The following is a 57,671-nucleotide window of genomic DNA, read 5'->3' as shown; positions in this document are numbered from 1 at the left end:
ACTTAAAAAATAAAGAAAAGAATTTTTTAGCCCTAAAAGATAACCTAATAATGATAAATTATTAAGCTAGCATATATTAGATAAGAATTATTATTAGTATAATTAAATAATCTAAAGTTATATTAGATTATTATCAAAATAGGTAATAATGGTTTGAATTAAGATATAATCTAACTATAGTAATTTATAATCTAATAAATTAGATAAATGAGAGTTTTAAAAAAATATATAATTTTTATTATAATTATAAAATTTTTAGTAATATCTCTTAATAACTAGCATCGTATATTTCCTATGAAAAATTATTTGCTAATATTATTTATAGTATAAAAGTTTGTCTACGAGTAATTACATAGAGAATATTAAATTTAATGTAATAATATTAATTATAGTTTGTAACTACCTATCAGGATAGAATATTATATTACTGAATATAGTTATATATAAAAATATTTTTGATATTTTATAAGAATATTAAATGTTTTAAAGATTGAGTGTTGATATTATCAGGCGTATACTATGTAAATTTTAAAAATTCTAGTTTTAATATAAAGGAATTATTTTAGGTATTTTAATTTATTAACTATTTCTTATTTAATTAAATTTTTACAAAATTATAATGTAAAGAGTATATATTAAAGTATAGTAGACTAAGTATATGTGGTAAAATATATGAAGATTGAGGATGATTTCTAATCAGGATCTATATTACTAATAAAAAAATTAGTTTTAGTAATCTTTGGTTTTTAAGTAGCCTTAAGTTTTTCGTAAAAGTCCTGCTATAAACCTAAATAAGATGTGATATCCCTAAAATATTAGGCGTAATCTAGTTTGATTTTTGGAGAAATAAATATGTCTAAAATCTGTCAACTTACCGGCAAACGCCCTATGAGTGGTAATAAACGCTCTCATGCAATGAATGCTACTAAGCGACGATTTTTGCCTAACTTACATCGTCATCGTTTTTGGGTTGAACAAGAAAAACGCTTTGTTACTTTACGTGTATCTACTAAAGGTATGCGGGTTATTGATAAAAAAGGTATTGAAACAGTTTTAATTAACCTTGGTATTCTTTCTAATTCCACAAAGAAAATTTTTGAAAAAAATATTAAGGAGCTAAATTATGGCTAAAAATACTCGTGAAAAAATTAAACTAATTTCTTCTGCTGGTACTGGGCATTTTTATACTACTACAAAAAATAAACGTACTAAGTCAAAAAAATTAGAATTAAGGAAATTTGATCCTACTATAACTGTCCGTCGACACGTATTATATAAAGAAGCTAAAATTAAGTAGTTTTTTAATATAATTACTACCTAATTAAATTTTTTATAAAATATAAAATAACTACTACATAAATATAAGTACATAAAAATTATTATTATATAATTTTGTTTATATATCATAAAAAAGTTAAGTAAGAGGTTTATTTTATTAGCATTGTTGTTTAATGTCATTTATATTGTAATATTATCGTTTCTGCATTAATAATTAAAATAATTACCTATTTTCTATTTAATAGACATCTTTAATATTATTACTATTGTTTTTAATTATTATAGATATAGAACTAGTTATAGATGTATTATTAAATAATTATTTTTAAGTTTAATCTTATATCTTAAATATATTTTTATTATTAGTAATGATGCTACTTGGTTATCTTTTTTGATAGCTTCAGTAAAGGCTGTTTATTATACCTAATAATATTAGGTTAATTATGTTTTCGATTATTTGTGTCTAGGTTATTCTAGATATAAGATTTAATCTTATTAAAATTATTCTTAAATAATTACTAATATTTTAATAATATATTAAGCAATATGTTTTGTAACTATACCTCTTTAATGTTCTAAAAAAGATTTATATAGAATATTTTTTATTAAATTATAGATCTATATAGCACTTAAGCATATTTTTTATCATATTATTAAAAATAATTTTTATTATTTTAGTAGATAAAATTAAGAACTAAATTATTTATATTTAAATTTTATTTAATCTACTTATATCTAATAAACATTAGAATAGATAAATTATTTACATATTAAACATTAAATTTAAAATTATTGCTATATTATTAAGATCAGCTAATTATACACAATTAGCTGATTTAATTAAATAGTATAGTAACTAATTATGAGAACTCTAAAGTTATTGTCTCGAAAATAACAGTAGATTGAGTAAAATACATTGATTTAAAATCATAAAAAACTAAATAATAATAAGTAATTAATTGATAAATAGTAAAAGAAAAGTCGTTTTTTATCATCTATTATTTAGTATAAATAATAATAATTTTATTAAATTAATTTACTTTTTATTTATAACCACTTGAATTTAAGGATTAAGTTCATCAACAAAAATAACTGCGCGTCCAATATAATTAGCTGGTGTCATTTCCTTTAGACGTGCCTTTTCTTCTTCAGGTAGTGCTAAATTTTCAATAAATTGTTTAATATTGGTGTTTCCTATTTTTTTGCCACGAGTTAATTCTTTTAATTTTTCATAAGAATTAGCGATAGCATAACGACGCATTACGGTTTGAATTGGTTCAGCTAAAACTTCCCAGTTATTATTTAATTCTTTTTGTATATAAATCTCATTTATTTCTAACGTACTAATACCTTTTAATGTTGCTTGATAAGCAATTAGAGCATAACCTAAGCCAACACCTAGGTTACGTAATACAGTTGAATCTGTTAAATCACGTTGCCAGCGTGATATGGGTAATTTATTAGCTAAATGACCTAATATAGCATTAGCTAATCCTAAATTACCTTCAGAATTTTCAAAATCAATCGGATTGACTTTATGAGGCATAGTTGATGAGCCTATTTCATTCTTAATAGTTTTTTGTTTAAAATAATTAAGGGCGATGTAACCCCAAATATCACGATTAAAATCGATTAAAATTATATTAAAACGGATAATACAGTCAAATAATTCAGCAATGTAATCATGTGGTTCAATTTGCGTGGTATAAGGATTCCAATTAATACCAAGAGATGTTACAAATTCATTACTAAATTTATGCCAATCAATATTTGGATAAGCTATAATATGTGCATTATAGTTACCGACAGCACCATTTATTTTTCCTAGAATTTCTACTTTTTTTAGTTGATTAAGCTGTCGCTGCATACGGTAGACAACATTAGCAAATTCTTTACCAAAGGTAGAGGGGGTAGCTGGTTGACCATGTGTACGTGATAGAAGAGGTATTGTGCGATATTGTTTTGCTAGTAAGGTAATTGTAGTAATAATTTCTTTCCACATAGGCACGATTTTATCAGTACGAGCATTATGTAACATTAAGGCATGGGATAAATTATTAATATCTTCAGAAGTACAAGCGAAATGGATAAATTCAGACACACTCTGTAATGCTGGGATAGTATTTATTTTCTTTTTTAAAAAATACTCAACAGCTTTTAGATCGTGATTTGTTGTTTTTTCAAAATTTTTAATATCTAAAGCATCTTGTTCGTTGAAATTTTTAATAATACTTTCAAGATTATCATTAATTTTCTTATCAAAATCAGGTACTTCTTTAATTTCTTTACAAGATGCTAATTTTTTTAACCAATAGATTTCAACTTGTACTCTAAATTTTAGTAAACCAAATTCACTGAAAATTTTACGTAATGCACTTACTTTATTATTATAACGCCCATCAAGCGGAGATATAGCAGTTAATGGGGATAATTTCATTATAGGTACTCCTAATCATAATTAGTAACAGCAGTTTTGTAAAATTCCATCTTAACAACGAGCAAGAATGCTTTGTATCTGCTTAAGCAAGTGATGACGAGAAAACATTAACTGCCAACGACCTCCGCCGCGCTGTTTCCAAAGAACTGCAGAACGTATACCAGCTAATAAAGTTGCACGTATTTTATCTTGGACTAATTGATTTTTTAACTTATCAGGATTACCAAGAACTTGAATTCGAGCACCAAGTGGACTAATAACATCAGTATAAATTGATGCTAGCAAACTAAACATAACATCAGTACCAAGATTAAAATGTGCTAATTGTCGATCAAGTTGGGAAATACGTCCCCCTAAAATATTTAGCGCAGATTTATTAGTGCTTAATTTTCGTTCAAGCACCATAATACCAAGAGCATAGCGAATAAGTTCAGTAGATAGGGGTTGATGATTTATATTTAATATACATTGTAAAGTTTCTAATCCGATTTTAAGTGCAACATCATTATTACCATAGACAGCAAGAGTGGAAGGAGGGTCAATTTGCAATAAACTATTTAATGAAGCATGCAAAGCATCTTTATCACATATGCCTTCATAAGCCAACTGTTGAACTAAACGTATAGACTGACAAAGACCCGATAACGCTAAGGTGATGTCATAATAATTTTTTACCACGATTATTCCTGTAAACGTTCTTTAATAATACTGCCACCAAGGCAAATTTCACCTTGATAAAAAACAGCAGATTGACCCGGTGTTACAGCTGCAACAGGGTAATCAAAATAAACATCAATATCTTGTATGCCCTGTATTTGAGTATCGTATGAATTAGTAATATAAGGCTTAGTAACCTTTGATTTAATGATAGGTTTAGGCATTATAGTACAGGGGATATCTTGTTGACGATAGCGAATTTTTACTGTGCAACGCAATGGCGTAATCAAAGGTTGAGGATTTATTAAATGTAACTGTTGAATAATAAATCCCTGTGACATTAAACGTGGGTGTTGTTGTCCTTGTGCCACCAGCAAAATATTTTCAGCAATATTTTTATCTACAACATACCAAGGATCTTTATTTCCTTTTTGGATCCCACCAATCCTTAAACCTTTACGTTGACCTAGGGTATGATACATTAATCCTTCGTGTCTCCCAAGATTTTTTCCATTCACGCTAACAATCGGACCGGGCTGAATAGGCAGATATCGACGAAGAAAATTTCGGAATTTACGTTTACCAATAAAACAAATACCGGTTGAATCTTTCTTTTTTGCTGTTGCTAAACCTTGTTGCTCAGCAATACGGCGCACAGTAAGTTTTTTTAGTTCACCTAGTGGAAATAGACTTTTTACTATTTGGGATTGACTAAGTGTATAAAGAAAATAGCTTTGATCTTTGTTATTATCTAAACCTCGGAGTAGGTAACTCTTACCATTAATATCTTGTTTATGACGCACATAATGACCTGTTGCAATATAATCTGCACCTAAATCTTCGGTAGCAAATATCAAAAATGTATTAAATTTAATTTCTTTATTACATAAAATATCTGGATTTGGTGTGCGTCCTATTTGATACTCTTTTAAGAATAAAGTGAAAACATTATCCCAATATTCTGCAGAAAAATTAACAGTATGTAATTTAATGCCTAATTTATTACATACTGCTTGTGCATCTTGAAGATCCTTTGTTGCTGCACAATATTCTTGGTTATCATCTTCTTCCCAATTTTTCATAAATAGACCAGCAACTTGATATCCCTGTTGCTGTAATAGATATGCGGAAACAGAAGAATCAACACCACCAGACATACCAACAATAACTTTTTTCTGGTTATTATCTAACATATCAATCTCATTAACTTAATTAAAAATATACAAAATTATAGTACATAAAATATTAGATTATATCATATTACTTCTTAAAATACATTACTAAAAGAGTAAGTTATAAAAAGAAGAATAGTTTAAATTATTATTACATCAGCTTACTACAAGATAAATTGATAAAAATAAGAAAATTATTTACTTTATTAAAGATAATTACATTGAAATTTATATTGTATATATGATGAAATACGCAGTAGATGTTATATTTAAAAAGGCGTATTAAAATAATATAAAAAGTCTACGATGAAGATTTATACTGGTAAAAATTAAATATTATAAAAGATAGTATTTTATAATATTTAAAAATCACTAGCCACTTAGTAAGAAAAGAATCTAATTATTAATTGTTATTTTACATAAATTATTTAATTCATATATCTTTATATTCTATATAGCTTGTTACTAACAAATGAATAGTATTATAGAATTTTTCTATAATAAAACAAAAATTACTTCATATATTTTTATAAATCTATAATTTTTAGCATTAACCTTATTTAAAGTAAAGCACCAAATATTTATTATATACAATAATTTAGTACATAATTTAGCATAATTATAAATTAGTAACTTTAGATTTAAGGATAGCGTTATAAAAATTTACTAAAGGTACATTTAAAGACTAGAATTATTGGTTAGTTTACAAAAAATTTTTGTGATGATATACAAATAAAAATTCTTATATTAAAACTAAGAGCATAAATACTAACAAAAATATTATTATAAAAACTATAGTTCTTAGTACTTTTTTATTAGATTTTATTTTGTTTAAAATACAATGTTATTAACTATGTATATCTTAATAGTAATTAAATTTCTGATACCTTAACAAGTATAGATAAAAGTTTAATATTTTATTTGAGCTAAATATTAAGCCTAATTATATACAATCTAAAGCTACTTATAATACAACATTAAAGTATAGTAATTAAATAAAATTAATTTAGGTTTATTATTTTTCTAATAATAATTTATATTAAAAACAATAATGTTAAAAACTTAATCTTAGATAACTATTAATTAATTTAATACTTATTATAGTAGTTACTTATAAATATATTTGATATTAATATTATTAAATTTTAATTCCTTAGATCATTATTAGTTATAAGAAACTTGACATAAACTTATTAATAATTTTTTGTAATACTCTAATAATCTAACTAATAGACACCTTATTTCCTAAAATAGAATAACTAATCATGGACTCAGTATAAAAAATGCGTACCACTACTATATATCTTATATTCTTACTACGATACCATTAGTTAATGTTATTACTGATTTGAATATAACATCCTTAACTAATAAAAATACTAATGCAGGAATTAATAATACTAAAGAACTAGAATTACTCTTTAATGAAGAGGTGCAATAAAATTATGAATATATTATATATTATACAAAAATTATATATTTGGTTCTTAGGTATTATTTTTTTTTTATATACCCTAGTTATTATACCTATTTTTGCTATGACTACTCAAGATTTACAAATACGTCTAAATAAAATAACTAGTTTTCATGCTACTTTTTCACAACAAATAACTAGCGCTGAAGGTACAATAATGCAACATGGAAAGGGAGAATTATGGATAAAACGTCCAAATTTTTTTAATTGTCAGATGATATTACCGGATAAAAACGTATTAATTTCTGATGGAGAAAATTTATGGTTTTATAATCCATTTATCGAACAAGTAACCGTAAATTGGTTAAAAGATACAATAAATAATACACCATTCATGTTAATTATACGCAATAACTCCTCTGATTGGCAACAATATAATATTAAACAACAAAATGATAATTTTAAATTAATCCCTAAAACACCCAATAGTAACCTAAAACAATTTAAGATTACAGTAACGGCTAACGGAGTTATTAAAACTTTTTCTATTATTGAACAAGACGGTCAACAAAATACTTATTTTTTTAAAGAACAATCAAATAATAACATTAATACTAATAAATTTAAATTTAATTTACCAAAGAGCGCAACATTAGACGATCAGCGCCAATAAATAGAATGATATGCGCTGCTTGTAATTAATAAAGTTTATAATTTTAATAAAAGTTAATAAAATATTTTATCTTATATGGGATCTTTATTGTGAATATAGTATTGATTATCTCTAAAAAGATTAATAACACTTACCTAAAGGCTATACACATAATATTTATTTATAATTATTTTATTTAAGTTAGCGCTATTAAAAGGTAGATTACTAAAAAATTAACATATTGACATTATTAGTTTAATAAGACAAAAATAATTTGGTAAATATTACCAATAACTTAAAAATATATCTCTATTTTTAGAGCTAAAACAATAGGATAAATAATGCTAGATCCTAATATGCTGCGTAATAATCTAGATAAAGTTGCTGAGAAACTAGCTCGCAGAGGCTTTAAACTTGATATTAATTTATTACGGATACAAGAAGAACAACGTAAGTATTTGCAGGTTAAAAAAGAAAATTTAGAAGCAAAACGTAATTTGGATTCAAAATTAATTGCTGCTGCTAAATTACGTGGTGAAGATATTAAATTATTATGCCTTGAAATGAATAATTTAAGTATACAACTAAATAAGGCTAAAATAGAACTTAAGCAATTACAAAAAAATATATCTGATATTGCTTTATCACTTCCTAATCTACCTGATGATTCAGTGCCTGATGGTAAAGATAAAAAATATAATAAAGAAATTAGCCGTTGGGGTAAACCCTATAAGTATAATTTTAAGGTTAGAGATCATGTTGAATTAGGTAATATAATGGGTGGACTAGATTTTGCTGCTGCTGTTAAATTAACAGGAACACGTTTTGTAGTTATGAAAGGGCAAATAGCCCTTCTGCATCGTGCTTTATCACAATTTATGTTAGATCTACACACTAGCAAAGAACATGGTTACCAAGAAATTTACGTTCCTTATCTAGTTAATCATACAACTCTTTTTGGGACAGGACAACTTCCTAAATTTGGTCATGACCTATTTTATAGCAAAGCTTGGACAGAAGATGGAAAGAGTGATTATGCATTAATTCCAACAGCAGAGGTACCATTGACTAATTTAGTGCGTAATGAAATTTTAGAAGAAATAGCTTTACCATTAAAAATGACTGCATATACTGCTTGTTTTCGTTCTGAAGCGGGTTCTTATGGTCGTGATACTAGAGGTTTAATCCGTATGCATCAGTTTGATAAAGTAGAATTAGTACAGATTGTTAATCCAGCAGAATCTATGATAGCATTAGAAGAATTAACCTACCACGCTGAAAAAGTTTTGCAATTATTAGAGTTACCTTATCGTAAAATATTACTTTGCACAGGAGATATGGGCGTAAATTCCTGTAAAACTTACGATTTAGAAGTTTGGTTACCTGCCCAAAATATGTATCGAGAAATTTCATCCTGTTCTAATATGGGTGATTTTCAAGCACGTCGTATGCAGGCGCGTTATCGTAAAAAAAATAATATGAAATCTCATCTAATCCATACATTAAATGGTTCTGGATTAGCAGTAGGACGTACTCTGGTAGCAGTACTAGAAAATTACCAGCAAGCTGATGGTTGTATTAAAGTTCCACAGGTATTACGATCTTATATGAAAGGTTTAGAATATATTGGCTAATAAATTAATAAAATATTAGTGTTTAACTAATTTTAGTTTTTATCTATAATTCTATAATAATAAACCTAATCTATATAATAAGTATTATTAACACAATTAATATTGTAATAAATTTATACATTTTTTACTATAATATCTAAGTCTTAACTCATAAAGAATCTATTAATAATTTATTGCTTAATATTAGATATCTTTGAAAACTAATACTTTCATGAAAGTATAATACAATTTTTTAATACATTAGATGAGTATAAATAAATATAATAATTAAAATTTAGATTGTGTTTAGATAATTATTCATTAATAATCCTCAAGTATTTACGATAGAGTCATAGTTATTTTTTTATTAACTAAAATTATAAGATAAGTAATAATTATGTATTAAAAAGTAATATAAAGTATTAGTATATGTTTATTAAGACTACTAAATACCGTTTAAACTGACAAAAACATAAAGAGTTTTATTTAGAAAAAAGATATAACTTAAAAACTAGTAATCATTGATAAAAAAGCAAATTAATTACCTATATAACTATTTTTAATAAAAAATATTATGATTTTAGATTATTCAAGAGCTTTATGTATAAATATATCTTACTATTAGAATAGTAATAGATATAGATTACTTAGGATTAGTAAAATTTATTTAAATTTAATATTACTTAAAAAATAAAAAAAAATTTTTTAATACTAAAAGATATCATAATAATGATAGTTATCAAGCTAACATGTATTAAATAAAATACTATTAGTGTAATTAAATAATCTAAAGTTATGTTAAATTATACTAAAATAGTTAATAATAGTTTAAATTAAGTTTATCTTTATTTGATACTATAAGTACTACATAAAATTTTTTATTATAAAATTTTTTCATCTTCTTCTAAAGAATGAACTGAAGAAGTATTAGTAGTACCACTTTTTACTAATGCACCTGATACCATAATAACAACATCCCTTTGCTTAGCAAGCCCGCTATTTAAAGCAGCTTTTTTACCAATATGATAAAAATCATCAGTAGAAGCAATTTCATTTATATATTGTGGCATAACACCTTTAGTTAATATTAACTGACGAGCAGTTAGTTTATTTGTTGTTAGTGCTAAAATTAACGCTTGTGGAAAGTATTTACGCACTGATTTAGCTGATTTGCCTCCTTTAGTCGCAACTACAATTAAAGGTGCAGATAAATTTTTAGCCATTTCAACTGCACCACGACAAACTGCCTCGGTAATGCTTACATTAAGCTTATCGTCTAATGACTCAATACGACTTTTCATGACTCGATCAGTACGTTCACATATAGTCGCCATAATAGCAACTGATTCTAAAGGGTAACTTCCTTTAGCGCTTTCACCAGATAACATTACTGCATCAGTACCATCTAAAATAGCATTTGCTACATCACCAGCTTCCGCACGAGTAGGTCGTGGATTTTTTATCATTGAATCAAGCATCTGAGTTGCAGTTATTACTACCTTGCGTGCACGATTACATTTTTTAATCATCATTTTTTGTGCAAATATAACTTCTTCAGGTGGAATCTCAACACCTAAATCACCACGGGCTACCATTATACCATCTGATGCTGCTAAAATTTCATCAAAATTATTTAAACCTTCTTGGTTCTCAATTTTTGAAATAATTTGAATATATGTACCACCATATTCTTGCAAATATTGACGTATTTCTCTTACATCAGACCCTTTGCGAATAAAAGAAGCAGCAATAAAATCAACTCCTTGTTTACAACCAAACTGTAGATCACGTTCATCTTTTTTTGATAAAGCTGGTAACTTAATAATTACACCAGGTAAATTGATTCCTTTGTTTTCACCTAAATAGCCATTATTTTTTACTTGACATCGGACAAAATTATCTATTATTTGAATAACTTCCATCCTAATTAAACCATCATCAACTAGCACCGTATTACCAACTTTCAGATCAGTTGCAAATCCTTCATAAGTAACAGCAACTATCTGCGTATTACCTACTACATTTTTATTAGTAGTAAAAGTAAAATATTGTCCCGTAACTAAAGGTACATCTTGCCCTTTTTCTAATTTCATAGTACGAATTTCAGGACCTTTAGTATCAAGTAAAATAGCTACTTTTTTGCTATTTTTTTTCATTACCTTACGAAGATTATTAATACGTCTACTATGTTCCTTATGATTACCGTGAGAAAAATTTAAACGCATTACATCCATACCAGTATTTAATAACTTAGTTAGCATTATTTCAGATTCAGTTTTAGGTCCAATTGTACAAACAATTTTAGTCTTTTTCATGTCAAATTTTTTATAAGTTAAGACAAATAGTATATTAACTAATCTGCTAATTTTTATTTAAGTTAATAAATAAGAATTTAAATTATTTTTGATAATATCCATTGCATATTAGAATTAATAATATTTAGATTAATTAAGTAAAAAACTTTAGTATTAAGCTAAGATTATAAAGAATTAAACTACATAAAAAATAAAATCCTTGGTGCATTCGAGTGGACTTGAACCACTGACCCCCACCATGTCAAGGTGGTACTCTAACCAACTGAGCTACGAATGCGCTAAACATTGCTACATCACTAATATGGATTAGTCATTATGAATACTAACGATCTAATTCTTTATTCTCAAGAATAATTAAGTAATTTTACTAGCAGCCTATTTAATTAATGAACTTTTACTTATTCTATTATTTCATTAATAAACTTCCTGTAAAACTGCAGCATAAGATTCTAATAAGCTACACGCTGTAAAATAAACGCTTCAGATTGTTTTTGTAGCCAACAAATACGCCAGAATATCATAATTGCAGCAAAGGTTAATCCAATTACAAAACCAATCCAAAAACCACAAGGCCCCATTGCTGGTAACCAATAATTAGTTAATCCTAATATATAACCACTAGGTAAACCTAATAACCAATAAGATACAAAAGTAATAAAAAATATTGATTGCGTATCTTTATAACCTCGTAGCACGCCACATCCAATTACTTGTACTGCATCAGACATTTGATAAATAGCAGCTAATAGCATTAAATGGGACGCCATAGTAACTACTGCAGAATCTTTATTATAAAGTAAAGCAATCTGTTCACGAAAAATAATAGTAAATAACGCTGTTAATGAGGCAAAGATTAAACCAACAATGATACTAGTATAAGCTGCAATCTTTGCTTGAGCTACCTTTCCTTCTCCTAATCTATGACCAATAAGAATAGTTGCGGCAACACTTAACGACATTGGTAACATAAACATTAAAGAACTAAAGTTAAGCGCAATCTGATGGCCCGCTACGGCTACCACGCCTAAAGGTGAAACTAATAAAGCAACTACAGCAAATAAGGTTACTTCAAAAAACAAAGCAAGTGCAATTGGTAAACCAAGATTACTTAGACGTTTTATTACCTGCCAGTCAAGAAGAACACGTCCTTTATTTGATTTAATATCCTTCTGAGAACCTGCTTGCGTGATGTACCAGCGTGCCATTAAAAACATAAGCCAATATACGCTTGCAGTAGCTACGCCACAACCTACCCCGCCTAATGGTAGTATCCCAAATTTGCCATAAATAAAAATATAGTTAATAGGTATATTTACTAACAATCCGATAAAACCAATAACCATACCAGGTTTTGTTTTTGATAATCCTTCACACTGATTACGTAAAACTTGAAAAAATAGATAACCAGGAGCACCCCACATAATAGCACGAATAAAACCTACTGCTTTTTTAGCTAATATAGGATCAATATTATCCATCTGATAAATAATATGATAACTATTATACATTATTGCCATAATTAATATAGAAATTAATAAGGCTAACCAAAATCCTTGGCGTACCTGGTGAGGAATTTGATGATGTTGTCCAGAACCATTTAGCTGTGCAATTGTAGGTGTTAAGGCTAATAGCAAGCCATGACCAAAGAAAATTACCGGTAACCAAATAGAAGTTCCTATAGCGACAGCAGACATATCAGTAACACTAACTGAACTCGCCATAATGGTGTCAACAACTCCCATTGCTGTTTGCGAAACTTGAGCAATAACTACTGGGATGGCAAGAGCCATTAAATTTCGTGCCTCAACGCTATATTTTTGCACTTATATACCTACTTTAAATGATCATAATTAATTACGATCTACTGTTACTAAAAATTATTTTTAATATCTTATATTAAGCTTAATCAATCATTTTTATGAATGCTAGTTAAATATTAGTTAATCCTCTTTGTACTTTAAGAAAGTATATTATGCGAATATTTATTTAACTACTACTCTATAAAATTATTACTTATGATAATCTTTTACGCTCTATTTTATATATAACTAAGAGGTATTAATTTTATGTTTACCGGTATTGTTCAAGGTATTGCACCAATAGTTACTATTCATCATGCAATTAATTTTCGTACTCATACCCTAAAATTTCCGTTAACTATGTTACCTGGTTTAACATTAGGCGCTTCAGTAGCACATAATGGCTGCTGTTTATCAGTAACTGCTATTAATAAAGATTTAATTAGTTTTGATTTAATAAAAGAAACACTCCTTACTAGTAATTTAGGCCAACTAAATATTGGTGATAACGTTAATTTAGAGAGAGCAGTCAGATTTGGTGATGAAATTGGCGGTCATTTAATGTCAGGTCATATTATCTGTACTGCAGAAATTACTAAAATTTGTACTTCAGAAAATAATTATCAGCTTTGGTTTCGCATTGCCGATAAAAAAATAATGAATTATGTATTATATAAAGGATTTATTGCTATTGATGGTATTAGCTTAACTGTGAGTAAAATAAAGGATCATCATTTTTGTGTTAATTTAATCCCAGAAACCCTAACCCGAACAATATTAGGAAAAAAATGCTTATCTGATCTAGTAAATATTGAAATTGATTCACAGATACAAGCTATCATTGACACAGTAACTCGTATGCAGTCTACCCCATCATTTTAATGATGTGGGTATAATAAACTAAGTCTAATGAATATAAATGCCTTGTATAGCAAATTATATACAGAACATAAATAGCAAAATCTTTTATTTTAGTAAAGATAATTTACCACCAAAAATAAAAAGTAATAACTAGTTTTAGTAAATTATTAAGTAAATAGAAACTATTAGCAATATCTTTATATAGCAATACTTATATAGTAGTAAAGATCTTATAATTTAATATTTGATATATAAATAATTTATTTTTACATAATATCAAGATTACTTATCCATTAACATTTCGTCAACATGTATTAGCTATTAAAGAAAAATAAGTTCTAATCTACATAAACAACAATACACTTTGGTATAGGAAATAATAGTCTGAATAATAAATTAAATAAATTAACATTACTTAGCATTTAATAAAACTATTACTAAATAGATAGAATGGTATTCTTGCTTAGTATAGAGAGCTATTTTAATACTTATTAATACAGAATACTTAATATCTAGAGTAGAAGTATTGGAAGTATCTATCACGCATTAAGGTATATTAAATTTTACTATAAAATTTAGTATAGATTCTATAATCTACGTTTTAGTAACTAGAATACACTAATTCATAAAATAATGGTTATTATTATAGGTAATATGTATTCTATAAATAATAAAATATTTAAAATACAATATTAAAAATCGAGCTAGTATTTAATGCTTTTCTGCTTGTTTTTAGGTCTAAAATTTTATTTAATATAAATTAGATTAAGTTAAAACGCTTTATATAAATTAATAATGCGTATTATCTTTCTGTTTTTTGTAATTTTATTTAAAATATATTATAAGGATAACGCTATATAATTAATTTATAAAATATTTAAGGTAAAAATTACTGTTAATATTTAATAAACTTTTTTAAAATCTTAATAAAAAATACAAAAAATTAAAGTACATATAATCTCTTATTAAGATATAGGTATGAGGATTTTATATGCTAGATAATGTAGTATTTAAGTTTTAAAGTAGGTTTAAAAAAGATTTAATAAGAAAATTAAGTTTATATAAAAAATTATATCTAATTAATTTTAATAACTAGGCATATAAAAATTTTACTATTATCTAGGTATTATTAAAATAGACAAAATAAAAAAACCAATCTATTTCTTAATATATTATACTAAATAATATTTATTATAATATATACCTTATAATTTATTAGAGATATCTATTATGTTATTAAAATATCTCTAATAAATTAAAAATAAAATGTAGTTCTTTGATTATAAATATGCTACTTTTTTATTTATACCTCTTATTCTTGTTTTTAATAAATAATTTATCTAGTTGTTTTTATTAATTTTTGAAAAATCTATTGTAGATATAACTTTTATTTTAAATTAGAATAAAATTTTTTGTTCTTTATTATTTTCTAAGTAAAATACTATAATTCACGAAAGACATAAGTTATGTATTATATACTATAAATTACTATTAGTAACAAAAAAATAAGATAAATAAAACTATTAAAAAATTAATTTTAAAATTAACTATAATCTTGTATTTAGATAGTATTAACTTTCTTTATTATCTTCTAGTAATAGCAAATACTTAACTGATAGTTTGCTAGTACTTGTTATAGTCTTCATTGTAGTATTATTTAATTATGTACAAATATTTACTATAAACTAATAAAAATTAGTTTATTACTATACAGTTATTATACTCAATAATAAATTTATACATAAAAAAATAACACATTCATTGATTAGATAAGTACTTTGTCTAAAAAATTAAAATATATTCTTGATTTGATTTATTAGTCAATTTCATGTAAATATTTAATTACTAAAAGAATACTAAGTAATAACAAATAGATAGTAAAATACTATATTGTTTTTATTATTATGATTTTATTTTAAATAGTATAGTATTAATACTTGAATAAACTTAAATAAATTTTAATTTGATAACTATTACCTTATTATTTATAATAAATAAATACAATATTAAAATTTTAATCCTGTAAATAATTTTTTATAAAACTAATTAAATATAGCTAAAATTTTTTATAATCTTCTTGTAGTTATATTTTTAGTTTATAGTATAGATTATATAATTATTTACAAAAATAAATATAACATATTGATGTTAATTAATATTTTAATAAATATAATTATTTTTTATGTATTAAGTTATAAGGTATTTGTTATAGTATTCATTTATATTCTATTAGATTATAGAGTTTAATTAGCATAATTATTAATAACTATGCCAATTATTTCTAATAAATTATTACTATATTTTCTAGTATATAAAAATTAATACCTATAATAAAAAATTTTTTAAAATATAAATATTTTTTATTATAGGTATTAATTTAGTTTAAAAAATATATAGCTATCTAATTTTTTATACAGAAAATATAAGAATTAGAATTGTTTATATATCGTACTGATTTTTATATATATTATTAATTTTAATTTATAGATAATAAATATTGGAAAATAAAGACTAAAAGTAGTTAATTTTTAATTTATTTTATTTGTAAAATAAAAAAATTTAAACTAATACTAAGTATAATAGCATCTTATCTTTATTCATTATTGTCCACTTAATATTCTTGCGGGGTTAATTTTGCTGGCTCTTTGAGCAGGATACCAACTTGCAAATAAACTGAGTAATAGAACAATTATTAATACAAAAATTACATCAATTCCATGTAATTCAGAAGGAAAAAAATTAATAAAATAAATTTTTCCTGAGAAAAATTGATGGTCTAATAATTTTTCTAATCTATTAATAATAGATGTTAATTGTAAAGAAACTAGGCTACCTATAATAATGCCACTGACACTACCAATCAGTCCTGCCAATACGCCATACCAGATAAAGATCATGCGGATTAAACTGTCTGTTGCTCCTAAGGTGCGTAATACTGCAATATCACAACTTTTTTCTTTTACTGTTATCACTAAAGTAGAAACAATATTAAAACTGGCAACACTGATAACTAGTATCATTGCTAAGTACATCATAAAGCGAATTGTCTGAATATCACGATAAATATAACCATAAGTATTAACCCAGCTACTAAAATTAACATAAGAATGTGTTGCTTCTGCAGCGTTACGTGTCAATTGCTGAGCATTAAAAACATCGGTTACTTTTATTTCTATTCCTGTTATATTACTTCCCATTTCTAAATATTGTTGTGCATCCTCTAAAGGTATAAATGCTAGACTATAGTCTAGCTGACTACTAAGTTGAAATATACCAGCTACTTGTAAACGAATACGCTTTGGTTGTGGTAATTTTATTGTAGATTTATGATTTGAAATCATTATTGTTAACCATGAACCTTGCGTTACAGCTAACGTATTAGCTAAATTTTTTCCTAGAATAATTTGCTGTCTACCTGCATGAAAATAATCCCAAGCATGGTTAAGTACAAAATTTGGTAATGCACTTAGTTTTTCTTCATATTTTGGATCAACACCTTTTATCTGTATTGCTCGTAACTGTAAGTGGTGTTCTGCTAAACCAGTAAAATCAATATAAGGTGCAGCAGCAATAATTCCAGTTACTTGCTCAATTTTTTTTATAATAGTTGACCAGATACTAATTGGTTGTTCTAAAAAAGTAATTTTACCTTGTGGAATTATTGCTAAAATCCGATTTTTTAGCTCACGTTCAAAACCATTCATAGCACTCAGTCCAATAATTAATACTGCTACCCCTAACGCAATCCCTAAGGTAGATATTACTGAAATCAGCGATACTATGCTTCCATTACGATTTGTACGAGAACTAGTACTAAAACGTAGCGCTACTGTAAGAGATAGAGGTAAAGTAAACACTGCTATTTTTTCATTATAGTAGGTAATTGTAAGCAACCATCACGCATTTCAAGTTGCCTACTAAACTGCTTTGCTAATGATAGATCATGAGTAACAACTAAAAAAGCAGTACCATAATTAATATTTAATTCACATAATAAATTAAAAATACTATCTGTAGTATACTGATCTAAATTACCTGTAGGTTCATCCGCTAATACCAGCGATGGATTATTAACTAAAGCACGTGCAATTGCTACTCTTTGACGTTCACCACCAGATAATGCATAAGGACGATGCTGACTTCTTTTTTCTAATCCAACCGCTACTAATATCTTCCTTGCCTTATTCTGGGCAATAGTCTTATTATTACCAGCAATTAATAATGGCATCGCTACATTTTCTAGTGCAGTAAAATCTGGTAGTAAATGATGGAATTGATAGATAAAACCAAGCTCAGTATTACGTAATTTTGCTCGCGCACTACAGGATAGTTGATTAATAAAATTATTTTGATAAATAATCCTACCAGAAGTTGGTGAATCTAAACCACCTAGTAGATGTAATAATGTGCTTTTCCCAGAACCAGAGCTACCAACAATCACCATCATTTCTTTAGTTTGCATAGCAAAAGTAATATTATGTAATACATCAGTATGTAACGAGCCTTCTTGATAACTTTTACATAAACTTTCACATTGCAATAAATTTTTAGATTTTAGTAAGCGTTTACATTGTAACTTTTTTTTGTATTGAGAGAAGTAATTATTCATAGCGTAATGCTTTAGCGGGTTGAATAGCAGTAGCACTCCAAGCAGGATATAACGTAGATAATAATGCTATTAAAATTGCTAATAAAATAATTAGCGCTACTTGTAATGGATTAATAACGACAGGTAAAGAAATGCCATTAATTAAAAAATCTAAAAAAGAAATTAAAGTTGACAACTGACTAGCTAATATAACACCGACTACTGCTCCTATAAATGCACCAATAATGCCAGTGCTAGCGCCTTGTATCATAAATACACTCATAATTTTTCCACGACTAAGTCCTAGAGTTTGCAAAATAGCTATTTCACCTTGTTTTTCTGTTATTAATAATACTAACGAAGTAACAATATTGAAAGCAGCTACTGCAATAATTAAACTTAATAATAACCCTATTATATTTTTTTCCATATGTACTGCTTGAAAAAGATCACCTTTATATAATCGCCAGTCTTTCCATAATACTCCTATAGGAAGTGGATGTGCCTGTAATCTATCAATTTGTAATGGTTGTAATAAAAACAATCGCCAGCCAGTAATATTACCTAAAGGATAATGCATTAAGCGTGAAGCATCTTGCTGATTAAGTAATAGTTGATAATTATCAACTTCACTATTAGCAGTAAAAATACCACTAACATTAAATAAACGTTGGCTAGGAATACGCCCCATTGGAGTAAGCTGGCTAACACTAGGTACTATTAGACGAAGGCTATCTCCCGGCTTAACATCTAATTCTTGTGCTAGTTTTATACCAATAATAAGGTTGTATCTACCAGGCTGTAGGACTTCTTGGCGTACATTTACAAAATAATTAGCAAGTGGCTCGTATTGTTGTGGATTAATGCCTAAGATTACTCCTAACCCGACGCTATGTATACTTTGCAAAATTACATCACTAGTAGTTAATGGAACAATTTTATTAACACCTCGTAGTTCTTTCAATGTTGAAATAGGTATTTTTTGTGGATCAAGGAACCCCTGTTTAGTGGTTATTAATACTTGAGGTATTAGTTGTAAAATTTTATTTTGTAGATTACTTTCAAACCCATTCATTACAGATAGCACCATAACTAATGCTATTACCCCAAGCGTAATACCTATGGTTGAAAACCACGAAACAAATCGTCCAAAACGGTCAGAAGTACGCCCACGTATATAACGTAAACCGATAAATAATGTAACAAATTGATACATGAAACTAAATAGATCCTATTTCTAGTGCTAATTAATTTTTAATAATAAAACTAGATTAATTTTATTAAACCAGCTACTTTTATATATGCAAATTTTATTAGAAAATGCAAGTTTTATTATAAAAATTACATAGGTCTACGCTCCTGCTAACTTACATACTAAAATGAGTTTTTTGTTAGTGTTTATGAAATTTCTTTATTAAATTTTTTATTAAATTGGAATTATTTAATTACTTATGCCACTACAAATAGAGTATTATTCATTACCTAAACATAGTAAAGGTATGCGTCAACTAGGTCAATTAGTTGGCGCTGCTTATGCTATTGAATGTGCAGAAATTATTGATCGCTATACTGGATTAGTAGTACTAATTACTGCAAATATGCAAAGTGCACTACGATTACATGATGAAATTCTACAATTTTCTACACAACCTATTTCTATCTTTGCGGATTGGGAAATTTTGCCTTACGATAGCTTTTCTCCACATCAAGATATTATTTCCTCTCGCTTATCTTGCCTCTATCAATTACCAACAATGGATTGCGGTGTTATTATTTTACCGATTAACACATTAATGCAACGTGTTTGTCCTTATGAATTTCTTCGTAGTCATATACTATTAATAAAAAAGGGGCAATATATTTCCCGTGATAAATTATGTACTCAACTTAAACAAACAGGCTACCATAATGTTAATCAAGTAACTAAACACGGTGAATTTGCTATCTGCGGAACTTTATTAGATCTATATCCAATGGGTAATAAAGAACCATGTCGTATTGATTTTTTTAATGATAAAATTAATAGTCTACGCCTATTTAATGTTAATTTACAAAACACATTATCAGAAATAAAACAAATTAATCTATTACCTGCCCATGAATTTCCTACTGATAAGGCAGCAATTGAATTATTTCGTTATCAATGGCGAGAAAAATTTGAAGTACGGCATGATGCAGAACATATTTATCAACAAGTTAGCAAAGGTATTTTACCTATTGGTATTGAATATTGGCAGCCACTATTTTTTAATCAACCTCTACCAACGTTATTTAGCTATTTACCAGAAAATACCTTATTAATTAATATAAATGATTTAGTTACCCCTGCTACTATTTTTTGGCAAGATATTAACCAACGTTATCAGAGTCGTCGAATAGATCCAATGCGTCCTTTACTTGCGCCTAATGAATTATGGCTTAATATAAATACAATTTTTTCTCAACTAAAACAGTGGCCACGTATACAGCTAAAAAGTGAAACACTAATAACTAAAAATACTAATACTAATTTGTCTTACCAACCTTTACCAATATTAATAATGCAGGCTCAACATAAAGCTCCTATGAATAATTTAGATTGTTTTAGTAAACAATTTAACGGTAGTATAGTATTTTTAGTAGAAAGTGAAGGTCGTAAAGAAAACTTACAAATACTATTAGCACAAATAAAAATAAATCCAGTAGTAATTAGTCATCTCTCACAAGCAATAAAACCTGGGCATTATTTAATGACTGGTACTGCTGAATGCGGGTTCCTTAATACTAAAAAACAACTTGCATTAATTTGTGAAAATGACTTACTTGGTAAAAGAATAAATCGTAGACATCAAGATAATCGATATACTATTAATACAGATATGCTAATTCGTAACCTGGTAGAATTAAACCCAGGTCAACCTGTAGTGCACTTAGAACATGGCGTAGGACGTTATCTTGGGCTAATAACATTGGAAACAAGAGGTATTCAAGCTGAATACTTAATACTAATTTATGCTGGTGAAGATAAGCTTTATGTTCCTGTTTCCTCTCTATCTCTTATTAGTTATTATTGTAGCAGCACAGATGAAAATATACCGTTACATAGGCTTGGTGGGGATACTTGGAATCGAGAACGAAAAAAAGTAGCAGAAAAAATACGTGATATTGCTGTTGAATTACTAGATATTTACTCTCAGCGCGCTGCTAAACCTGGCTTTAAATTTAAAAAAAATAACAAACAATACTCTCTATTTTGTCAAGGTTTTCCATTTGAGCTTACAGTAGATCAAGAACAAGCTATTCATGCCGTATTAAATGACATGTGTCAACCATTAGTTATGGATCGATTAGTATGTGGTGATGTTGGTTTTGGAAAAACAGAAATTGCTATGCGTGCTGCATTTTTAGCTTTTATTAATAATAAACAAGTTGCAGTATTAGTACCTACAACCTTATTAGCACAACAGCATTTTAATAATTTTCGTGATCGTTTCGCTACCTGGCCAGTACAAATAGAAATGTTATCCCGCTTTCGTAGTCTTAAAGAACAGCAAATTATTTTGCAAAAAATCAGTGAAGGTAAAATCGATATTATCATTGGTACACATAAATTATTACAAGCAGACCTACATTGGAAAGATTTAGGATTATTAATTATCGATGAAGAACACCGTTTTGGTGTTCACCATAAAGAACGGATCAAGTCTATGCGTACTAATATAGATATTCTTACACTAACTGCTACGCCTATCCCGCGTACACTAAATATGGCAATGAATGGAATACGTGATTTATCAATTATCACTACACCACCTGCACGACGTCTAGCAGTAAAAACTTTCGTGCAAGAATATGATGCTTTTATTCTACGTGAAGCAATTCTTCGTGAAATATTACGTGGTGGACAAGTTTTTTATTTATATAATAAAGTTGAAAAAATTGAACAAGAAGCAAAAAAACTTGCAAAATTAGTTCCTGAAGCAACAATTGCTATTGGTCACGGGCAAATGCATGAACGAGATCTCGAGCGAGTTATGAATGATTTTTATCATCACCGCTTTGACATTTTAGTTTGTACTACTATTATTGAAACTGGAATTGATGTTCCATGTGCTAATACAATTATTATAGATCGAGCTGATCGCTTCGGCTTAGCGCAACTTCATCAACTACGAGGTCGCGTAGGACGTTCTCATCATCAAGCTTATGCCTATTTACTAGTTCCTCAAGTAAAACAAATAACTAATAATGCCCAGAAACGTCTTGAAGCTATCGCTTTATTAGAAGATTTAGGTGCTGGTTTTGCGTTAGCTACACATGATCTAGAAATTCGTGGTGCAGGTGAATTATTAGGTGATAACCAAAGTGGTCAGATTACAACTATTGGTTTTTCTCTTTATATGGAAATCTTAGAAAATACAATTAGTGCGTTAAAAGCTGGGCGTGAACCCTCGATAGAAGACCTGCTTCGTCATCAAATAGAAATTGAAATGCATATGCCAACATTACTACCTGATACTTTTATATCTGATGTCAAGATTCGTTTATCATTTTATAAACGTATTGCAAATGCAGTAAATAACATAGAGCTGAATAATTTAAAAGCTGAGCTAATAGATCGTTTTGGGTCTTTACCTGATGTTGCTCTCTATCTATTGCAGATAGCTTCATTACGGCAACAAGCACAAAAATTAGGAATAAAACGGATTGAAGGTAACGAATATGGTGGATTTATTGAATTTGGCATAAACAATCATATCGATCCTAATTATCTAATTAGATTATTAAAACATCAACCACAAACATATCAGTTAGAAGGACCTGCAAAAATTAAATTTATACAAGATCTTAGTGATAGAGCACAAAGATTAAAATTTATTAAAGAGTTATTATTAATTTTTGAACAGCACACTATTATAGTATAGTAAAAATAAAATAAAGAATAAAATATATATATTTATATAAAGGTAACAAAAATATAATAAGCATTACTTTTAAAAGTAATTTATTTTTTAGTAGCTAAGATAATTTTATTTAAAATATATTTCATAGTATACCTATATTATTTATAGTATGTATTATAAGTTAAGTAATTTAGAGTATTAACCACGCTATCTAAAAAACTAACTATTAATTTATGTAATATAAATTTTTATAGATAACTTTAATTACAATAAGCTAAGAGTATTTAGAATTCTATTCTCTCTTATTATTACTAATAGTAACGAGTATCTCTTAAACATAATCAAGAATCTTTTAAGTTAATAGGTCCATTATCTGACCAAATAATCTCACCTGTTTGTACTAATATTAATTGCATATCAATAATCGGTGCTTTACTATCACCTTTTATATCACTATAAAGTACATATTTTGTATTAATATAACGAGCTAAACTTACTGCTTTACTACGTGATCCTAAACTATCTTCTTCAGATAACCCTAATGTTCGTTTTGCTTTTGCTAATTGATAGTTTGAAACAAGTATAAATTTTTTATTCGAGATCAATACTTGATGCAATGCTTCTGTTACTTTATCAGCCTGTAATTTGCCATTAGTATTATTTTTTACACTATCCAATAATAATGTACTACCTATAGTTATATTATTTATATTTAACATTTTCACCATAAATGGTTCTATATTAGCAACCCAATTTATCGATTTAATTTTAGGCATTTGTAGTACAGTATCTGTTGTTGATGATACAATTTTAGGAGGAGGTAATAGTTTTAATGGTTTAATTACTACTGGCAATTGTAATCTATCTGGTGGTTGTAATGGACAACCAGTCAATATTAAAATGACTAGAACTATAAACAAATACCTTTTCATTTATTTTATCCTAACTAAAACTATTTTAGAATATACTATACTTATTAATATTAAGTAAATATAAGCCTTAAATACTATTATAAAATAAATAAATGTTATAAAATAAATATCACTAGGTTAATTATATAATTGAATTATTATCTTCTATTTTACTATATAGCAATCATTTTAACTTTATAAATAGCAATCAAATCAATTCTTTATCATCTATACTAATAAAAATATTACGTACCTACCTTATAACTTGGTTTTATTTACAATAATAATGATAATCATAAATATTAAATCACCAGAGATAACATTCTTATTAAGAACGATTTATAAAATTGCTATCAGTAATATCACTCAAATACCTATAGTTAACATTGAAGACTTTATAACTAGTATTTACTACTAATTAATAGTAATATTTTTTAAAATACCATAATTATATAATATAACAAACACTAGTATTATTAAAATTCTTGTAAAAAAATATTTTGCAATATAAATTACTTATTAGAGGATGCATAAAAGATGCTTAGAAGCTATTGCTAAGTTATTTACTAACGATAATTTATTATAATTATAAGCTTAGTGTTTATTATTCTCATCAATTTTAATAGTAGCCCCTAGATAACAGCCACCAATTAGATGCGCATGAATATGATAAATTTCTTGACAAGCATTACGATTACAATTCATAACTAATCGATAACCATCTTCTGCAATACCTTCATCTTTAGCAATTTTAGCAGCAACAGTGATTATTCGCCCTAATGTAGGCTCATGTTCGTAAGTAACATCATTGAGAGTGGGAATAAAAATATTAGGAACAATTAAAATATGAGTAGGTGCTCGAGGTCTAATATCATGAAATGCCGTTACTAACTCATCATGATAAATTATACTAGCAAATTTAGTACGTTGTTTGGCATCTTTTTTGGCGTTTTGTATAATTTTACTAAAAACTGTTTCTTTATTCATAATAGTATTTCCTTTTTATTAAAAAAGTAAAGAGTTTACGTAGTATGAGCGACAGATTCTATTTTATTAAACTTAAATTTATAGGTATTATTTAAATAGGTTACAGCCTATTTAAGATATAATTATTACTACGAATATATTCATCCATATCTGTTTTTAAATTATCAGACTTAGTACCAAAAATAGCTTGAACACCAGAACCTGAAATAATAACACCAGTGGCACCTAGTTTTTTTAGACCAGATTGATCTACCTTAGTAATATCTACTACCTTTACCCGTAAACGAGTAATACAGGCGTCTAAATTAAGGATATTATTTTTTCCACCGAAAGTAGCAACCAGCGCAGCTGATATTTCGCTATTATTCCTCATAGTTTCTTTGTATAACTCATTTTCGCGACCTGGTGTTTTTAGATTTAATTTAATAATCAATACGCGAAAAATAAGATAGTACACAAAGCTATAACAGATACCTACTATAGGAAATAGCCAAATTTGGCTACTATTACCACTTAATATAATAAAATCAATTAATCCATGAGAGAAACTTATTCCGTTACGCATGCCTAAAAAAATACAAATAGGAAAAGCTAACCCCGCAAGAATTGCATGAATTATATATAAAACAGGAGCTACAAACATGAAAGCAAACTCGACTGGCTCAGTAATACCAGTTAAAAATGCAGTTAATGCAGCAGAAATCATTATACCGCCAATCTTTACATAGTTTTCGGGGTTAGCTGAGTGCCAAATCGCAATTGCTGCGGCAGGTAAACCGTACATTTTAAATAAAAAACCACCTGATAATTTACCAGCTGTTGGATCACCTGCAATATAGCGTGGTATATCGCCATGGAATATTTGTCCTGCTGTATTAATGTATTCGCCAATTTGCATTTGGAAAGGGACATTCCAGATATGATGAAGACCAAATGGAAGTAGTGCACGTTCAATAATACCGTAAATAGTAAATGCAGTTATTGAATTTTGGTAAGCCGCCCATTGTGAAAAAGTTTGCATTGCTTTGCCTATTGGTGGCCAAATAAACGATAACCCCCCACCTAATAAGATAGCAACAAAACCAGAGATAACAGGAACAAAGCGTTTTCCTGCAAAAAAACCTAGGTATTCAGGTAATTTAATACGATAGAAATAATTAAATATATAGGCCGTAATCATACCAGCCATAATACCACCTAATACTCCAGTGTCAGATAAATGCCTATCGGAGATTTCCTCTCCTGACATATGCAAAACTAGTGGAGCAACCACTGAAATAGTTTTTACCATAATATTATAAGCTATAACAGCAGCTAGTGCAGATGCACCATCATTATTAGTAAATCCTAATGCAATGCCAATAGCAAAAATTAATGGCATATTAGAGAATACTGAACCACCAGCTTCTGTCATAATATGAGAAACTACAGTAGGTAGCCAATTCAAATTAGCTGAACCTATGCCTAATAAGATACCTGCAACAGGTAATATAGACACTGGTAGCATTAGCGATTTACCTACTTTTTGTAGGTTTGCAAATGCGTTCTTAAACATAATTAAATGTACTCCTAATTGGCATTAAAATAATTTTTTATTATTCTTTATCGATTCCTTACTATGGAAATAGGTTAACTAAAGTATCTTTAATATTTTTCTATTTTTATAGAAAATAAAATAAATTACTTTTTAGTATTTAATAGTATTCATATTTCTTTAAATAAATAGTAAAAAATATGAAAAATTATTAATTTCAGTAATTAATTATTGAATAAATATTTGTGCGATTGATTCATGTTAAATAATACTTCATTAGAAGTCTTTTAAATGAAATAGTTTAATAAAATTATTTGTTGTTATTTCTGCCAATGTTTCTATAGTAATACCTTTAAGTTTAGCAATATATTCAGCTACTTCCCGCACATAAGCTGGCTGATTTTCTTTTCCCCTATAAGGCACTGGTGTTAAATAGGGCGAATCTGTTTCAATAAGTAACCTATCTAACGGAATATAATTTATAACATCTCGTATTGATTGGGTATTACGAAAAGTTATAATACCTGAAAATGATAGGTAAAAATTTAAATCCAATAATTTACCAGCTATAGTCTGATCTTCCGTAAAACAATGTAATACACCACCACAATCCTGAACCTGCTCATTTTGTAAAATAGTAAGCGTATCTTCACACGCATTACGTGTATGTACAATAACTGGTTTTTTTAACTGACGCGCAATAGCAATATGCCAACAAAACGACTCCCATTGTCGCTGAAGATTATCTTTTTGGTAATGATAATCTAATCCAGTTTCTCCTAATGCTAACACGTTACTAGCAGTAGCAAATTTTAATAATTGTTGATATTCATATTTTTCTCTAAGGTTAAGTGGATGTACTCCACAAGAAAATGCAACATTTTTACGATCACCAATAACAGTTATCATAGTTTTAAAACTAGATAACGTTGTACCTACAGCTAAAACAAAACCAACATCACGTGCTGCTGCTTTAGCTAGCACATCATCAACACTATCATGCAAATTTTGATAATCTAAACAATCAAGATGGCAATGAGAATCAATTAATAACATAATATATAAACCCATTTTATAGTGAAAAAATTATAATAGGCTCATTATAAAAGAGAATGAATTACATAAACTTTATAAATCAATTTTAAATTTTCTCCATTACGTTTAATAAAGAAGAAAAACATAAAGAGTAATATACTATTTATAAAATAAAAGAAGTTAATTGTTATTTGAGCATATTTTGATAAATTATTTAATAAAAAGATAACAAGTATAATAAATTTCAAATAAATTATAATAGAGTACTATAAATTCTCCCAGTTAAGTAATTGTTCGGTTAGCAATAATTCTCGATTAATACCAGTAATTGATAATAATCGATGACTACAACGTAACCATTGGTCTGTTAATTTTAATAACGTTTGAATAGATCTCCAGTATGCTAATAACTGCACTAAAGATTGTTGATCCTGATTAATAATAAATCTACTGCATCCTTGATGCCATTTTAATGCATCAATTAATAATGAAATTAACCAGTATAAACGTTTGTCAATATCATCATGATTTAACTGTGGTAAAAATGATAATATATTACCAGATGAAAGCGTATCGACTAATACAGAACAGTACGTTAATCGGCGTTGCCATTGTTCTGGTTGTAGCAGCTGTTCAGCTTTTAAGGGTGCTCCTGCACTTAATTTAAGTGCTGTTAAAATAGTAATAGGTTCTGCCGAAATCCTACTAGTTAACCACGATAAACTCAAGTTTATATTTGGATTAGTAAGATAGTAATATAAACAACGACTACGTAATGTTGGTGATACACAATATGACTGACAACACTGTAATAAGAAATAAATTTTTTCGGGAGGTTCTTCTAAAGTTTTTAATAATGCATTAGTAGCAATATCAGTTAATAATTCAATATGAGGCAGTACTACAATTTTATTTTCTCCTTGTTGTGCATGAGTATGTAACTTGTCTATTACTCGTCTAATTGAATCAATACCTAAACTATTTTTATCTTTTTTTGTATCTAATAAATAATAATCAGGATGATTATTAGTTAGCATTAACCGACAGCTATAGCATTGATTACAACTTTTTTCATTTTTTCTTTGTTGACACATTAGCCATCGACTTAATCCATAAATTAACGCATCTATACCATTTCCACCAATATCATATAATAATAATGCATGATGATTATGCCCAGTCATATACTGATTAATTAATTGCCGATAAGGTACAGTAAGCCAAGGATACCAGTTCATTTAAATAATATTATCCTATTTAGATAACCACTCATTTAGTATAGTTTTAATATTTTCATTAACCTGCTGAATAGATTGAGAAGCATTAATAGTTTTAATACAACTATCAGTTGCTACTAATTGCAAATAACGTGCACGCGTACGTTCAAAAAATGCTAAAGATTCCTGTTCAATCCGATCTAATTTACCTCGTAAACTAATTCGCTCCAAACCATGTTGCGGTAATATATCAAGATATAATGTTAAATCAGGACGAAAAGATCCTAATATACCATCACGTAATGATGTCATCAACCACGGGTCAATACCACGCCCACCACCTTGGTATGCCTGTGATGAAAGATCATGACGATCACTTAATACCCAGGCTCCGCGCTTTAGTGCTGGTTTAATCACCTTTTCAACTAACTGAATCCGTGCAGCATATAACATTAAAACTTCTGCCTTATTAGTTGGTGGGTCACTATTAGCACTTTGTTTTATAAGTGTGCGTAATTCTTCTGCTAACGGCGTTCCACCTGGCTCCCTAGTAATCACTATATCGCTAATTCCGTGAGTATTTAGTATCTGAACTATGGTATTTTTAGCAGTAGTTTTTCCTGATCCCTCCAAACCTTCAAGAACGATAAATTTATTGCGTATAATTTTTTTATATATCATCCCTTTGCTCTATATTATTATTTTTTAGTGACTAACTATAAAGATGTACTACATAATTTTAATCAATTAAATTAGTATCAAATTGTGGTTAAGATAATAGTTTTAGTAAAAAAATCCTGACATTACTGTAGTTATATATGTAAATAATAATTTATTTATTTATTTATTTATGTAGTATAATATACTATTTATTATTAATTCTTTAAGTAATCGTTTATAATTACATGTATCTTAAGAAGTTAATAAAAAATTATTATTTTAATGTATTTATTATTAATAGTTATTTAGATAATTAATTAGTTAATAACTAAATTATTTAGCATATTATAGGGTAAAGATTTATTCATACTTATTATGCCTATGTTGATATTCATTATCTACTAATGTAAAACTAAATTATTAATACTAGCAGCATAAAAGAAATAATTCTTATATTATTTTTTAATAGGTATTACTTAATATAAACATAAAAATAAAATAAACATAGCATTTAAAAAATAATTAGTATTAATAATATTAATACTATGTAGTTTTATTAACTAATTTATTATATTTAAAGATATTTTATTAGTAATTAAAGCTAACATTATAATTTATTAATAAAGTTTAATTATTCAGCTTATCTATTATAAGTAGATATTCTTTTTAGTAGTAGTTAAAAAATCGATCTACTATAATAAATTTTTATTATTATAAAACATTAGTAGCATTTAAATTCTTAAATATTTGTTCTAGATAGCTAGTAATACTTAGTTGAGTAGCACGTAACCAAATTCGTGGATCATAGTATTTTTTATTAGGTTTATCTGCTCCTTCTGGATTGCCTAGTTGATTTTGTAAATAATCTTTATTTTCTTGGTAAAAATTTAGAATACCTTTCCAAGTAGCCCATTGAATATCAGTATCAATATTCATTTTAATTACACCATAGCTTACTGCTTCTTTAATCTCTTCTGTACTAGATCCAGAGCCGCCATGAAAAACAAAGTTTAAACTATTAGGTGATAAGTTAAATTTTTTAGAAACATAGTCTTGAGAGTTTCGTAAAATTTTTGGAGTTAATTTTATATTACCTGGTTTATATACGCCATGTATATTACCAAAGGCTGCTGCAATAGTAAAATTTGAACTAATCTTATTTAATTTTTCGTAGGCATATGCTATATCTTCAGGTTGTGTATAGAACGTACTATTATCTAAATAACTATTATTAATACCATCTTCTTCACCACCAGTACAACCTAGCTCAATTTCTAAAGTCATGCCTATTTTTGCCATACGAGCTAAATATTCTCCACAGATCTTGACATTTTCTTCTAGTGATTCTTCTGATAAATCAATCATATGAGAAGAAAATAAGGGCTTACCGGTAATAGCATAATACTCCTCTCCTGTATCCAACAAATCATCCAACCATGGTAGAAGTTTTTTTGTACAATGATCAGTATGCAAAATAACTGGTATGCCATAGTTTTTAGCCATTTGATGAACATGATGAGCACCTGAAATTGCACCCATAACCGCGGCTTTGTGACTAGTTACTGATATCCCTTTGCCAGCAATAAATGCCGCCCCTCTATTGGAGAATTGGATAATTACGGGTGCACTTACTTTAGTGGCAGTTTCTAATACTGCATTAATAGAATCCGTACCTACACAGTTTACTGCTGGTAATGCAAAACCATTTTTTTTTGCAATAGAAAATACTTTTTGTATATCATTACCACTAATAACTCCTGAGCTTACAAAATCAAAAATTCTTAACATATTGCTTACCTTATTTTTGATAATTACTAAATAAAATAACGTGCTTGTATTTATTACTTTGCTACGGAGTACGTTCTTCTAATACAGTAACTACTGGAAGTGTTTTTTTTTCTATAAATTTAAGAAAAGCTCCACCACCAGTAGAAATGTAGGATATTTTATTAGTCATACCAAAAAGATCGATTGCAGCTAAAGTATCCCCTCCACCAGCAATAGAAAATGCAGCACTATCAGCAATAGCCTTAGTTAACATTTCTGTGCCTTTACGAAAATTATAAAATTCAAAAACACCAAGTGGACCATTCCATAAAATAGTTTTAGCATTTTTTATAACATTAAATAAATATTTAGTAGAAACATCACCAAAATCAAGGATTTGTTCTTCATCTTTAATATTAGTTACCGCTTTCATAATAGCAATAGCATTTTCAGAAAATTCAGTGGAAACACGAACATCATTTGGTAAAAGAATATCATAAGTTATTAATAGTTTTTTAGCTTCAGGTAGCATATTAGCTTCATATAATGATTTACCTACATTATGACCTTGAGCGGCAATAAAAGTATTAGCAATACCGCCGCCTACAATTAATTGATCAGCGATATTTAACAATGCTTCTAGTAAGGTTATTTTAGACGAAATCTTTGCCCCACCAACAATAGCAACTACAGGACGCTCTGGGCTGTCTAACGCTTTTGCTAAAGCTTCTAATTCAGAAAATAATAATGGTCCAGCACAAGCAATAGGAGCAAATTTAGCTACACCGTAAGTAGATGCCTGTATGCGATGAGCTACTCCAAAAGCATCCATTACATAAATATCACATAAATCTGCATATTTTTTTGACAAGGCTTCATCATTCTTTTTTTCACCTCGATTAAAACGTACATTTTCTAATACTACAACTTCTCCAGTCATTATGGTCACACCATTAAGATAATCTTTCACTAAACGAACTGGGAAAGAAAAATTTTCTTGTAAGTAATGAACTACTGGAAGGAGAGAAAATATTTTATTATATTTACCTTCAGATGGACGCCCAAGGTGAGATGTTAACATAAGAAATGCACCCCGTTGGAGCGCTAATTCAATTGTTGGTATTAACGCAAGAATACGAGCAGCATGAGTCACTTTGCCTTCTTTTATTGGTACATTAAGATCAGCACGGATTAGCACGCGTTTACCTGCTAAATCTAGATCAGTCATTTTAATCATAGATATAGTCTATACTCTCATTTAATATATTAAATATTAAATTTGCAAATTTATGGTAAATATTAGAAAATTAAAAACCTATTATATTAGCAACAATGTTTAATAGTTATTAACATAGTAGCTAATACTCTGTTAACAAACCTCTATTTATTGTTACTATAATAAAAAATTTTAATTAAATACTACCTACTAAATCTTATTTATAAAGTTATTCACGATAGTATTTATAGATCATGATTAAAATTACTTAAATTAAGGTTAATATTTTCTGAAACTAAGGTTAATATCGTACAGTAATGTACTAAAGTACATATGATAAATATTGATAACTAATTAATTATTATAGATATTATCTAACTATTATAATGCGGATAATATAATTTATGATATAAAATCTTTAGAGATAAACCTATAACTTACGTATAAATTTTAACGATTAATACTACAACAGTAATATTTAAATTAGTACTACTAGGATGAAGAAATAATACTTTTTAATATTTATCTATAAACGTATCTTATTATTTTGATAATTATAAAAAACACTACTATCATCTAATATATATTTATTTTTAATTTATACTAAGATAAATATTTTATTTAGGTTTTTATGTAATACATACATTGAATATGACAAAAATTATTTATCGCTATACAAATTGCTATTTTACTTCCTGTTAATTAACACTTTAGCAGTAGCGATAATATTATCGATAGTAAAACCATATATTTCAAATAATTTATCAGCAGGCGCGGATTGACCAAAAGCTGTCATACCAATGATAGCACCGTTAAGACCTACATATTTATACCAATAATCTGCAATACCTGCTTCTATAGCAATGCGTGCACTAATAGTAAGTGGTAATACCGATTCACGATAAGCTGTATTCTGAGCATCAAATACATCTGTAGAAGGCATTGATACTACACGAATTTGATAACCATCATTAGTTAGTCGATTAGCAGCATCCATGGCTAATGAGACTTCAGAACCGGTTGCAATTAAAATTAAGTCAGGCTGATTAAGACAATCTTTTAGTATATAAGCTCCCTTACTAATATTAATAAGTTGCTTTTTATCACGTAGTTGTTGCTTTAAGTTTTGACGAGAAAAAAGTAGTGCACTTGGACCTTTTTTATACTGTAATGCATACTGCCATGCAACAGCAGATTCAACTTGATCGCAAGGTCGCCAGGTACTTAAATTCGGTATTAGACGCAAACTAGCTATTTGTTCAACTGGCTGATGAGTTGGTCCATCTTCACCTAGCCCAATAGAATCATGGGTATAAATAAAGATACTACGTATTTTCATCAATGCAGCCATGCGTACTGCATTAACCGCATACTCAATAAAAATTAAAAATGTTGCGCCATAAGGAATGAAGCCACCATGCAAAGCAATACCATTCATAATAGCAGACATACCAAATTCACGTACACCGTAATGTATATAGTTACCTGCGTAATCCTTATTTAGTGGCTTAGATCCAGACCAAGTAGTTAAATTACTAGGTGTAAGATCTGCAGAACCACCAAGTAATTCTGGTAAAATTTTACCAAAGGCTTCTAATGTATTTTGTGATGCTTTACGACTAGCAATATTAGCGGGGTTATTTTGTAATTTTTTAATAAATTTTTTAGATTCAATCTCCCAGTTATCAGGTAATTTACCTTCAATACGACGCATGAATTCAGCTGCTAATTCAGGGTATTTATATTTATAATGAGTAAATTTTTTATTCCAAACCATCTCTCTAGCTTTGCCTATCTGCTTAGCATCCCAAGCAGCATATATTTTTGGAGGAATATTAAATGGTAAAAATTCCCAGCCTAATGCTATTCGGGTCGCCATAATCTCTTTCTCACCTAATGGTGTACCATGAATATCATGATTGCCAGCTTTATTTGGTGAACCATGACCAATAACAGTTTTACAGATTAATAATGAAGGCTTATCAGTAATGCTGCGTGCTTCTTTAATTGCCTTTTTAATAGCGCTATAATCAACTTCTTTTTCAATATCATTAATATCATGAACATTAATAAAGATAACATGCCAACCATAAGCAATAAAACGCATTGCAGTGTCATCGGTAAACCAACCTTTAACATTTCCATCAATAGATATACCATTATCATCATAAAAAACTATTAGCTTACCCAATTGCATCATACCAGCTAATGAGCAAACTTCATGAGAAATCCCTTCCATCATACAACCATCACCCATAAAAACATAAGTATAATGATCTACTATTATATAGTTAGGACGATTGAATTGTGCAGCTAACGTCTGTTCAGCAATAGCAAAACCTACCGCATTAGCAATCCCTTGCCCTAATGGACCTGTAGTAGTTTCAATCCCAGGAGTATGATGATATTCAGGATGGCCTGGAGTTTTAGAATTTAATTGCCGAAAATTTTTTATTTCATTTATTGATAGATCATAACCAGTAAGATGAAGTAAGCTATATATTAACATGGAGCCGTGACCATTAGACAACACAAAACGGTCACGGTTAACCCAATTAGGGTTATTGGGATTATGATTCATATAATCACGCCACAATATTTCAGCAATATCAGCCATACCCATAGGAGTACCAGGATGGCCAGATCCTGCTTTTTGCACCGCATCCATACTAAGTACACGAATAGCATTAGCAAGTTCTTTGCGAAAATTCATAATTTTTTCCTGAATTAATTTATAAAAATACAGAAAAATACTAAATTTAGATACCAAAAGAAGAGCCACAACCACAAGTAATTTTTGCATTAGGATTGATAACAATAAAACGCGAACCTTTTAGCCCTTCTGTATAGTCAATTGTGCCCCCTATTAAATATTGCAAGCTCATTGGATCAATTACTAAGGAAACCCCTTGATTTTCAATAGTTATATCATCATTATTAATTGTATCATCAAAAATAAAACTATACTGAAAACCACTGCAACCACCACCAGTAATATAAACACGCAGTTTTAGATAAGGATTATCCTTATTATTAATTAATAATTTAGCCTTGCTGGCTGCTATATCAGTAAACTGTAAGGGTACAGTTTTTTTATTCATTTTACATACTCTTAATTTATACTACTAAATAAGTATGACAAAAATTCACCTAACCCATTAATATAGAAAATAAATTAATAGAAATTATTAGATATTATTAAAAGTCTATTATTAATCCTAATACAATAAAAGGCATCTTACTTGAGAACAATACCTTTTAAATATTAACTAAATAGCATCAAATACCCATTGAATACTTTTTTAATTTTTTACGTAACGTGCCACGATTAATACCTAATATCCCAGCAGCACGAGTTTGGTTGCCACGAGTATATTGCATTATTCTATCTAATAACGGTTGTTCAACTTCAGTTAATACTAATTCATATAGCTGAGTAATATCCTCACCATTAAGCTGAGAAAAATAATTTTTTAATAATTGTTGAACCGAATCACGCAAAGACTTTAAAGATTTTGTCGTTACTTGATTTTGTGAATTCGTAACTGTAGTTGTGATTACATCAGAATTTTCTAATTGTTTATACATAGTTCTGTCAGCTCTTTTTTATTTACGTAATTTTTTAATATATCTTCAATGCTATAACTATTTACTAACATCTTTAGTACTTCTGTGCTTTATCATATGATATCCATATAGTGGTATCTTTTAGTATCTAGGTACTATTAAATTTCTCAGAAAATTAAAGATTTATCCTGGGTAAGAACGACATATGATTAAAATATTAGCTCTAGTGTAATCTAGTACCTCTTTATTTTTATATAAATTATTAATATCACTATTCATAATTACCATAATAGAAATACTCTAATTAATTACTCTTAAATTATCAAATTTTTATCTTACTCTTAAAGAAGTAAGAATAGATTCAGTTATGAATATTAAAATTTTTATACCACAACTTTTAGTTAGATAAGCAATTTCTATGCAATTGTATTTTTAGGTATCTTAGCTAGTATAAATTTTATTATATCAGAACATTTACTACTTTCATCTTTACTTCTGTGATTTATTTAACTAAGTTAAGAATATTATAATAATATAAATTATATTAATATATTATTAATTATTGAGTTAGAAGTCTCATGTTAATAGTTATGAGTCTTACATAGATGTGATTTATTTATCTTCTATTTCCTGAATTAAAAAAGACATGTTAAATATTACTATAACTAGCTTCTATTAAGAATAGAATGTCCTAAAAAACTAATTTATAACACTGTAACAAATTTAATAATCAAGCAATTTTTAAACTCTAAATATTCAATATATATAAAAATAATTATACTTTATTCATAAAGTTATATAGATTACATATTTTATTTTTAGATAAAATATTAAATGTTAAATTATTAACGTAAAAATTAATAAATGCGTAATATTTAGATAAAATCTAAATTTATTCTATATAATATTCAGTTAAATTTATTAAATAAATTTATATATTTTATTCTGAATTAAATAAATCTGGATTATTTTTAACCCCATACTTAACATTACTTTTTTCTACCCATATTGAACTAATAGGTTTTTTTATTTTAACACCTAAGGAATGAAAATTTTCTGCTTGTCTTATTAAATTACCACGACCTTGAGCTAGTTTATTCATTGCCTGTTCATAAGTTATTTGGGCTTTATTAATACTTTGTCCTACTGATTCCATATCATCGATAAATAGACGTAATTTATCATAAAGTTTAGATGCTTGTTCAGCAATCTGCTGAGTATTATTATTTTGATATTGATAACGCCATAAGTTATTAATAGTACGTAAAGCCATTAGTAAGGTGTTTGGACTTACTAACATAATATTAGATTGTAATGCTTCATTGATTAACTCAGGTTGTTGATCAATAGCGACTAAAAATGCTGGTTCAATAGGAATAAACATTAAAACATAATCGAGAGAACGTGAACCAAGAAATTGATGATAATCTTTTTTACTTAATGCTTTAATATGTCCTCGTAATGAAGCAATATGCTCATTAAGTGCAAGTTTTTTTTGTTCTTTATTTTCACTATTAAAGTAGCGCTCATAAGCTACTAATGATATTTTAGCATCAATTATGATATCTTTATCTTGAGGTAAACGCACGATAACATCAGGTTGTATACGACTATTATTATCAATCTTAATATTTACTTGTGTTTGGTATTCATGACCTTCTCGTAATCCTGATGCCTCCAATATCTTGTTAAGTATAACTTCTCCCCAATTACCTTGTATTTTATTGTCTCCTTTAAGAGCTTTTGTTAGATTAATTGCTTCCTTTGCCATTTGTGCATTTAATTGCTGCAAACTACGAATTTCATATGTTAATGCATGACGTTCACGCGCTTCTCGACCATAACTCTCTTGAATTTGACAACGAAAACTGTTTAATTGCTCATTCAATGGTAATAGAAAACTATTTAAACACTGTTTATTTTGTTCATTTACCTGATGCTTCGTTTTTTCAAAGATACGGTTAGCTAAATTTTCAAACTGGATTATTAAACGTTGTTCACTATCTAATAATAAACGTTGTTTTTCATTAAAAGCAAGTTGACTTTCTTCTAAACGAATCTTAGTTTCATGTAATTCAACTTTTTGATTATTATGAATTTTAAATTGAAGATGTAGCTCCTGATTAAGTTTTTTATATTGATTACGCCAATAATTCAGTTGTTGTAACTTAGTAATACTAACCACTATAAATCCACCCAATAGAATACTAAGTAAAAAACCAGCTAATACATAAAATATATTAATAGCCACAACTACTCCGATTTATTAGACTTTTTGCAAAATTTATTATATACTGTAAAATAGCACTCTAGTATCTCTATAAAAAAATAGAAATAATAGTTATTATATAGTATTTCATCGGAAAGCATAAAAGCCTAGGTCTTTAATAGTTAGTAAATAACTAATATTATTTAAGAATGTCTAGACTTTTATAAAAACTAGCTCCTTAACGACTGCGAAATGAGATGCGACCTTTACTTAAATCATATGGAGTCAGCTCTACAGTAACCTTATCACCCGTTAAAATACGTATATAATTCTTACGCATTTTACCAGAAATATAAGCGGTTACAATATGTCCATTTTCTAGTTCAACACGAAACATGGTATTTGGTAGTGTATCCTGAACAGTGCCCTGCATTTCAATATTATCTTCTTTTTTTGCCATTGAATCCTCTAAATATTGCTATATTAATTTTTAACCAGCAAGATTATGCTAAAATATATCTCATATAAAGATATACTATATAATTAATACATTCATGCTAATGTGAATACCCCCCTTTAATTACCTTTTATAGTTATATTTTGTTAAACAGAGAACAAATTGCTACTCGAATAATATAATAATTATTGATAGTGCCATTATAATAGAATAAGTAGTTTATGTTAGTTAGCAAACTAGTTTTAATAAGAAAAATTTCATAAAAAATCAATCTAAATTAAATATCAACAAAAAAATCATTGTTTTTATTTAAGAAGTTTCCACTTTGCTTTACTATAGTAGATGAAGCATTTCTACTAAAGATTAAGATTTTTCAAGATTTAATCAAACGTATTTAGCAATTAGATTTTTTAGCAAAACAAAATGATGTAATATATTATGGTTTTATACCTCAAGTTAGCACTATCTTAATGGAATCAAGATTAGCACTAAATATATTAATTTAGATGGAAAAATCTGTGGCATACTAAAACAATAATATATTGATTATATCTATAAAAAACTTATAGCAGCTAAAATTAAATTCCAGTTATAATACAAACAAAAAAAATAAAAAATATGAAGCGTATTAAATATAAGTAATATTTTATAATTATGGCAAATAAACTTAAAAAAGAAAAGAGTAGAGTTACATACCCAAAAAATTACTGTTACTAAAAATAAACTATTATTACAGAAAAAACCTACACAATAATTTAGTCTAGCTAAACTAATTATGAAAGCATACCTATTAAATTCTATACTGCTTACAGAAATATCTAATCTAAAAATTGGTCAAGAAATTAAAATAAAAGCAGGTAAAAATATAACAAGTGCAACCATATTAGCAATAACTAAAAATAGCATACGAATACAATTATCTTCTAGTTTAATAATAATTATTTATGCTATGCATATAGCTCTAATAAGAGACTATATATAAAAATTAATCAAACTAATTCTGATTACTATTTATTTTTATAATAACTATTAGCTAAGTTAGTAATAATAGTGCTACATTAATTAGCTTTTATAACTATATTATAAATATTAATACCTAATGCTCATTAAATTTATAACTTTATTCATTCATTCCTGTTGTTAGCAATTTTATTTAGATGATAATTTTATACATAAATATTTAATTACTACTTCAATATATTAGATTATATTTATAATATTTTTATTATCTAATATAGCTTAATTTATTACTAAAAAATATAACTTAATAAATAAATTAAAATATAATCAATTAAAAACCTATATGTATTATTTAATATTATATAAAAATGCTAGTTTAAAAATTATATATATATTTCTGTATTCAATAGGTCCATAATACTTATGAAAAATAAGTAATATGTAATTATTATAAATAGCTTTATTAAAAGCATATTAATTATGCTACTTCTAAATAATTTTAGAATATTAAAAACATTATTAATTTCAATATCTTAAAAAATAAAAAATCATTTTTTTTAAATTACACATAATATATAAAAGAAAATAATAAAAACATAACTTACTCAATATACTATAATAGATAATTTAAGCATAAAATAAGTAATCATTAAAATATTAATAAATTTACCTAAAAATTATTAAGAATCCGATTCATATTTAAATAAAATTATTTATGTTACTTTTAATTTATCTTAATATAAAAAATTAGATTAAAAATATTATATTAAATATAGTTAATTTATTATTAATACTAATATAGAACTATTTAAAAACTACAGTTTATTATCTAAAGTTAAGTTTTAGAAATAAATAACTGCAGAATATAGATTCTGAGCACCAGGTAATTAGGTTACGTAAAATTTGTAGTACGTATTTATAAATATATAGTAATTTATAAGATTAAATATTTATTTAATAAATTAATACGAAAAAACTTAAAAATTACTATATATTCATAAGAATAGTATAATAAATTTATTTACTTGTCAAAAGATCGTATTAATTACATTATGCTATTAGTATAGTTATACTAACTAAATAGCTATGTTGGCTAAATAATAAGGAAAGAAACTTTTATGATGCGTATGACTCTTTTTTTTCTCACTAATTTAGCAGTAATACTAGTTTTTGGATTGATTCTTAATTTGACAGGAATACAGTCAAGTAGCGTACAAGGACTAATAATTATGGCAGTACTATTTGGTTTAAGCGGCTCAATTATCTCGTTGCTAATATCAAAATGGATAGCATTACGTTCGGTAGGTGGTGAAATTATAAAACAACCGCGTAACGAAACTGAGCGCTGGTTATTACATATCGTTCGACAACAATCACAACAAACCAATATTGTAATGCCACAGGTTGCTATTTATCAGGCACCGGATATTAATGCTTTTGCTACTGGTGCACACAGGGACTCCTCTTTAGTTGCAGTAAGTAGTGGTTTATTACAAAATATGAGTCACGATGAAGCTGAAGCAGTTATTGCGCATGAAATTAGTCATATTGTTAGTGGCGACATGGTAACTATGACCTTACTTCAAGGGGTTATAAATACTTTTGTTATCTTTATCTCTAAGATAATTGCTCAAGTAACGGCAGATTTTTTTTCTAGTAGTCGTGAAGAAAAAGAAGAAAATAGCTCAAGCAATCCAATAGTTTACTTTATTTCATCTATAGTATTAGAATTAGTATTTGGTATGCTAGCTAATATAATTACTATGTGGTTTTCTAGATACCGTGAATTTCATGCAGATGCTAGTTCCTCAAAATTAGTTGGGCGTGAAAAAATGATTGCAGCATTACAAAGATTAAAAACTAGTTATGAACCAGAGGAAATTAGTAGTATGATGGCTTTTTATATTAATGGTAAATCCAGTTCTTTTAATAAACTATTTATGTCACATCCATCATTAGATGAACGCATTAAAGCTTTACGTTTGTATCAATATTTAAAATAATTTACTATATATAATTATTATTTAAAATTTTATTAAATAATTTTTAGAAGAATCATAGTTTGCTATGTAAAGGTAAAGTAAATAAAGAAAAGATTTAGAAAATACTTTAATAGTAAAATTAATTTATTAATTAGTTTATATTGAAGTAATTTAATAAGCGACTTAGTAGTAACTGTTTTTTATTATTTATTATTTTATATATCCAATAACTAGTTGATTACATTAACTATTAAGTTAATATTAATACTGTACTATGCTTAAAATAATTATATGAATTTATTTATTTTATACTATAATATTATTAATTGTAGTAGTATAAAGAAAATACTAGTATAAGTACAGGTTAGTACTACTACTTATTACTCTATGTTTAACTATTAGTAAAAAGTATTAAAGTCTATTTCTATAATACTATTAGCTAAAAGAAGAAATTATAGGTACTTAGTTAAATAGTTTATTGATTAAATAATATATAAGTAATAAAAATAAATAGTTATAATCTTAAGATAGTATTAAGAAAATACTATCTTAAGATAGTTATACTATATAAGTTGGCAAATTAAGTATTAAAATAAAATAATTTAGTATACTTTAAGCTAACTAATTTTTAATTATTAGATATAAAAATAAAACTATATGTTAAGATACTGATAGTTTAACATTAATTTTAATAAATAACTAACATAAAAACTAGTCTATAATTTTAACTACTAAATAAAAACAAGAATAAATATTAAGCTAGAAAAAATTTCTAGAAAAATAAAATCCTATATATACCGATTATATATACTAAAGCCATAGAATATTAAAAATAATTAATGCAAATAAAGTGTTACATTATCTTTATAAGATAACATTTCTTAATCATGCCTAATAAATTAGTACATATTCTAGTTACTAAAATGTAGATTATAGAATCTATACTAAATTTTATAGCAAAATTTAATATACCTTAATGCGTGATAGATACTTCCAATACTTCCACTCTAGATACTAAGTATTCTGTATTAATAATTATTAAAATAGCTCTCTATACTAAGCAAGAATACCATTCTATCTATTTAGTAATAATTTTATTAAATGTTAAGTGATGTTAATTTATTTAATTTATTATTCAGACTATTATTTCCTATACCAAAGTGTATTGTTGTTTATGTAGATTAGAACTTATTTTCTTTAATAACTAATACATGTTGACGAAATTTTTTATTTTCTAATATCTTTATTATTTATAGAAACCATTTCTTATAAAAATAATAATCATAATTTAAATTTTTATTTAATAATTTTAGAAAATTTATATCTTAGTCTAAAATATAAATTATTAGCAGCATTTTCTATCAATCAGTATTAATATACTTTATTTTTATTTTTATTTTGTCATAATGTATTTATTAATTTTATATTATAAATAAGGATAATTATCATGCTAGCAAAAACAATGGCAGAATACCTTAATGAACAATTAAATTTAGAACTTTATTCAGCAAATCTTTATTTACAAACAAGTGCTTATTGTCGTTATAAAGGTTTTGATGGTGCTGCTGCATTTTTAAAAATACATTCTCAAGAAGAAATGAAGCATATGCAACGTTTATTTGATTACTTAAGTAATACTGGAGCATTGGCCTTTATAGGTTTAATAAAGGAACCACCAGTTAAGTTTAACTCATTAGAAAATGTTTTTAAATATACTTATGCACACGAACAAGAGATTACAGAAAAAATTAATAATCTAGCTAATATTGCATTAAATACAAAGGATTTTCTTACTTTTAATTTTTTACAATGGTATATTGCTGAGCAAAATGAAGAAGAAAAACTGTTTAAATCTGTGGTAGATAAATTTACATTAGTTGGTGATAGTGGTAGTTCATTATTTTTGGTTGATAAGGATTTACAATCTATGGCAAGTAACTTACAACATCATACTATAGAATAATCTCTTTAAGATAAAATATTTTTAGTTTAAGTTTATTAAATATAAAATATTTAAAATAATTAGTTATCTGGATTATAATAAACACTTAAACTGATTCTAATGGATTAGAATAGCCGTTTTAGAAGCCTTTTATTTCTCTTATATAAAGATAAATCCCAAAATAATTAACTGTAAAATATAAAGTACTTAGTGCTTTATATTATAGAATATATTTATAAATTAGTCCCCTTAAATAACTTGATATAATAATATATCATATAATTTCTTTGCTTTTTATCAATAATTATTTGAGCTTTTAAGGTGTATTTTTCTAATTAAAACTATTTATATTTTTGTAAATTATTAAAAACTAATACTAAAATTATTAGTATTTACAAAGATATAAATCTATTTTTAAGTAAATTAAAAAGTGCTTTAAATAAATAGAAAAAAATTTATTAGCTAATTTTAAAAATAGAAATGATAAAATATTTTAATAAACTTAAATAGGAATTTAATCACACACGATACTATCTTTATCGTAGTACTTACATTAAATATTTAAGTAATATTTTATCTGCTTACTTATTGTTAGTCTTATTGCTGGAGTTACAAGGAGATGGCTTCTTTTACTTTCTTGATTAAGTACCATTCTATTATTACTAAATATCTCTATATATCATCTTATATAATAGCATTTTTATTAGGTTTTTCATTGCCTATATCTACTTTTTTGATAAATTGTATTCTTATTTTAATATTAATTTATGTATCATTAAAATATAATAGTCATTACATTAAAAAATTAGTGCAACATCCATTAATCTGGTTGCCTGCTATTATGTTTTTACTATTAGTATTTTCTTTGCTAAATCAACAAAATCCGTATGGTTTAGAAATAGTTAATAAGTATAAAAAATTACTATATGTAATGCCATTAACATTATTTTTCTTGCTTTCTCGTTCTTTAATTACCTATTTTATTAAAGGTTTTTTACTAGCTAATGTTATTATATTAGTTTTTAGCTTACTGATATTTATTTTTCACCTTCCCTTAGGAAGTGGCTCTCCAAGTAACCCCACTGTTTTTAAGCTACATATTACTCAAAATTTTTTTATGGCCTTAGCTGCAGTTATCTGGTTAACACAAGCTTTTTCTTATAAAGGTATAAAACGTTATAGTTATGCTTTTTTAGTATCCATAGCAATCTATAATGTGTTCTTTATGGTTGAAGGTCGAACAGGTTATGCTGCTTTAATAGTTGCTTTTATTACTTGGATATTTTTATCTTTGCCCCCTCGCCAGAAGTTTATGGCAATAATAAGTATATTAGTTTTAGGTTATATTCTTATTATAGTGCCTAATAAAGCCAGTGATCAAGTAAAAATAGGTATAGAAGAAATCAAGAGGTGCATGATAGCAAATAATAAAAATTCAAATGCTTCTTGTTATAGTTCTATGGGATTACGTACAGTATTTATATCAAGATCTTTACAGTTAATAAAACAATCTCCTTTATTTGGTCAAGGAGCTGGTAGTTTTTTTTATTCTATTCCTACAGAAGGCTATAGTATTAATAACCCACATAATGAATACTTAATACAAACTACCCAATCAGGATTAGTAGGATTGACTCTTTTTCTTAGTTGGATATTATGTTTATTTTATGTTATTTGGCAACAAACTTCTATAATTAGAAATCTTTTTATTGCATTATTAAGTAGTTACGTAGTAAGTAATTTTTTTAATTCATTTATACTTGATTTTTCTGAGGGTCACTTATTTATTATTCTTACCGCTATCTTAGCTAGTTACAGTTGGCCAGTACAAGATCTTAAAAAATAATAAAATTAATTATCACTTATTCTAATCTTTTTTACTATTTTTAAAAGAAAACAAACAAAATATATTCTATTTTTTAGATAAAATAAAAAGAAATTAATAAGTACTTTAAATATTTTTTGATATGAGCTATATATAACATGCTAAGCATTATAGTTTTATAAAAGTTTATTATAACATTTAACTTTAATAATAAATTCCAAGTAAGCAGGTTAAATTATGTATATTTTATACATTATTTTCAAGTAATACTTAATAATATGTTTGATTCATGTTAGTAATTTTATAATATTCGACTACTTGCTTATTCTAATGACATTACTATATTAGAAATAATATTTGTATTAAAACTATATTATTAGGAATATCTAAATAATTCTAATTTTATTAGATTTTACTGGTTATTAATGCTAAAAGTTAGTTAACTTACATTTAAGTATTAAGAAAGGTATTTTTATCTCTATCAAAAATTAGCAATAAATAAATAACAGTAATATATTAATAATAAAATATATTTTGTATAGAAAATAATTTAAATCCTAATTCTTATAGGTAAGTAAGTATCGTATGTTAATAAAAGTTTACATAAAACTGCAAAAAATTTAAAGATTATGTTATACCTATTATTTAATATTAATTATTTAATTAATTAAATTAGTTTATTTATAAGTTAGACTTTTTATATAATTTAATGTACGAAGTACTAAATTATTTTATTTAAAATAAGGTATTTTTACCATGTTAATTCATTGTAGTAAACTTTATTTAGCTATTATCCGACAGATTATTTTTTATAGTCTTATTTTATTAATTTTATTCTTATTTTTCTTGTTCGCAACTCGTATTGTTAATGCCGAAAACAAATTTAAAGTTATTACTACTTTTACAATTATTCAAGATATAGCACAGAATATTGCTGGTGATGCAGCTATTGTAGAATCTATTATTAAGCCTGGAGCTGAAATTCATGGTTACCAGCCAACACCTCATGATATCGTTAAAGCTCAATCTGCTAATTTAATTTTATGGAATGGAATGAAACTAGAGCATTGGTTTGAACCATTTTTTGAAAAAATTAAACAAGTTCCTTCTGCTATTGTTACTGTAGGCATTAATCCATTACCAATCCGTGAAGGTTCTTATAGAAAAAACCCCAATCCCCATGCTTGGATGTCAATATCTAATGCACTAATTTATATTGAAAACATTCGTAAAGCGCTAGTTAAATATGATCCTACCCATATTGAGATTTATAATCATAATGCTAAAATTTATGCCGCTAAGATTATTGCGTTAGATGCTCCATTACGTATGCGTTTATCGCATATTCCAGAAGAACAATGTTGGTTAGTAACTAGTGAAGGTGCATTTAGTTATTTAGCAAAAGACTATAAGTTTAAAGAAATTTATTTATGGCCAATTAATGCTGAAGAACAAGGTACACCACAACAAGTACGTAATGTTATCGATACTGTTCGTGCTCATAATATTCCAGTAATATTTAGTGAAAGTACTGTTTCTGATAAACCAGCAAAACAAATTACTAAAGAAACTCAAGCGCAATATGGTGGTGTGTTATATGTTGATTCGCTCTCAAATAAGAAAGGTATAGTACATACTTATATTGATTTACTTAATATTACTATTAATACTATTGCAAAAGGATTTAGTCAATGACAAGTAAAACATTTGCCCATCCTAAGCTAGTAGTTGACAATGTTTCTGTTACTTATAGCAACGGACATACCGCTATCCATAATGCTAGTTTTACCTTAAATGGTAGTACTATTTGTGCTTTGGTAGGGGTAAACGGTAGTGGTAAATCAACACTATTTAAAAGCATTATGGGACTCGTAAAACCAACTATTGGTGTAATAAGGCTTAATAATAGGTCAATAAAAGAGGCGTTAAAACATAATATCATTGCTTATGTTCCACAAACTGAAGAAATTGACTGGAACTTTCCTGTATTAATCGAAGATGTCGTAATGATGGGGCGTTATGGTAAAATGAATTTTTTGCGTATTCCTAATGCTCATGATCATGCTATTGTTACTCAAGCAATTGAGCAAGTCGATTTATCAGCGTTACGTTGTCGCCAAATTAGCGAACTTTCTGGGGGGCAGAAAAAAAGAGTATTTCTGGCGCGCGCCTTAGCACAACAAGGATCCGTGTTATTACTCGATGAACCTTTTACCGGAGTTGATGTTAAAACGGAAAATGCTATCATTAAGTTGCTACGTATCTTACGTGATAAAGGGCATTTAATTTTAGTTTCTACTCATAATTTAGGTAGCGTTCCAGAATTTTGTGATCATGTAATTTTAATTAATCAAAAAGTATTGGTTGCCGGATCTACGAAAACTACTTTTACACAAAAAAACCTAGAAATGACTTTTGGAGGTGTACTACGACATATTAACCTTTCTAGTTCTACATTATATAATAATAATAATGCACAATCTATCACAGTAATTACTGATGATGAACGTCCTGCTGTATTTTATGGTCATAGCAAAAATAATCCACCAACACATAGTCAGAAAAAGAGGGTTCATATATAATGTTAGAACTCTTATTACAACCTTTTAATTATAATTATATGGTTAAAGCTATGTGGGTTAGCATGATTGTCGGCGGTATATGCGCCTTTCTTTCTGCTTACTTGATACTTAAAGGTTGGTCACTGATAGGTGATGCACTTTCTCATTCAGTAGTACCTGGTGTAGCTGGTGCTTATGTTCTAGGATTACCCTATATTATGGGCGCATTTTTTACTGGAATATTAGCAATATTAGCAATGATGTTAATTCGTCATATCACACGGTTACGTGAGGATGCGATTATTGGTTTTATTTTTTCTATATTTTTTGCCGCTGGGTTATTAATTATTTCTCTTAACCCTATTTCAGTTAATGTGCAATCAATTATTTTAGGTAATATTTTAGGTATTGCTGATATAGATATATTACAGATTGAAATTATTGCTTTAATTTCTTTTATTGTTTTATATCTAAAATGGAAAGATTTATTAGTTGTATTTTTTGATGAAAATTATGCATTTTCACTAGGTTTGTCTCCATTGCGCTTAAAACTATTATTTTTTATATTGCTAAGTGCCTGTATAGTAACTGCCTTGCAGACAGTTGGTGTAATACTTGTTATTGCGATGGTCATTACTCCAGGTGCAACAGCTTATTTACTAACTGATCGTTTTAGTCACTTACTAATTATTTCTATAATTATGGGGGCATTTACCAGTGTATTTGGTACTTATTTAAGTTTTTATCTTAATGGTGCAACAGGTGGTATCATAGTAATATTACAAACATTGTTATTTTTACTAGCTTTTTTCTTTGCTCCTAAACATGGTTTATTATTAAAGCGTTATTGTACAAAGCGATCTTTTATTACGCAAGGAGATAGTTAATGCACACACTATTTAGTTTTATTAGTGAGCCACTTTCTTATCCTTTTATGCAACGAGCAATGCTAATAGCTATCATTACTGGTATAGTTTGTGCGATACTTTCTTGCTATTTAGTACTTAAAGGCTGGTCATTAATGGGTGACGCTATTTCTCATGCAGTATTGCCTGGTATTGTGTTTGCATTTCTACTTGGTATTCCACTGGCTATAGGTGCTTTTTTCTCTGGTATTTTTTGTGCTTTAGCAACAGGGTATTTAAAGAATAATAGCCGAGTTAAAGAAGATACTGTAATGGGGATCGTGTTTTCTGGTATGTTTGCTTTAGGTATTGTGTTATTTTCACAAATCGATACTGATCAACATCTTAGCCATATTCTATTTGGTAATATACTAGGAATTACTTTTACTGAATTCAAACAAACACTATGGATTGCTTGCTTTATTTTTTTACTTGTATTATTAAAATATAAAGATTTTATCTTATATTGTTTTGATCCTAACTATGCAAAAATAATAGGATTACCAATTAAGTTACTTCATTACAGTTTGTTATGTTTATTAGCATTAACGATTGTTGCTTCATTACAAGTTGTTGGTGTAATATTAGTAATAGCTATGTTAATTGCACCAGGTGTTATTGCTTTTATACTTTGCCATAATAGTTTTAATAAAATGTTAATTGTTGCGACATTAATTTCAGTCATTTCTTCAGTATTAGGAACACTAATTAGTTTTTATATCGATGGCGCAACAGGTCCTTGTATTATCATTATACAAGCATTATTTTTTATTATTGCACTAATTATCACTTAATTAATTATATTAGCAGAGTATAATAGACTATTATTTATTATAATTTACCAAAAATATTCTTAATTAATAGAGTTATAGGATTGCATTTATTATAAATAATGTAAGCTATTTTGATAGAAAATTAATCATAAGAGATATATAAAAAAAAATAAATAGTACAAAATAAAAAATTAATTATTATTAAAATAAATATATCTATTTAATGCATGTTTAGTTAATACTTAGTGTTGCTACATTTACTTTATTATATTAAAATTTGTCGTTTATACTTATAAGTTTTATTTAATATTTTTATTATCTTTTTAAGATTTGTCATGTTTAGTGCTAGTCAATTAATAAATTTTTTTTAGCACCTTTATTATTTAAGATTTTATAGATTTTCTATTTAAGAAATTTTACTAAAATTCTTACATAAATTCTAGTTACAAGGAAATCAAATATATTATTTTTCTATTTTACTAAAAGTGATTTATATAAAAATTTATTTTTATAGTAAAATAGCTTTTATTAATAAATTTTTAATATTAATAATACAGTCAAATTTATATCAATTATTATTATTATAATAATCTAAAGGCTCCAAAGAGCTTCTATTAGTTTTACTATCTATTGAAATTAGTAAAAATCATTAATTAATAGTCATTAAGCTCATATTACCTCCTACTGCAGCTGTATTGATACTAAGAGTATGTTCAATTAATAAACGTTCCAATAGAATATTACTTTCCCCTCGAGAGAAACCCTGTACTGAAATAATAGGCCCATCTCTTTGTGATATTTGTTTACAAAGTATGCGTAATTGTTCAGTATCACCATGAAATATAACTGCGTCAAAGAAAATATTACTCATCTTCCAATCGTGACTAAAACTAATATAAGATTGCACAGTTGCTGGTAATTGGTAAAATAGCTCTTTTTGTAATCTATTATCCACCCAAAGCACCTGACTACCTACTGCTAATACAGCTGCAAGCTGAATTAAGATATCATCATCATTATCAGCCAGGCAAAGAACTCTTTCTTTAGGTAATAGAGTATAGGTATTGCGTTCACCAGTTGGCCCAGGTAATAAATATACAGTACCTCCTTGTGCTAATTTAGCATAATCTTGAATTAACGGAAGCCATTTTAACTGTTGTTGTTCTTTTTTTTGTTTAGTTAACAAAAATTTAATTAAAGCATTATAAGCTACTAATAAGTGTTTACGCTCATTAATACCTTGTATTTTATGGCTGTTTTGGCGGGTTAATGTTATTAATAAAGCATTTTTTGGATATTGTGATAATAAGCGATACAAGTAAAGTGGGCCACCTGCTTTTGGCCCAGTACCAGATAATCCTTCACCACCAAAAGGTTGTACTCCAACTACTGCACCTACAATATTACGATTTACATAAATATTACCTACTTTAGCATGTTTAGTAACTCGCGAAACTGTTTCATCTATTCTAGTATGAATACCTAAAGTTAAACCATAACCTGTAGCATTAATTTTATTAACTAATATATCTAGATCTTGTTGTTTAAAACGGATAACATGCAATACAGGACCAAAAACTTCTTTTTGCAAATCTTCAAAATTTTCTAATTCTATTAAAGTTGGCATAACAAAAGTACCATGTTGCCACTCTTTTTCATCATAAACATTAGATCTTGCAGCCTGATACACTCTATGTCCTTTAATGCGCATTTCTTGAATATGGTTTTCAATATCTTCTTTAGCAATACGAGTAATAACAGGGCCAATATCCGTGGATAAACGTTCTGGATTACCCATGCGGTATTCAGCCATTGCTTTATGTAACATATGTAAGGTACGTTCAGCAATATCTTCCTGAATACATAGAATACGTAAAGCAGAACAACGTTGTCCGGCACTATCAAATGCAGAAGCAATAACATCAGTGACAACTTGTTCTGTTAGAGCTGAAGAATCGACAATCATGGCATTTAGACCACCAGTTTCAGCAATTAATGGAATAGGCTGACCTTGTGGTCCTAAACGGCCAGCTATATTGCGTTGTAATAAATTTGCAATTTTTGTTGAACCAGTAAATATTACACCACATATACGTTGATCATTAACAAGCCACGCGCCAACTTTTTCCCCTTTACCTGGTAATAATTGTAAAGCATTTTGAGGAATACCTGCCTGTAGCAAAATTACTACAGCTTTTGCTGCTACTAGTGGGGTAGGTTCTGCAGGCTTTGCTAACACTGCATTGCCTGCAGCAAGGGCAGCAGCAACTTGTCCAGTAAAAATAGCAAGTGGAAAATTCCATGGACTAATACAGACTACAGCCCCTAGAGGGTAGTAATTTTTATTAAGAAAATCATCGCGTGCCATTATAGCGTAATAACGCAAAAAATCTATAGATTCACGCACTTCGGCAATAGCATTATTAAAAGTTTTACCAGCCTCACGTACTAAGATGCCAATTAAACTCTGCATTTGATCTTCCATCAATTCTGCAGCTCGTAATAGAATAGCAGCACGTTCAGAGGAAGATGTTGAAAACCAGGTTGAATTAGAGGTAGCAGCATCTAACGCTTGATTAACTTCTTCTTTAGTTGTTTCGCGCACATAACCGACTATATCTCTTGGCTCTGCTGGGTTTATAATAGGTTTTTTAGGGTTTTGAATAAGATCCTGATTAAATTTAGTAGCAATAATTGGCTGTGAATACCATAGCGGATCATCACTATCTAACTTAGCGCTTAATGATATAGATAAAGAAGCTAAGCATTGTTCATTTGATAAATCCAACCCCCTAGAATTAAGACGATCCTGACCATATAGATATTTTGGTAAAGGAATTTGCGGATGTGGTAAACCTAATCTTCCTTCTAATGCTGCTATTGTCTCTACTGCTTTAATAGGATCAGCAACTAGATCATCTAATGCTAATGTAGTATCAGCAATTTGATTGACAAATGAAGTGTTAGCACCATTTTCTAATAAACGACGTACTAGGTAAGCTAATAAAGTTTCATGGGTTCCTACCGGGGCATAAACTCGACATGGACGATTGAGTTTACCTTCAATGACTTGACCAACTACCTGTTCATATAATGGTTCACCCATACCATATAAACATTGAAACTCATATTGACCAGGATAGTAATTTTGTCCAGCTAGATAATAAATAGCTGCTAGCGTGTAAGCATTATGGGTAGCAAATTGTGGATAAATTAAATTTGGTACAGATAATAACTTACGGGCACAAGCAAGATAAGCAATATCAGTATAGATCTTACGAGTATAGACCGGATAACCTTCCTGACCATCAATTTGAGCGCGTTTAATTTCGCTATCCCAGTATGCACCTTTAACAAGACGAATCATTAAACGGCGATTACTCCGTTGCGCTATATGGATAATTGCATCAATAACAAATAAACAACGTTTTTGATAAGCTTGAATTACAAACCCAATACCATTCCAACCTACTAATTGCGGTTCGTAACATAATTTTTCTAATAAATCTAGAGAAATCTCTAAATGTTCAGCTTCTTCTGCATCAATATTAATACCTATATCATACTGCATAGCTTGTAATATTAATGATAGCAAGCGAGGATAGAGTTCATCTATTACACGTTCATATTGAGCACGACAGTAGCGTGGGTGTAGCGCAGAAAGCTTAATTGATATGCCTGGCCCTTCATAAATACCAAGACCATGAGAAGCTTTTCCTATAGCATGAATTGCCTCTTGATAAGAAACCATATATGCCTGAGCATCTTCTTCTGTTAATGCAGCCTCACCTAACATATCATAAGAATAACGAAAACCTGTATTCTTCTGTTTTCTTGCATTAACAAGGGCTTTAGTAATAGTCTTTCCAGCAATAAATTGTGTGCCCATAAGACTTATTGCCACACTTACTGCTTTACGGATCAATGGTTCACCACTTTTACTGATTATATAGTTCAGCGAACTAGTAAGCTTAGTTTTATTATCTATAGAAACTAGACGACCAGTAAGTAATAGGCCCCAAGTTGTTGCATTAACAAATAAAGAAGAACTATGACCAAGATGAGAGCACCAATTTCCTTGGCTAATTTTATCACGAATTAAAATATCACGGGTTTGTTTATCAGGAATGCGTAATAGTGCTTCAGCTAAACACATCAAAACAATACCTTCTTGAGAAGATAACGAAAATTCTTGTAATAAGCTTTGTACTATTCCTGAACGACTATTTGTTTCTTTTTTATTACGTAATTTTTTAGCAATATCATAAGCGAGTTTATAAGTCGCTTGCGTAAGATTAACAGGTAAGCGTGCTTGTTTTAGTAATGCTGGAATAATTTCATTTTCTGGGCGACGATAGGCGGCAGTAATAGCAGTACGTATTGTTGATTGTGGCAGTATATGTGTAGCAAAATTTAAAAAAGGTTGATGGATAAATATTGGCTCTTGTGATAACTCATTATATACTTCAGTAACATAACAATTATCTGATGTTTTTATTTCTGGCACTATTTTATTTTTTTCTAAGTAAGTTAGGTAGTTTAAAATGGCCTGCTTGATTAACCAATGCGGTGTTCTATTAATGTTTTGTGCTGCTATTTTTATCCGGTTATAAGTGATTTCATCTAATCTCACGCCAGTTTTTGTACCACCCATGCCATTTAGCTCCTTTATATTATTTTTTAAATTTAGTAGGATAATAATTTGTTATGGCGCGAATATCCAGCGTGTTCTATTTTTATACAAACAATGCATAAAAATGATAAACTGTCAGTTAGTCAGGTTTTTTGACATTTCAAGCCAATATTTATATCATTTTCTACTATAATCATAGTAGTTATTATGAACTATAAAGTTTATAATTAATTTTTCTATTATATTATTTATCTTGTAATGAAAAATGAAAACTCTTAGAAATAAATGTGTTACCTAGATTAATTTTTACATTACTTTTTAGTAAATCTAAAGTTTTATCTATTACATAGTAAAAAATAATAGTTTCATAAAAAACTAATTAGATAACTCTATCAAGAATTAAATTAATAAAGAATATAAATAAATTTTTTGTAATAATTTTATTTATTACTAAATTATATTATATAGTTAAGTATAAAAAAATCAACATAATACCAGAATAGACCTATTATGAAATAATATGAATTCAATGACCTAGTGCTTGACTTCTTAAATTACATATATAAAGGTGGCAAACACTATGTTGCAGATAACTTTTAGCTTTCGTAATAGGTACCTAATAAAGCAAGATATAAATAGATGACTATGGAGACGTTGCATGACAACAAATACACCAATGCTAGTAACTTTTTCAATTTATATTCTTGGGATGATTCTTATTGGATTAATGGCTTATAGGGCAACTAATAATTTTGATGATTATATTTTAGGTGGCCGTAGCGTGGGTAGTGTTGTCACTGCTTTATCTGCTGGCGCTTCAGATATGAGTGGTTGGTTACTCATGGGTTTGCCTGGTACTATTTTTATGTACGGTATTTCAGAAAGTTGGATTGCTATTGGATTAATTATTGGTGCTTATCTTAACTGGAAGCTAGTAGCAGGACGTTTACGTATTCATACTGAAGTAAATAATAATGCATTAACATTACCTGATTATTTTACTAGTCGATTTGGCGATAAAAGTAAAGTATTACGCATAATATCAGCAGTAGTAATATTAATTTTTTTTACTATTTATTGCGCATCTGGAATTGTTGCTGGTGCACGGTTGTTTGAAAGTATCTTTGATATAAATTATCAAAATGCATTATGGGTTGGGGCAGTAGCTACTATTGCTTATACGTTTATTGGTGGATTTTTGGCGGTAAGCTGGACAGATACTGTACAGGCTACTTTAATTATTTTTGCTCTACTTCTAACACCTATTATTGTAATATTATCTGTCGGTGGTATTAACGCATCAATCATGGTGATAGAAGCAAAGAATCCAGCTAATATTAATATATTTAATGGTTTAAATTTAGTAGCAATTATTTCTTTATTGGGATGGGGGTTAGGCTACTTTGGGCAACCACATATTTTAGCACGTTTTATGGCAGCAGACACGCATCATACTATTCATAATGCAAGACGTATTAGTATGATTTGGATGATTTTATGTCTAGCAGGCACTATTGCTATAGGTTTTTTTGGTATTGCCTATTTTGAAAATCACCCTGAACTAGCTAGTAATGTATCTCGTAATGGAGAGCGAATATTTATTGAACTAGCTAAATTATTATTTAACCCATGGGTTGCTGGTATAGTTTTATCTGCAATTTTAGCCGCAGTAATGAGTTCACTAAGTTGTCAGTTATTAGTGTGTTCAAGTGTAATAACAGAAGATTTATATAAAGCATTTTTTCGTAAAACTGCTAGCCAAAAAGAATTAGTTTACGTAGGTCGTTTTATGGTATTGTTAATTTCATTGGTTGCTATTATGCTAGCAGCAAATCCAAATAACCGTGTACTTGGTTTAGTTAGTTATGCTTGGGCTGGTTTTGGTGCCGCGTTTGGACCAGTCGTTTTAATCTCTGTGATTTGGTCAAGAATGACACGTAATGGTGCACTAATTGGTATTATAGTTGGTACGATGACCGTTATTATTTGGAAACATTTTGGTTGGTTAAATCTATATGAGATTATTCCTGGTTTCTTTTTAGCGAGCCTCTCTATTATTATTATAAGTCTTATGGGAGCAGAACCTTGTAAAAAAATTACATCACGTTTCTATAAAGCAGAAGTAGAATTTAAAACAGTCTAGTTTATTTACTTACTATGCTTCTACAAATGGGAAGCATAGTAAGTATTTTTTATATAAATAATTAAATAAAATTATAATTTTTCTGATACTTAATAACATGTACTATGCATCTAGTATAAGTAATCAGGTTATCTGTCATGCATTAAAGCATATCAAATTTTTCTATAAAAATTTAGCATAAACTCTATAATTTATGCTTTAGTAACTAGAATGTGTACTAATTTATTAGGCATCCTTAATTAAATATCAATTAATAAATTTTTAGTAACTATAAATAAATTTTGCTTATATGCTTACTAATTTTATCTAAATTAATTAGTGAAAATAGTTAGGATTACTAATAAAATAGAAGAGTTAAAATTAGCACCACACTAAAAAATAATAATATCATAAAAGCTAATTATAAAAGTACTCTGGTTGATGGTGCTAAATTTAATAACTCTTATAAACGTAGTAAGATAACTTTTTATATCTTAATAGCATAATTCTTAGTGAATATGAGGTATCAAAAAACTGGGAAAGAGTTAAAACTACTTTAATAATCCTACCTGATTTAACATGTAGTAAAAATAGTATTCTAGCTAGCATCTCTATTAAATTTACACTAATATTTAAGATAGTACTATCAGATATATTCTCTATAAGAATAAAAAATAGAAAAATCTTAATGCTTACTAAGTAACTGTTATAAACATTATTGTGTTTAAAGTTATAATCT

Annotated in this window: 37 protein-coding genes and 1 tRNA gene; 15 read left to right on the top strand and 23 right to left on the bottom strand. The window is 27.6% G+C overall.

Annotated features, from left to right (window positions below):
- The first annotated feature begins 852 nt into the window (after positions 1-852).
- A complete protein-coding gene (rpmB, locus tag AB4W73_RS00480; RefSeq protein ID WP_367680512.1) occupies positions 853-1,131 on the top strand; it encodes a 50S ribosomal protein L28 in 279 nt (92 codons plus the stop codon).
- The gene (rpmG, locus tag AB4W73_RS00475; RefSeq protein ID WP_367680511.1) at positions 1,124-1,297 is read left to right on the top strand and encodes a 50S ribosomal protein L33; all 174 of its coding nucleotides are present in this window, start codon (positions 1,124-1,126) and stop codon (positions 1,295-1,297) included. The genes rpmB and rpmG overlap by 8 nt, the downstream gene beginning before the upstream one ends.
- A 1,044-nt stretch (positions 1,298-2,341) precedes the next feature.
- Here rpmG and purB read toward each other — a convergent pair.
- The 3 genes from purB to mnmA are packed head-to-tail and all read right to left on the bottom strand — an operon-like array spanning position 2,342 to position 5,565.
- Positions 2,342-3,715, bottom strand: coding sequence for an adenylosuccinate lyase (purB, locus tag AB4W73_RS00470; protein WP_367680510.1), 1,374 nt, complete (start codon positions 3,713-3,715; stop codon positions 2,342-2,344).
- Between the two features lie 51 nt (positions 3,716-3,766).
- The gene (gene hflD, locus AB4W73_RS00465) at positions 3,767-4,393 is read right to left on the bottom strand and encodes a high frequency lysogenization protein HflD (protein WP_367680509.1); all 627 of its coding nucleotides are present in this window, start codon (positions 4,391-4,393) and stop codon (positions 3,767-3,769) included.
- A gap of 2 nt (positions 4,394-4,395) precedes the next feature.
- On the bottom strand, positions 4,396-5,565 hold the full coding sequence (gene mnmA / locus AB4W73_RS00460; RefSeq protein ID WP_367680508.1) for a tRNA 2-thiouridine(34) synthase MnmA: 1,170 nt from the start codon (positions 5,563-5,565) through the stop codon (positions 4,396-4,398).
- 1,424 nt (positions 5,566-6,989) lie between these two features.
- Here mnmA and lolA point away from each other — a divergent pair.
- A complete protein-coding gene (gene lolA / locus AB4W73_RS00455) occupies positions 6,990-7,631 on the top strand; it encodes an outer membrane lipoprotein chaperone LolA (protein WP_367680507.1) in 642 nt (213 codons plus the stop codon).
- 320 nt (positions 7,632-7,951) lie between these two features.
- Positions 7,952-9,244, top strand: a complete 1,293-nt coding sequence (gene serS / locus AB4W73_RS00450) for a serine--tRNA ligase (RefSeq protein ID WP_367680506.1) — start codon at positions 7,952-7,954, stop codon at positions 9,242-9,244.
- An 860-nt stretch (positions 9,245-10,104) separates the two neighbouring features.
- On the opposite strand, the gene pykF is transcribed toward serS, so the two are convergent.
- The 3 genes from pykF to AB4W73_RS00435 form a co-directional block, all read right to left on the bottom strand.
- Entirely contained in the window at positions 10,105-11,538 is a 1,434-nt protein-coding gene (gene pykF, locus AB4W73_RS00445) for a pyruvate kinase PykF (protein ID WP_367680505.1), read from the bottom strand.
- 200 nt (positions 11,539-11,738) lie between these two features.
- Positions 11,739-11,815: transfer RNA gene (locus AB4W73_RS00440), tRNA-Val, on the bottom strand.
- Positions 11,816-11,987: 172 nt separating this feature from the next.
- Complete coding sequence (locus AB4W73_RS00435; RefSeq protein ID WP_367680504.1) at positions 11,988-13,361, bottom strand: MATE family efflux transporter; 1,374 nt, start codon at positions 13,359-13,361, stop codon at positions 11,988-11,990.
- A 243-nt stretch (positions 13,362-13,604) separates the two neighbouring features.
- Here AB4W73_RS00435 and AB4W73_RS00430 point away from each other — a divergent pair, with 243 nt between their 5' ends.
- Entirely contained in the window at positions 13,605-14,219 is a 615-nt protein-coding gene (locus AB4W73_RS00430) for a riboflavin synthase subunit alpha (RefSeq protein WP_367680503.1), read from the top strand.
- A gap of 2,579 nt (positions 14,220-16,798) precedes the next feature.
- Here AB4W73_RS00430 and lolE read toward each other — a convergent pair.
- Genes lolE through lolC form a run of 3 tightly spaced genes read right to left on the bottom strand, consistent with a single transcriptional unit; the run spans position 16,799 to position 20,002 of the window.
- On the bottom strand, positions 16,799-18,055 hold the full coding sequence (gene lolE, locus AB4W73_RS00425; protein WP_367680727.1) for a lipoprotein-releasing ABC transporter permease subunit LolE: 1,257 nt from the start codon (positions 18,053-18,055) through the stop codon (positions 16,799-16,801).
- A gap of 2 nt (positions 18,056-18,057) precedes the next feature.
- On the bottom strand, positions 18,058-18,807 hold the full coding sequence (lolD, locus tag AB4W73_RS00420) for a lipoprotein-releasing ABC transporter ATP-binding protein LolD (RefSeq protein ID WP_367680502.1): 750 nt from the start codon (positions 18,805-18,807) through the stop codon (positions 18,058-18,060).
- On the bottom strand, positions 18,800-20,002 hold the full coding sequence (lolC, locus tag AB4W73_RS00415; RefSeq protein WP_367680501.1) for a lipoprotein-releasing ABC transporter permease subunit LolC: 1,203 nt from the start codon (positions 20,000-20,002) through the stop codon (positions 18,800-18,802). The genes lolD and lolC overlap by 8 nt, the downstream gene beginning before the upstream one ends.
- A 235-nt stretch (positions 20,003-20,237) precedes the next feature.
- Between lolC and mfd the strand changes: the two genes are divergently transcribed.
- The gene (gene mfd, locus AB4W73_RS00410; RefSeq protein ID WP_367680500.1) at positions 20,238-23,690 is read left to right on the top strand and encodes a transcription-repair coupling factor; all 3,453 of its coding nucleotides are present in this window, start codon (positions 20,238-20,240) and stop codon (positions 23,688-23,690) included.
- Positions 23,691-24,010: 320 nt separating this feature from the next.
- Here mfd and lpoB read toward each other — a convergent pair whose 3' ends face one another.
- From lpoB to infA, 13 genes are all read right to left on the bottom strand, one after another.
- The gene (gene lpoB / locus AB4W73_RS00405) at positions 24,011-24,601 is read right to left on the bottom strand and encodes a penicillin-binding protein activator LpoB (protein ID WP_367680499.1); all 591 of its coding nucleotides are present in this window, start codon (positions 24,599-24,601) and stop codon (positions 24,011-24,013) included.
- Positions 24,602-25,174: 573 nt separating this feature from the next.
- Positions 25,175-25,567 carry an HIT domain-containing protein gene (locus AB4W73_RS00400; RefSeq protein WP_367680498.1) on the bottom strand — a complete coding sequence of 131 codons (393 nt, stop codon included), beginning with the start codon at positions 25,565-25,567 and terminating at the stop codon, positions 25,175-25,177.
- Between the two features lie 100 nt (positions 25,568-25,667).
- Positions 25,668-27,122 (bottom strand): PTS glucose transporter subunit IIBC, encoded by a 1,455-nt coding sequence (gene ptsG, locus AB4W73_RS00395; RefSeq protein WP_367680497.1) that lies wholly within the window; start codon positions 27,120-27,122, stop codon positions 25,668-25,670.
- Positions 27,123-27,377: 255 nt separating this feature from the next.
- Entirely contained in the window at positions 27,378-28,157 is a 780-nt protein-coding gene (locus AB4W73_RS00390) for a metal-dependent hydrolase (RefSeq protein ID WP_367680496.1), read from the bottom strand.
- 245 nt (positions 28,158-28,402) lie between these two features.
- On the bottom strand, positions 28,403-29,374 hold the full coding sequence (locus tag AB4W73_RS00385) for a DNA polymerase III subunit delta' C-terminal domain-containing protein (protein WP_367680495.1): 972 nt from the start codon (positions 29,372-29,374) through the stop codon (positions 28,403-28,405).
- Positions 29,375-29,389: 15 nt separating this feature from the next.
- Positions 29,390-30,016, bottom strand: coding sequence for a dTMP kinase (gene tmk, locus AB4W73_RS00380; protein WP_367680726.1), 627 nt, complete (start codon positions 30,014-30,016; stop codon positions 29,390-29,392).
- A 708-nt stretch (positions 30,017-30,724) separates the two neighbouring features.
- Complete coding sequence (gene fbaA / locus AB4W73_RS00375; RefSeq protein ID WP_367680494.1) at positions 30,725-31,801, bottom strand: class II fructose-bisphosphate aldolase; 1,077 nt, start codon at positions 31,799-31,801, stop codon at positions 30,725-30,727.
- 61 nt (positions 31,802-31,862) lie between these two features.
- Positions 31,863-33,023, bottom strand: a complete 1,161-nt coding sequence (locus AB4W73_RS00370) for a phosphoglycerate kinase (protein WP_367680725.1) — start codon at positions 33,021-33,023, stop codon at positions 31,863-31,865.
- A 661-nt stretch (positions 33,024-33,684) separates the two neighbouring features.
- Complete coding sequence (tkt, locus tag AB4W73_RS00365) at positions 33,685-35,709, bottom strand: transketolase (protein ID WP_367680493.1); 2,025 nt, start codon at positions 35,707-35,709, stop codon at positions 33,685-33,687.
- A gap of 46 nt (positions 35,710-35,755) precedes the next feature.
- The gene (erpA, locus tag AB4W73_RS00360; protein ID WP_367680492.1) at positions 35,756-36,097 is read right to left on the bottom strand and encodes an iron-sulfur cluster insertion protein ErpA; all 342 of its coding nucleotides are present in this window, start codon (positions 36,095-36,097) and stop codon (positions 35,756-35,758) included.
- A gap of 178 nt (positions 36,098-36,275) precedes the next feature.
- Positions 36,276-36,584 carry a DNA-binding transcriptional regulator Fis gene (gene fis / locus AB4W73_RS00355; protein WP_367680491.1) on the bottom strand — a complete coding sequence of 103 codons (309 nt, stop codon included), beginning with the start codon at positions 36,582-36,584 and terminating at the stop codon, positions 36,276-36,278.
- 919 nt (positions 36,585-37,503) lie between these two features.
- The gene (rmuC, locus tag AB4W73_RS00350) at positions 37,504-38,769 is read right to left on the bottom strand and encodes a DNA recombination protein RmuC (RefSeq protein ID WP_367680724.1); all 1,266 of its coding nucleotides are present in this window, start codon (positions 38,767-38,769) and stop codon (positions 37,504-37,506) included.
- A gap of 241 nt (positions 38,770-39,010) precedes the next feature.
- The gene (gene infA / locus AB4W73_RS00345; RefSeq protein ID WP_367680490.1) at positions 39,011-39,232 is read right to left on the bottom strand and encodes a translation initiation factor IF-1; all 222 of its coding nucleotides are present in this window, start codon (positions 39,230-39,232) and stop codon (positions 39,011-39,013) included.
- Between the two features lie 772 nt (positions 39,233-40,004).
- Here infA and AB4W73_RS00340 point away from each other — a divergent pair.
- The 8 genes from AB4W73_RS00340 (at position 40,005) to AB4W73_RS00305 (ending at position 50,198) form a co-directional block, all read left to right on the top strand.
- Positions 40,005-40,211 carry a hypothetical protein gene (locus AB4W73_RS00340; protein WP_367680489.1) on the top strand — a complete coding sequence of 69 codons (207 nt, stop codon included), beginning with the start codon at positions 40,005-40,007 and terminating at the stop codon, positions 40,209-40,211.
- A gap of 1,096 nt (positions 40,212-41,307) precedes the next feature.
- On the top strand, positions 41,308-42,192 hold the full coding sequence (gene htpX / locus AB4W73_RS00335) for a protease HtpX (RefSeq protein WP_367680488.1): 885 nt from the start codon (positions 41,308-41,310) through the stop codon (positions 42,190-42,192).
- A 1,426-nt stretch (positions 42,193-43,618) separates the two neighbouring features.
- The gene (gene ftnA, locus AB4W73_RS00330) at positions 43,619-44,134 is read left to right on the top strand and encodes a non-heme ferritin (protein WP_367680487.1); all 516 of its coding nucleotides are present in this window, start codon (positions 43,619-43,621) and stop codon (positions 44,132-44,134) included.
- Positions 44,135-44,921: 787 nt separating this feature from the next.
- A complete protein-coding gene (locus tag AB4W73_RS00325) occupies positions 44,922-45,959 on the top strand; it encodes an O-antigen ligase family protein (protein WP_367680486.1) in 1,038 nt (345 codons plus the stop codon).
- Positions 45,960-46,694: 735 nt separating this feature from the next.
- Positions 46,695-47,633: a metal ABC transporter substrate-binding protein gene (locus AB4W73_RS00320; RefSeq protein WP_367680485.1), complete on the top strand. Its 939-nt coding sequence runs from the start codon at positions 46,695-46,697 to the stop codon at positions 47,631-47,633.
- On the top strand, positions 47,630-48,520 hold the full coding sequence (locus AB4W73_RS00315) for a manganese/iron ABC transporter ATP-binding protein (protein WP_367680484.1): 891 nt from the start codon (positions 47,630-47,632) through the stop codon (positions 48,518-48,520). The genes AB4W73_RS00320 and AB4W73_RS00315 overlap by 4 nt, the downstream gene beginning before the upstream one ends.
- Positions 48,520-49,386 (top strand): metal ABC transporter permease, encoded by an 867-nt coding sequence (locus tag AB4W73_RS00310; protein ID WP_367680483.1) that lies wholly within the window; start codon positions 48,520-48,522, stop codon positions 49,384-49,386. Before AB4W73_RS00315 ends, AB4W73_RS00310 begins: the two co-directional genes overlap by 1 nt.
- Positions 49,386-50,198, top strand: a complete 813-nt coding sequence (locus AB4W73_RS00305; RefSeq protein WP_367680482.1) for a metal ABC transporter permease — start codon at positions 49,386-49,388, stop codon at positions 50,196-50,198. Before AB4W73_RS00310 ends, AB4W73_RS00305 begins: the two co-directional genes overlap by 1 nt.
- Before the next feature lie 628 nt (positions 50,199-50,826).
- On the opposite strand, the gene putA is transcribed toward AB4W73_RS00305, so the two are convergent.
- Positions 50,827-54,831, bottom strand: coding sequence for a trifunctional transcriptional regulator/proline dehydrogenase/L-glutamate gamma-semialdehyde dehydrogenase (putA, locus tag AB4W73_RS00300; RefSeq protein WP_367680481.1), 4,005 nt, complete (start codon positions 54,829-54,831; stop codon positions 50,827-50,829).
- A gap of 637 nt (positions 54,832-55,468) precedes the next feature.
- On the opposite strand from putA, the gene putP reads away from it, so the two are divergent.
- Positions 55,469-56,953 carry a sodium/proline symporter PutP gene (gene putP, locus AB4W73_RS00295; protein ID WP_367680480.1) on the top strand — a complete coding sequence of 495 codons (1,485 nt, stop codon included), beginning with the start codon at positions 55,469-55,471 and terminating at the stop codon, positions 56,951-56,953.
- Positions 56,954-57,671: the final 718 nt, after the last annotated feature.

Source organism: Candidatus Fukatsuia anoeciicola, assembly GCF_964059965.1.
Lineage (GTDB): Bacteria > Pseudomonadota > Gammaproteobacteria > Enterobacterales > Enterobacteriaceae > Fukatsuia > Fukatsuia anoeciicola.
This window is presented reverse-complemented; position numbering and strand designations above follow the sequence as displayed.

Excerpts from the sequence above, each read along its gene's own strand:
- htpX (WP_367680488.1), top strand. The coding sequence starts at position 41,308 with ATGATGCGTATGACTCTTTTTTTTCTCACTAATTTAGCAGTAATACTA.
- lolC (WP_367680501.1), bottom strand. The coding sequence starts at position 20,002 with ATGTATCAATTTGTTACATTATTTATCGGTTTACGTTATATACGTGGG.
- AB4W73_RS00400 (WP_367680498.1), bottom strand. The coding sequence starts at position 25,567 with ATGAATAAAGAAACAGTTTTTAGTAAAATTATACAAAACGCCAAAAAA.
- AB4W73_RS00340 (WP_367680489.1), top strand. The coding sequence starts at position 40,005 with ATGAAAGCATACCTATTAAATTCTATACTGCTTACAGAAATATCTAAT.
- AB4W73_RS00390 (WP_367680496.1), bottom strand. The coding sequence starts at position 28,157 with ATGTTATTAATTGATTCTCATTGCCATCTTGATTGTTTAGATTATCAA.
- fbaA (WP_367680494.1), bottom strand. The coding sequence starts at position 31,801 with ATGTTAAGAATTTTTGATTTTGTAAGCTCAGGAGTTATTAGTGGTAAT.
- mnmA (WP_367680508.1), bottom strand. The coding sequence starts at position 5,565 with ATGTTAGATAATAACCAGAAAAAAGTTATTGTTGGTATGTCTGGTGGT.
- rpmG (WP_367680511.1), top strand. The coding sequence starts at position 1,124 with ATGGCTAAAAATACTCGTGAAAAAATTAAACTAATTTCTTCTGCTGGT.
- ftnA (WP_367680487.1), top strand. The coding sequence starts at position 43,619 with ATGCTAGCAAAAACAATGGCAGAATACCTTAATGAACAATTAAATTTA.
- fis (WP_367680491.1), bottom strand. The coding sequence starts at position 36,584 with ATGTATAAACAATTAGAAAATTCTGATGTAATCACAACTACAGTTACG.
- AB4W73_RS00310 (WP_367680483.1), top strand. The coding sequence starts at position 48,520 with ATGTTAGAACTCTTATTACAACCTTTTAATTATAATTATATGGTTAAA.
- lolD (WP_367680502.1), bottom strand. The coding sequence starts at position 18,807 with ATGAATAATTACTTCTCTCAATACAAAAAAAAGTTACAATGTAAACGC.
- AB4W73_RS00385 (WP_367680495.1), bottom strand. The coding sequence starts at position 29,374 with ATGAACTGGTATCCTTGGCTTACTGTACCTTATCGGCAATTAATTAAT.
- mfd (WP_367680500.1), top strand. The coding sequence starts at position 20,238 with ATGCCACTACAAATAGAGTATTATTCATTACCTAAACATAGTAAAGGT.
- putP (WP_367680480.1), top strand. The coding sequence starts at position 55,469 with ATGACAACAAATACACCAATGCTAGTAACTTTTTCAATTTATATTCTT.
- lpoB (WP_367680499.1), bottom strand. The coding sequence starts at position 24,601 with ATGAAAAGGTATTTGTTTATAGTTCTAGTCATTTTAATATTGACTGGT.
- serS (WP_367680506.1), top strand. The coding sequence starts at position 7,952 with ATGCTAGATCCTAATATGCTGCGTAATAATCTAGATAAAGTTGCTGAG.
- AB4W73_RS00430 (WP_367680503.1), top strand. The coding sequence starts at position 13,605 with ATGTTTACCGGTATTGTTCAAGGTATTGCACCAATAGTTACTATTCAT.
- infA (WP_367680490.1), bottom strand. The coding sequence starts at position 39,232 with ATGGCAAAAAAAGAAGATAATATTGAAATGCAGGGCACTGTTCAGGAT.
- ptsG (WP_367680497.1), bottom strand. The coding sequence starts at position 27,122 with ATGTTTAAGAACGCATTTGCAAACCTACAAAAAGTAGGTAAATCGCTA.
- AB4W73_RS00305 (WP_367680482.1), top strand. The coding sequence starts at position 49,386 with ATGCACACACTATTTAGTTTTATTAGTGAGCCACTTTCTTATCCTTTT.
- putA (WP_367680481.1), bottom strand. The coding sequence starts at position 54,831 with ATGGGTGGTACAAAAACTGGCGTGAGATTAGATGAAATCACTTATAAC.
- AB4W73_RS00315 (WP_367680484.1), top strand. The coding sequence starts at position 47,630 with ATGACAAGTAAAACATTTGCCCATCCTAAGCTAGTAGTTGACAATGTT.
- pykF (WP_367680505.1), bottom strand. The coding sequence starts at position 11,538 with ATGAAAAAGACTAAAATTGTTTGTACAATTGGACCTAAAACTGAATCT.
- AB4W73_RS00320 (WP_367680485.1), top strand. The coding sequence starts at position 46,695 with ATGTTAATTCATTGTAGTAAACTTTATTTAGCTATTATCCGACAGATT.
- rpmB (WP_367680512.1), top strand. The coding sequence starts at position 853 with ATGTCTAAAATCTGTCAACTTACCGGCAAACGCCCTATGAGTGGTAAT.
- erpA (WP_367680492.1), bottom strand. The coding sequence starts at position 36,097 with ATGAATAAAAAAACTGTACCCTTACAGTTTACTGATATAGCAGCCAGC.
- lolA (WP_367680507.1), top strand. The coding sequence starts at position 6,990 with ATGAATATATTATATATTATACAAAAATTATATATTTGGTTCTTAGGT.
- purB (WP_367680510.1), bottom strand. The coding sequence starts at position 3,715 with ATGAAATTATCCCCATTAACTGCTATATCTCCGCTTGATGGGCGTTAT.
- tkt (WP_367680493.1), bottom strand. The coding sequence starts at position 35,709 with ATGAATTTTCGCAAAGAACTTGCTAATGCTATTCGTGTACTTAGTATG.